The organism is Arthrobacter sp. zg-Y769 (genome assembly GCF_020907405.1).
Taxonomy (GTDB): domain Bacteria; phylum Actinomycetota; class Actinomycetes; order Actinomycetales; family Micrococcaceae; genus Arthrobacter_B.
The window spans coordinates 115344-171006 of the sequence record NZ_JAJJOE010000009.1; the positions used below are offsets into that span (position 1 = coordinate 115344).

A 55663-nucleotide genomic window follows, 5' to 3' on the forward strand; every position below is an offset into this window, starting at 1 on the left:
ACCATGGGTGTTGATTTCGACGGCGGCTGGGCCGAGTACCTCGTGGTTCCCGCCGGTGTGCTGGTGCCGCTGGGGGATGACATCCCCTTCGACCAGGCCTCCATCATTCCGGACGCCGTGTCCACTCCTTGGGCTGCCATTGCCTCCACTGCTGAAGTGCGCGCCGGTGAAGCAGTGGGCGTCTGGGGCATCGGCGGGCTCGGTGCCCACGGTGTCCAGCTGCTGCGCCTGATTGGTGCCGCGCCCATCATTGCCGTTGATCCCATCCCCGAGGCCCGGGAGCGTGCTCTGGAATTCGGTGCCGATCTGGCGCTTGATCCGATGGCGGAGGACTTCTCGGAGGCGATGAAGGCCGCCACCGCCGGCCAGGGGCTCGACGTCGCCCTGGACTTCGCCGGTGTTGACGCCGTTCGGACCCAGGCCATCAACTGCCTGGGCCGGAGCGGACGCCTCGTGCTCGTGGGTCTGTCCGGCAAGCCGATGACCATCAATGACAGCACCGGTTTCTCCTACGCACGCAAGCAGATCCGCGGCCATTACGGCTCGGACGCGCACCACGTGCCGCAGCTGGTGTCCCTGGCCCGGCTGGGCCGGCTCGATTTCGCCAAGTCCGTCAGTGCGCGCATCCCGCTGGCCGACGCCGAGCGGGCGGTCAAGGCACTCGACGCCAAGGAAGGCAACCCGATCCGCCTGGTGCTGATTCCGTAGCGTCCCCGGCTGCAAAACAGCAGGAGCTCTCCGCCGCGGCGGGGGAGCTCCTGCTGTCGTTCTACGTGCGCCGTTACGGCATGTCTGCGTAGCGGACGGCGTCGGCGAGGGCCTGTTCCACTCCCTTGGTATCCAGTGCTGTTACGTCGCGGAAATCTACGTTCCCTACGATCGGCCCATGACTGCACCGTCCCGTCCCATTGCCCTGTCTGGTCCAGCCGCCCCGCAGGACCCCCGCCGCCGCCGGACACTGGTGTGGATGGGGCTCGCCGTCCTCGCGCTGCACCTGCTGGGGTGGGGCGGTTTCCTTCTGGCTGTCGCACCGCACGGATACACCACCGCCGCCGGGTCAGGGTTCGGCGTCGGACTTGCCCTGACCGCCTACCTGCTGGGCGTGCGGCATGCGTTCGATGCGGACCACATCGCGGCGATTGATAACACGAGCCGGAAACTGGCGGGCGGTGGCAACCCGCCGGTTTCAACCGGGTTCTGGTTCGCCCTGGGCCATTCCACGGTGGTGCTGCTGGCCGTCGGACTGCTGGCCGCCGGAGTGAACGCGGTCGCCGGGCAGCTCACCGACGATGCCTCGGTGCTTCGACAGTTTTCCGGGCTGTGGGGGCCGGCAGTTTCCGGGACCTTCCTGCTGGCAATCGGGGCCATCAACCTGCTGGCCCTGCACGGCATTGTCCGGGCGTACCGGAAACTGCGGACCGGGAGATACAACGACGTCGAGCTGGAGCGGACGCTGGATCAGCGCGGATTGGTTGCCCGGATGCTGGCCCCGGTGGCACGCCGCGTGGATAAGGCCTGGAAGCTGTATCCACTCGGCTTCCTGTTCGGGCTCGGGCTGGACACCGCCACCACCATCGGCCTGTTTGTGGTGGCTGGCGGCGCCGTCGTCGTCCTGCCATGGCAGGCGGTGATGGTGCTGCCGCTGCTGTTCACGGCGGGCATGGTGCTTTTCGATTCGCTGGACGGGATCCTCATGAGCCGGGTGTACCGGTGGGCCTTCGACTCTCCAAAACGGAAACTGTTCTACAACCTGGTCATTACAGCCGTTTCGGTGCTGGCTGCCTTCGGCGTCGGCGCTGTGGTGCTTTCCGGACTGTTCACCGAGACGCTGGCGCTGGAATCGGGGCCGGTCGCGTGGCTGGGGAACCTGGACCTGGAGTATTTCGGTTTAGCTGTGGTGGGGCTGTTTGTTGGCGCCTGGGGAATCGCCTACGCGTTTTGGCAGGTCTCGGGGGATCGGTCGAGTGCTTCTGAGGGGGCCTGATTCCGGCAGTGGAAACACCTGAGTCCTCGGTGCCCTCCTACGCGCTACAGTCGGCGCAGGTAGCGTTCCGGACCGTTGAGGAAACTTCTCCAGTTGCTGACCAGATCCAGTTCGTCCCACTGACGCTCCCGGAATCCCCACGGACCCAGCTCGAGGATCCGGGCACCGGGAAGCGCTGCGAGGAGCGGCGAGTGGGTGGAAAGCAGGACCTGCGACCTGCCGTCGGCAAGCAGATCCTTGAGGACGCCCAACAGTGCCAGGCAGCCGGAGAAGGACAAAGCGGATTCGGGTTCATCCAGCACCCATAGTCCCGGCCCCCGGAATCTGTCCTCCGCCAGGGCCAGGAAGGATTCCCCGTGCGAGAGGGAATGGAACTCCACATCCAGGCGGGCCGAGGAAGGGTTCTGCTCCAGGTAGGTGAAGAATCCGTGCATCGTCTCGGCCCGCAGGAAGTAGCCCCGCTTCGTCGCGCCGGGATTACGCACCAGCTGAAGGTGGCTGCTGAGCTCCGATTCGGTGCTGCGGGTGGTGTGGCGGGCGCCGGTGGAACCGCCTTCAGGGGAGAGGCCAAAAGCCAGTGCCACCGATTCGATCAGCGTGGACTTGCCGGAACCGTTTTCACCCACGAAGACCGTGGCGGGGCCAAGGTCAAGACCGGCATCGAGTAACTGGGCCACAGGAGGCAGGGTTGCAGGCCACGTCTGCCGGTCCAGAGGTTCCAAGGGGTGCTCCCGAACCTGCCGGAGGGGGTGCCGATCCGTAAACATACTCAGATTGTGCCAGTTCGCGTCTGTCCGATGAGTTGCTCCTTCCAGGACCGGTAGACGGGATCGGTTTCCCGTGCGGCTTCATGTGCCGTACCCGCAAGCGCCCGGATCACTGCTCCCTCCGCCGCTAAATCCAGGCGCCGTGCACTGCCGCCACCCGGCCCGGCGCCGTCCGGGGACAGGGACTGCGGACGCCAGCCCGCCGCCGTCGCACTGGCCAGCACTTTTGAGGCGCCCAGGACGCCGACCGCGCGGTGCCGCGGTCCGTGCAGGTCAAGGTCCTCGTAGAGGTAGTCTCCGGCCGGTCCGGTCAGCCGGGTCCTGCTGCGCAGCGGACCGGCCTCCTCACCGGAGCGGCCAAGGACGAGGGTTTCGCGGAGCAGCACCCGGGCGTCAGTACCCAGCTGCACCCGGGTTTCGCGCAGCACATTGGACCCGGCGGCAGCCACAAACGGGGCACCCTCCCAGATCAGCACCGCGCCCTCGCCCAGTACCGCATCCAGGGTCCAGCTCGACGGCCGGCCCTCGGCGTCGTAGGCCACCATTCCGGCCGGTTCGATCACCTCCAGGGTGATGCCCGCGCCCACCGCGATCTCGATGCGCACATCGTCCCCGCCGAGCAGCATCATATGGATCCCGATCAAAGCCACCCGCAGATGCAGCGCACCCGGAACCGACCCGCCGGCAACCGGACGGGGAGCCAGATAGTGGCCCTGGTCCAGAAGTGCGAAGCGTGCACCGCCGCCGGAGCGTTCCACTGCGATGCGGGCGGGCCGCGGCCGGGATTGTGCTGCGTCTGCCCGGGTCGAAGCAGGCCCCGGCTCAGTGCTGGTGGCGGACAGTGTCTTCATCCTCGTGCGTGTGGATGTAGCCGCCGTCCTCGTCGGCATGGAAATGCGGCGCCATGGGTCCGGGGTCCTGCGGGGTGTGCTGCCCGGAGCGGTGGCGGACCACCAGCTCCCGGACCCAGGCGCAGAGTTCCTCCACGGTGTCCTGCTGCTTGCGGGACAGGGCCAGCACCGGTCCGCCCTCCCGGGCCTCGACGGCGTCAGCCACCATCTGCTCCACGTCCACCTCCACGTACGGGGCCAGATCGATCTTGTTGATCACCAGGAGATCGGCACGGGCGATACCGGGGCCGCCCTTCCGGGCCACATCGCCGCCCCCGGCTACATCCAGGACAAAGATCTGCGCGTCCACCAACGCAGGGGAGAAAGTGGCCGTGAGGTTGTCTCCGCCGCTTTCAACCAGCACCAGGTCCAGCGGGGCGAAGTCCGCCTCCAGATCCTCGACGGCGAGCAGGTTGGTGGTTACGTCGTCACGGATGGCCGTGTGCGGGCACGCACCGGTTTCCACCGCGCGGATCCGCTCCTCCGGGAGCACGCCCGCGGAGCGGAGGAAGCGGGCATCCTCATCGGTGTAGATGTCATTGGTGATGACGCCTATCTGCAGTTCACCGGCCATGGCCCGGCAGATGGTGGCAATCAGCGAGCTCTTGCCGGTACCCACCGGACCGGCAACTCCCAGGCGCAGCGAACGGGTGGACAGGGCAGGGACGGGTGACAGATTGTCAGGCAACGAACAGTCTCCTTGTTCTAGTGGTGTGGTCTTCGGCCCAGTGCTCCATCAACGGAGCACTAAGGGCAGGAATGTCATCGAGGCCGCCAACCAGCAGTGATTCCACGGCGACGGCGTCTATCTCTTCGGCGGCGTCCAGGATCCAGGCGGTGGCATCCATCGGATCGATCGGCAACAGCTTCAGGGCGGCGGCCACCACAGACTGCGCATCGTCGTAGCAGCAGAGCCGGGCAAGCTGCAGCTCGCCGACGCCGAGTGCGGCGGCAGTGACGCCCAGGGCCACCGGCCGGGTGGGGCGTGGGACGGTCCGCTGCAGCTCGACGACGGCGGGTGAGTCCGGTTTCAGCTTCCCGGCCAGGCGCAGCATTCCCCGGCCCAGGCGGCGTGAGGCCTCCCGCTGCGCAGCGGACGGCGTCCGCGCATCAAGGGCAGCTTCGATCTGCGCAAAGCCGACGCCCGCTGCGCCGCAGGCGGACCGGTGCGCCAGCACCGCGGCGGCGGTTTCCACCCGGACCACTGTGTGCAGCCGGGCCAGTAGGTAGGGATACACGCCGTCTACGTCCAGGCCCGCGATGACTGCCGGCTCCAGCCCGGCCGAATGGGAGTACGCACCGGAGGGCAGCCGGGAATCGGCCAGCAGGAAAGCGGCAACGCCGGCGTCGGGAGCTAGCAGCATTGTTCCCCCTAGAACAGCGAGTAGCGCTGGGTCAGGGGCAGCTCGGACGCGGGGGCCGGTTCGATGACCTGCCCGTCGATGCTGACCAGGAAGGTTTCCGGGTTCACCTGGATATCGGGCAGCGCCGTATTGTTCGGCAGCGACGCCTTGGTGACCTCCCGGGTGGAGCGGATAGCGGTCAGCGTGCGGGTCAGTCCCAGGCGGTCCGCCAATCCGTCATCGAGCGCGGCGGGCGCCACAAAGGTCGTGGACAGGTGCGGAGCGGACGACGCCGTTCCCGCCAGCGCTTCCCGCATCCACACGGGCTGGGGCGTGGGCAGGGTGGCATTGGGATCGCCCATCTGGCCGGCGACTATGGCTCCGCCCTTGATCACCAATGTTGGACGGATGCCGAAGAACGCAGGGTCCCACAGCACGAGGTCCGCCATCTTGCCCGTCTCGACGGACCCGACCTCATGGTCGATGCCGTGCGCCACTGCCGGGCAGATGGTGTATTTGGCAATATAGCGGCGTACCCGCTCATTGTCGGCCGGCAGCTGCGATGACGTGGCGCCCATGTAGTCCTTCATTACGTGGGCCACCTGCCACGTGCGGGTAATTGTTTCGCCGATCCGTCCCATTGCCTGGGCATCGGAAGAAGTGATGGACATGGCGCCCAGATCCTGGAGCACGTCTTCCGCCATCATGGTGTTGGCACGGATGCGTGACTCGGCAAATGCCAGATCCTCGGGGATACGCGGGTTCAGATGGTGGCAGACCATCAGCATGTCCAGATGTTCCGCCACGGTGTTGACCGTGAACGGGAGGGTTGGGTTGGTTGATGCCGGCAGCACGTTCGCGGCCGCAGCCACGGTGATGATGTCCGGGGCATGGCCGCCGCCGGCACCCTCGGCATGGAACACATGGATGCCGCGGCCGTTGATCGCCTCCAGCGTGTTCTGCACATAGCCGGCCTCGTTCAGCGAATCCGCGTGCAGCGCCACCTGGACGCCCCACCGGTCGGCGGCGGTCAGAGCGGCGTCGATGGCGGCCGGCGTGGAACCCCAGTCTTCATGGACCTTATAGCCTGCGGCGCCGGCCAGGGCCTGCTCTTCAAGGGCTGCCTGGCTGACCGTGTTGCCCTTGCCGTAGAGCAGGAAGTTCAGCGGCAGATGGTCCAGCGCCCGGTGCATCACCTGCAGGTTCCAGGCCCCCGGGGTCACGGTGGTGGCCTTGGAGCCCTCGGCCGGCCCGGTACCGCCGCCGCCCACGGTAGTGATGCCCGAGGCCAGGGCCTCCCGCAGGGCCTCCGTGCCGAGCAGATGGACGTGGGTGTCGATTCCCCCGGCGGTGAGGATGCGGCGCTCGCCGGAAATGATCTCCGTCCCGGGGCCGATGACCAGCGCCGGATCAACGCCGTCCATGATGTCCGGGTTGCCCGACTTCCCAATGCCGGCTATCCGGCCGTTCCGGACACCGACGTCGGCGCGGACAATGCCCCAGTGGTCCACGATGACGACGTTGGTGATCACCAGGTCAGGGGCGCCCTCGGCTGAGGTCCGGGTGGACTGGGCCATGGACTCGCGGATGTTCTTGCCGCCGCCGAACACGGATTCGTCACCGCCGAAGGTGTAATCCTGTTCCGGGCTGATCCATAGATCGGTATCGCCCAGCCGGATGGAGTCTCCGGTGGTGGGGCCGTACAGGTGGGCATATTCGTGCCTGCTGATCCGCATGCTCAGGCCCCTTCCTGCGCGGGGTTACCCCGTAGCTGAAGGCCGGGGACCGTGCCTGTGCCCGCCAGGCGGACAAGGCTGACCTCGCGTGAGGCGCCGGGCTCAAAGCGGACGGCCGTACCCGCCGGGACGCCCAGCCGGAAGCCGACGGCCGCACCCCTATCGAATCGCAGGGCCGAATTCACGTCCGCGAAATGAAAGTGGGAACCGATCTGGACCGGACGGTCGCCGTCATTGGTCACCACCAGGCTGCGGGTCTCCCTTCCGGCATTGATCTCCAGGTCTCCGGCCGCCGTGCGGATTTCCCCGGGAACCAGGTTCATGAGATCGGATCCGTAATGGTGACCAGCTTCCGGCCGTCCGGGAAAGTGGCTTCAATCTGCAGGTCCGGGATCATTTCCGGCACCCCTTCCATAACCTCGTCGCGGCGTAGGACCGAGCGTCCCTCACTCATCAGGTCGGCAACCAGGCCGCCCTCGCGCGCCCGCTCGATCACCCAGCAGGAAAGCAGGGCCACGGCTTCGGGGTAGTTGAGCCGGACGCCGCGTCCACGGCGGTCCCGTGCCACCATGCCGGCAACACTGAGCAGCAGTTTGTCCTTATCAGCGGGAGTGAGGAACATGCGCCGATTCTGCCACCGGGTTGTTTCCATGGTGTTGCGTAATTGCAGAATATGACGGCGGGAAATTACAGGCCGGGGAGCTGGGGCCATAGACTTCGGCCGTGAGTTCCGGACTGCTGCTGACCATATTGATTGCCGTTTTTGTCGGAGGAATCGCGCAGCGTGTGGCCGGAATCGGATTCGGACTGCTGCTCGCGCCGTTCCTCATTGTTGCCCTGGGCCCGTACCCGGGCGTGGTGGTCACCAACGTCTGCGGTGCGCTCGCTGCCGGGCTGGTGATCCGGCATGTGTGGCAGCGCATCGACTGGAAGATGTACGTCTCGCTGGCGGTGCCGGCAGCGGCCGGCGTGCTGCTGGGAACCTATGCGGCGTCGGTTCTTCCAGTGGGACCGCTGGAAATCGGCGTCGGCGTTTTTATGCTCGCCGCCCTGACCTCATCGCTTCTGCTGAACCGCACGGACATGGTGCTGCGCGGAGAGTCCCCGAAAGCCGCCGCCGGCCTGCTGGCCGGGATCAGTAACTCCATGGCGGGTGCCGGGGTCCCTGCCGTAAGCGCCTACGCCGTGCTGGCGCGCTGGCCGCAGGCATCCTTTATGGCGACCATGCAGCCATTCCTGGCCACGCTGAGCATCGCCACCCTAGTTGTCCATGCCGTCCTCGACCCCGGCGAATGGCCGCAGCTGGCCTGGTGGATCTGGGTGGTGCTGTGCGTCCTCACCGTCGCCGGACTCCGGACGGGAAGCCTGCTTGCGCCGCACGTCCCCGAAGCCACGGCACGGCGCATCGTCATCGTTCTGGCGTATCTGGGAGCCGTATCTGCCCTGGCAAAGGGAATTATCGATCTGCAGTAAACCGCGGGAGCCTACTTGCCGGCAGACTTCCGGTCCTTGACGGCCTTGGCAACCTTAACGGCGGCTGCGGTCTTGGCAACCTTGGCTGCCTTCGAGGACTTGTCCGCCTTGCCGGCCTTCGCGGTCTTGGCTGCCTTCGCGGTCTTGCCGGCCTTGGCCGCTGCCTTACCGGCACTCTTGGCCCCGACGGCTGCCGCGGTACCCATCACCGGCGTCGGGACCTTGACGACCTTGACCTTGGTCTTCGGCCGCTTGCGGTCAAGGATGAGCGCAGCGGCAATGCCGGCCATCCAGGTGTCCTTCGCCAGCCCCAGACCGTCGGGGGAGGGGCGGATGCCGTCCTCTTCCGTCATTTCCGGCGTCTTGAGGTACATCCGGATCATGCCGCTGGAGAAGCCGCCCAAAATGAGCCCGGCCAGGCGGCTGGGAACGAACGGAAGCAGCAGGGACAGTCCCACGCAGATCTCGGCATTGCTCAACAGCTTGCCGAATTTGACCGGTTCAATGTCCTGGACCTGGGGGAAGGCTTTGGCGGCCATCTGCTGCAGGTACGCGGCACTTTCGGCATCCAGATTCCGCTTGTTCAGGCCGGAATTCAGGATGTACGCGCCGGTGGTCAGGCGCAGGGGGATATGGCTGAGTTTCATGGGAGTCCCTTCAGACGATGCAGTTTGAGCCTACGGCGGTCTTGGGGCCGGGCGCCAGAGTAGATGCTGGAACCCATGGGCGGGGTGTGCCGGGTAAAAATCCCGAAACGCGCAGGAACACGTTACTCACCGGTCGCCATGTCTGCTTTCATGAAGGAGTACACCGCAGCAGTTGTCGACACAAGAAGGTTCCGATGGGATTCCTCCCGGGCGAGTATCCGCGCCCGCGCCATTTCCTCCTCCATCTAAGTGACACGCACCTGCTCGGGGAGACCAACCCCCTGTACGGCGCAGTGGACAGCCACGCTAATCTCCGGGCGCTTTTCGGCCGCCTTGAGCACAGCGGACAACAGCCCGAGGCCATTGTTTTCACCGGCGACCTGGCGGACCGCGGCGAAGCCCGGGCCTATGCCAGGCTCCGCGAGATTGTCCTCCCGGCCGCCGAAAGGATGGGAGCCCGGGTGATCTGGGCCATGGGCAACCACGACGACCGGGCGGCTTTCCGCCAGGTCCTGCTGGACGAGGCGCCGGAAATGTCACCCGTGGACCGGGTGGACCACCTCCACGGGCTGCGGATCATCACCCTCGACACCACCGTTCCGGACCATCACCACGGCGAACTCAGCGAGGGGCAGCTGGCCTGGCTGCGCCGGGAACTTCAGACGGCGGCTCCGGAGGGAACCGTCCTGGCAATGCACCATCCGCCGGTTCCAAGCGTGCAGGACCTGGCCGTGCTGGTGGAACTGCGGCAGCAGCACCGGCTTGCGGAGGTCCTGGCGGGCAGTGACGTCCGGACCATCATTGCCGGGCACCTGCACTATTCGACGTTCAGCACCTTTGCCGGGATTCCCGTATCCGTGGCGTCTGCCACCTGCTACGCCCAGGACCTCGCGACGCCGGGCACACGCGGCCAGGATGCAGGCCAGGGGTACAACATGGTCCACCTCTATGAGGATTCGGTGGTGCACTCCGTAGTGCCGCTGGAGACAAGCAGCACAGTGGGGGAGCAGGTGGGGCCGGAGGAAACCGAGGCCCGGCTGGCCGCGGCCGGTGTCCGGATTCCGAACGCCCGCACCCTCGCGTCGGCCTAGTCCCGTTCCGGCTCCGGACCCAGGTTGAAGAACCGTCCGGTCACAGATTCAGGCACAATCTCCACGTAGCGGTACTTCTCCGTCCGCACCCACGGCTGCAGGGGAAGAGTGTCCGCCGCTTCGATCTCGGCGGACGTCTCCAGCAGACGGGTGGTTCCCTTGACGATGACGGACCATGCCTGGTCGCTGTGCACCCCGTCCGCTTCGAACGCGACGTGGGTGTTGACCGCCATTTCCGCCAGCTTGGTGCCCGGCGCCGTGCGAAGGAGGAGCACGCCGTCGTGCGCCAAATAGTTGATGGGATAGATGCTGGCGCGGTCCATCACACTGACCGCGAGGCGTCCGTGGTGCGTGTGCTCGAGGTACTTCCAGCTCTGTTCGGGAGTCAGCTCAACCACCGGGGGAAGGTCTTCATTAGTCATGCACACAGTGTGCCAACCGCACCCTCAACCCGCTACCATCAGGTTGCTTATCAACTTGACTCGGTCGCCACCCTTGCAACAGAGTGGAGTAGGTAGTATTGCCAGCCAGCAATAGACCTCACCACCGAGGAGCACACGTTATGACAGACGCAGAACAGCAGCATCCCGCTACCGGCCAGAACGACGCCGGAGACCCGAAGACCCTCACCACACGCCAGGGACACCCGGTCTACGACAACCAGAACACCCGGACGGTGGGAGCCCGTGGCCCGGCCACGCTGGAGAACTACCAGCTCCTCGAGAAGATCAGCCACTTCGACCGTGAGCGGATCCCCGAGCGCGTAGTCCACGCCCGCGGTTTCGTGGCGTACGGCGAATTCGAAGCGTCCGGCAAGTGGGGCGACGAGCCCATTGCCAAGTACACCCGCGCCAAGCTCTTCTCCGAGCCCGGCAAGAAGACCGACGTCGCTATCCGTTTCTCTTCCGTGATCGGCGGACGTGACTCTTCGGAGGCCGCCCGCGATCCCCGCGGCTTCGCCATCAAGTTCTACACCGAAGACGGCAACTGGGACATGGTCGGCAACAACCTGGGTGTCTTCTTCATCCGCGACGCCATCAAGTTCCCCGACGTGATCCACTCCCTGAAGCCGGACCCCGTCACCTTCCGCCAGGAACCGGCCCGCATCTTCGACTTCATGTCGCAGACCCCCGAAGCCATGCACATGCTGGTAAACCTCTTCAGCCCGCGCGGCATCCCCGCGGACTACCGCCACATGCAGGGCTTCGGCGTGAACACCTACCGCTGGGTCAACGCCGCCGGTGAATCCAAGCTGGTCAAGTACCACTGGCTCCCGCAGCAGGGCGTGAAGTCCCTGACCGAGGAAGACGCCGCGAACATCCAGGCCAACGACCTGGGTCACGCCTCGAAGGACCTTTACGAGGCCATCGAACGCGGCGACTACCCCAAGTGGGACCTGTACGTTCAGCTCATGGATGACCACGATCATCCGGAACTCGACTTCGACCCGCTGGATGACACCAAGACGTGGCCGGAGCAGGAGTTCGAGCCCAAGTACGTGGGCACCATGACCCTGAACCGCAACATCACGGACCACCACAACGAAAACGAGCAGATCGCTTTCGGTACCGGTGTCCTGGTGGACGGGCTGGACTTCTCCGACGACAAGATGCTCGTTGGCCGTACGTTCAGCTACTCCGATACGCAGCGCTACCGCGTCGGCCCGAACTACCTGCAGCTTCCGGTGAACTCCGCGAAGAACGCACGGGTCGCCACCAACCAGCGCGGCGGCCAGATGTCCTTCGGCACCGATCTCGCGCCGGGCCAGAACCCGCACGTGAACTACGAGCCGAACATCACCGGCGGACTGCAGGAAGCAGCAAAGCCGGAACAGGCCGAAGTCGGCCCCGAGCTTGAAGGCCGCCTGACCCGCGCCCGCCTGCCCCGCACGAACGACTACATGCAGGCCGGCCAGCGCTACCAGCTGATGGAGCAGTGGGAGAAGGACGACCTGGTCGCCAACTTCATTGCCAACGTCGGCCAGGCTGCCCGCCCGGTCCAGGAGCGCATGCTCTGGCACTTCTACATGACCGATGACGAGCTGGGTGCACGCGTCGGCGAGGGCCTGGGGATCAGCCTGGACGAGATCAAGGATCTCGGTCCGCTGGCCACCCAGACGCTCAATGAGGAAGAAACCGAGCGGATGAAGAACCTGGGCCATAACGGTCCCCGGAACGTCGAAGGCCTCACCATGACCCACTGCGTGCCCAACGAGCACGTGGTAGTCACCCGGTAAAGCACGACACGTAAACAACGACGGCGCGGGCGCACTTCGGTGCGTTCCGCGCCGTCGTTGTTTAAGGCCGGAGCCGGTTATACGGGCGTGACGTAGGCACCGGAAATGCCGCCGTCCACGAGGAAGGTGCTGGCGGTGATGAACGAGGAATCATCGCTGGCCAGGAACGCGACGGCGGCGGCGAGCTCCTCCGGTTCGGCGAAGCGGCCAAGCGGAACGTGGACCAGCCGCCGGGCGGCACGCTCCGGATCAGCGGCGAAGAGTTCCTGAAGCAGGGGAGTGTTGACCGGACCCGGGCAAAGGGCGTTGACCCGCACCCCCTGCCGGGCGAATTCGACGCCGAGTTCCCGGCTCATCGCCAGCACTCCGCCCTTGGACGCGCTGTAGGAAATCTGTGAGGTGGCGGCGCCCATGACGGCCACAAACGACGCGGTGTTGATGATGGACCCCTTGCCGGCTTCAAGCATGTGCGGCAACGCGTATTTGCAGCAGTAGTAGACGGACGTGAGGTTCACGTCCTGCACCCGCCGCCAGGCATCCAGACCCGTGCTCAGGATGGACCCGTCCTCCGGCGGGGAAATGCCGGCGTTGTTGAACGCTATGTCCACGCGTCCAAAGGTTTCGCGGGCAACCTCATAGAGCTGCTTCACCTCTTCCTCGACCGTGACGTCGACGGAGACAAAAAGTCCTCCCACCTCATCGGCTGCGGCCTTCCCCGCGGCAGGATCAATGTCCGCCACGACCACGTGCGCGCCTTCCGCGGCCAGCCTGCGCGCACTGGCCCGGCCTATGCCGCTGCCGGCACCGGTGACGACGGCGGTGCGCCCCTGAAGCCGGTTTGAGACCACTTCGAGCATCGGGTTCCTTCCGTAGCGGCCGTCAGCGGCCGGTGCTGATGAAGACATTCTTGGTTTCGGTGAAGGCATCCAGGGCATCCGGTCCCAGCTCCCGGCCCAGGCCCGATTGCTTGAACCCGCCGAACGGGGTGGCGTACCGCACCGAGGAGTGCGAATTCACCGAAAGGTTTCCCGCCTCCACACCGCGGGCGACCCGCAGCGCGCGGCCGATGTCCGAGGTCCAAATGGAACCGGAGAGGCCGTAGGCTGAGTCATTGGCCAGCCGGACCGCATCGGCTTCGTCCCGGAAGGGGACGACGGCGAGGACCGGCCCGAAGATTTCCTCACGGAGTGCCCGGCTGTCCCGCTGCGGGATGAGGACTGTCGGGGGAAACCAGAAACCCGGCCCGTCCGGAGCCTTGCCGCGGAACGCGACCTCTGTCTCCTGGACGAATCCGGCCACCCGGTCCCGCTGGGCGGCGGAAATCAGCGGGCCCATCCGCGTGGACTCCTGCGCCGGGTCCCCGACTTCCAGCGCCGAGATCCCGGGTTCAAGCAGCTCAAGGAAACGGTCAAAGACAGTGGCCTGCACCAGTACCCGGGACCGAGCACAGCAGTCCTGGCCCGCGTTGTCGAAAGCCCCGGCGGGTGCGGCTGCCGCAACGGCGGGCAGGTCGACGTCGTCGAAGACAATATTGGCGCTCTTGCCGCCCAGTTCCAGGGTGAGGCGTTTGATCTGCTCCGAGCAGCCCGCCATGATCTGCCGGCCGACCTCGGTGGACCCGGTGAAAACCACCTTGCGCACGGCCGGATGCGTGACGAAGCGTGCCCCGATCACGGAGCCTTTGCCGGGAAGGACCTGGAACACCCCCTCGGGGATGCCTGCCTCCAGGGCGAGCTCGCCCAGGCGCAGGGCGGTCAGCGGCGTCAGTTCGGCGGGTTTGAGCACCACGGTGTTGCCGGCGGCCAGCGCCGGAGCGAAGCCCCAGGCAGCGATCGGCATGGGAAAGTTCCACGGAACTATCACGCCGACCACACCGAGGGGTTCATGGAAGGTGATGTCGATGCCGCCGGCTACCGGAATCTGGGCTCCGGTATGCCGCTCGGGGGCGCCGGCGAAGTAGGCCAGCACGTCCCGGACGTTGCCGGCCTCCCAGCGCGCGCTGCTGATGGTGTGCCCGGCGTTGGCGACTTCCAGCGCGGCCAGGTTCTCCGTGTCCGCGTCCACGGCGGCGGCGAAGCGGCGAAGCAGCAGGGCCCGGTCCGACGCCGCCGTGTTCCGCCAGGACTCGAATGCGGCTGCCGCCGCAGCAATGGCGGCATCCGTTCCGACGCGGGAAACCGGTTCGACTGCGGTGAGGACTTCCCCGGTTGCCGGGTTCAGGATAGGGGTGTTCATGGGCGGATTCCTCCAAGGTCTGCCACCGGCGTGCTCCTGCGCGCCCGATAGTCGGCGGCCGCGGTGATGAAGCCGGCGAAGAGCCGCAGGTCCGCCGGGTCCTGCTCGGGGTGAAACTGCACACCCAGCACCCAGCCCCGCCCCACCTGTTCAATGGCTTCCACAGTTCCCTCCGGTGCCACCGCCGTGACGCGGAGCCCGCGGCCCAGATCGGCGATGCCCTGGTGGTGGTAGCAGGGGGCGGTGCCGGCACCGCCGAGCAGGGACTCCATGATGCTGTCCGGCGCCGTGGTGAAGCTGACCTCGCCGAAGACGCCGGGGGCGGGCCGGTAGTCTGCCTCCGCACGGATATCCGGAAGGTGCTGGATCAGGGTCCCCCCGAGCGCGACGTTGAGTATCTGCGCACCGCGGCAGATGGCCAGCAGCGGCATGCCGGCCGCCAGGGCCGCCGTGGTCAGGGCGAGGTCGTGGCTGTCCCGTACGGGCTGGCTGAGTGTCAGCGGATGCGGATCCTGGCCGTAGAGGGAAGGGTCCACGTCGGTGCCGCCTGCGGTCACCAAACCGTCGAGTCCGTCCAGCACCCGCACGTCCGTTCCGACCGGGGGAAGCAGCACGGGCACTCCGCCGGCAGCGGTAATCGCTGCCAGATAGCTGCCGGGGATGAGCGCGGCGTCGCCCTCCCACACGCCCCACGCCGCCGGCTGGTAATAGGTCGTGAGCCCGATCAGCGGACGGGGCGTCCCGCCAACGTCAGAGCCGCTCAAAACCACGCTTGCGCTCCCAGTCGGTGACGGCCGATTCAAAGGCGGCCAGTTCGACGTCGGCCGCGTGGACGTAGTGCGCCACCACTTCGTCGCCGAAAGCCTTGCGGGCTATTTCGCTGCCCGCCAGGAGGTCGCGGGAGGCCCGCAGCGTGGTGGGCAGCCGGTCCGCGCCGCCGGTGTAGGCATTGCCGACGGTGACCGGTTCCAGGGGCAGCCGGTTTTCAATGCCGTGGATCGCCGCAGCTATCAGGGCAGCGGTGGCCAGATAGGGGTTGAGGTCTCCGCCGCCCACCCGGTTCTCGGTGCGCAGACCGTTGCCGTGGCCCACCACACGCAGGGCACAGCTGCGGTTGTCCAGCCCCCAGGCAATCGCGGTCGGTGCGAAACTGCCCTCGACGAAGCGCTTGTAGGAGTTCACGTTCGGTGCCAGGAAGTAGGTCAGCTCCTTCAACGCCGAGAGCTGGCCGGCGATGAAGTGTTCCATGAGCGGGCTGAAGCCGTGTTCGCCGTCGCCGGAGAGGACGGATTCGCCGTCGAGGCCCCGCAGGCTGAAATGGATGTGGCAGGAATTGCCTTCGCGTTCATTGAACTTGGCCATAAAGGTCAGGCTCTTGCCCTGCTGGTCGGCGATTTCCTTGGCACCCGTCTTGTAGAAAGAGTGGTTGTCGCAGGTGCGCAGGGCCTCGTCAAAACGGAAAGTCACTTCCTGCTGGCCGAGGTTGCACTCACCCTTGGATGATTCCACCACCAGCCCGGCACCTTCCATCCCGGTACGGATGGCGCGGATCACCGGTTCCAGGCGGGAGGTGGCCAGCAGCGAGTAGTCCACGTTGTACCTGCTGGCCGCGTGCATGCCGGTGTATTCGCGTTCCCACGCGGAGGTGTAGCTGTCATCAAAGAGGATGAACTCCAGTTCGGTGCCGATGTGGGCCCGGTAGCCGAGGGATTCCAGGCGGTCGATCTGGTGCCGGAGGATCTGGCGGGGGGACGGACCCAGCGGGGTGCCGTCGGTCCGCAGGACATCGCACTGCACCATTGCGGTTCCGGGCAGCCATGGAACTCGGCGCAGGGTGGACGGATCCGGGCGCATCACCAGGTCCCCGTAGCCGTTTTCCCAGGACGAGGACTCGTAGCCGTCGATGGTGTTCATCTCCACGTCCACGGCCAGCAGGTAGTTGCAGCCCTCGGCGCCGTGCGGGAAAACGTCCTCCAGGAAGGACCGCGCTCCGCAGCGCTTGCCCTGCAGCCGGCCCAGGTGATCGGTGATCGCCACCACCACGGTGTCGATGCTCCCGGCAGCAGTGAGCTTCCGAAGTTCCTCGATGGTCAGTCCGTTGGGGGATTGCTCGCTCATGCTCTCTCCACTTCCGAAGGTAGGTGCTGCACTGTCCCGCTAGGGCGGGTCATCTGATTTCGGTTTCGGCCTGGCTGATCTGGGCGAACTCCTCTTCCGGCGCGCTCGCGACCAGCCGGTGGCGGCTGTAGAACCAGAAGTACGCCAGGGCCGCCAGGAAGATCCCCGCGGTGATCGAGGCGGCCAGGACGTCCACCACGAAGGTCGCCACCACGGCGACCACGGCCAGGACCAGTGCGATGCCGGTGGTGGCCACACCTCCCGGAGTGCGGTAGCCGCGCGACAGCTGGGGTTCGCGGCGGCGCAGCACGATGTGTGAAAGGTTGAGCAGGACGTAGGACACGGTGGCGCCAAAGACGGCAATGTTGATCAGCAGCCCGCCGTCGCGGGTGAAGGCCGCCAGGAGGAAGCCGATGGTTCCGGGGACGATCAGCGCCATGTACGGGGTGCGCCATCTGGTGGTCAGTGACATCCAGCGCGGCAGGTAGCCGGCCCGGGAGAGGGCGAAAAGCTGGCGGGAGTAGGCGTAGACAATCGAGAAGAAGCTTGCCACCAGTCCCGCCAGTCCGGCGTAGTTCACGAAGTCGGCAAGCAGGGTGTTGCCGCCGTAGGCAATCCGCAGCGCTTCGGGCAACGGATTGTCGGAGGTGCTCATCGCTTCCGCTCCGGCGGCACCCGGCACCAGGACCAGCATCAGGGCCCCGAAGACGAGCAGGATGCCCATGGCGGCGATGATTCCGCGGGGCATGTCCTTTTTCGGATCCGACGTCTCCTCGGCGGCCAGCGGCACGCCTTCGATCGCGAGGAAAAACCAGATGCCGTACACCAGGGCTGCCACGGCACCGGAGAGGCCCATCGGCAGGAAATCGCTGGCGCCGGAGGTGGCAGAGGGAACGATGTCAAAGAGGTTTGCTGCGTTGAACTTGGGCACCAGCCCCACCACCGTAGCGACGAGGGCGAGAACGGCGATGGCCGTGATAACGAACATCAGCTTCAAGGCCTCACCCACTCCGCGGATATGGATTCCGATGAAAACGGCGTAGGTCCCGAGATAGACCGGCCAGGAATTGGTCAGCCCGAAGAGGCCCAGTGCTTCGATGTAGCCGCCGATGAACGTGGCAATCGCTGCCGGTGCCACTGCATATTCAATAAGCACCGCCATCCCGGTGGCAAAGCCGCCGAGCGGGCCGAGTGCCCGGCGTGCGAATCCGTAGCCGGCTCCCGCCGTCGGAAGTGTGGAGGACAGCTCGGCCAGGCCGAAGACCATGCAGGTATACATGATGCCCATCAGGACAAAGGCGATAAGCAGTCCGCCCCAGCCGCCCTCCGCCAGCCCCAGGTTCCACCCCGAGAAGTCTCCGGAGATGACGTAAGCGACGCCTAGGCCGGCCAGCAGGACCCAGCCCGCCGCTCCGTGCTTGAGTTGCCGGTGGCTCATGTAGTTCTCGTCGACGTTGGTGTAGTCGACCCGGGATTTAGCCATGTCGGGGTCCTTCTCGAAGCGGAGCGGGGGCGGAGAGGAGATGGGCAGCAAGCGGGTCCGGCGCGCCCAATGGCCTGATTTCAGTCCATACGAGGTGGGGTTCAGTTTCAGCGGTGGGTGATGATCCGTCAAGGGTGGTGTCCAGGGAATCCCGGGCGGCGGGTTGGTCCCGGCGGCGGGCTAGACTGCCGGGATGGAACAGCAGCCCTTCGGACACGGAGCATTGACGCCCCGCCCGGTCCGCCGGGGCAATGCCTTCGAGGAGACCGTGGAGCGGCTGCTGCAGGGATTGAAGCTCGGCATTTACGCTGCGGGGGAGAAACTGCCGGCGGAACGCGAACTGGCAGAACAGCTGGGAGTATCCCGGGCTACTCTGCGGGATGCCCTTGCCGAGCTGCAGAAGGCGGGCTATCTCCAGTCCAGGAGGGGGCGGTACGGCGGAACATTTGCAGTTGACGTCCTCCCGGAGCCGGCCGCGTTGCCGGGCGCGTTGGATCCCCTGGAGGTTGAGGACGTGCTGCTGTTCCGGTCCGTAGTGGAACCGGCCGCGGCACGGCTCGCGGCGCAGGCGTCCCTGACCGGCTCGGCGAGGTTGCATCTGCTCGGGGCGCTCGCCGAAGTGGATGAGGCAGGCAAAGACACTTTCCGGCCCAAGGATTCCCGGTTCCACATCGCCGTCGCGGAGTTGGCCGGTTCCCCCAGCCTGGTTGCCGCGGTTGCTGACGTCCGGTCCCGGGTCAGCGACCTGCTGGATCTCATCCCGCTGTTACAGACGAACCTGGACCACTCCCAGGCACAGCACCGCGGACTCGCTGAGGCAATCCTGCGTGGCGATGCCGGCGGTGCGGAGGCCGCCGCCGTCGCTCATGTGGAGGGCACCGCCCGGCTGCTGCGGGGCTTCCTTATCTAGAGCCCCCTACTTTTCCCAGGGCGCCCGGATCGGAAAGTACTTCTCGAGGAAATCCGTCACCCGTTCGGCCCGTTCGCCTGCGGGGACCTCCGGGAAGCTTCCGTCATTGAGGCAGAACATGTCCTTGTGGCGTTTGGCGAGCAGCCGGTCCATCGCCTTCAACCCTGCGTAGCTGGTGGTGTCAATGTAGCGAACCTTCGCCGTCTCCTGGGTGACCGCCCGGCCGGTGAGCAGCGCGTAGTAGTGGTAGAGGGAGTTGGTCACGGAGATGTTGTCCTTGGCCCGGAAGGTACTCGCGGCCGTGGCGGCGAACTCCCCGGGGAATTCCTCCTCCATTTCCAGCAAGACGCTGCGGCGCAGGGGAGCCGCGGTGTGTTCCAGATGGCGGGTGGTGACCCGGCCGAAACGCTCCCAGAGCAGCCGCCGGTTCACCCTGGCAGCGTTTTCGAAACCGCTGCGCTCGGGGTCATTGGCGCCCAGTCCGATCCGGGTGCTGGCCTCGATGAACTTGGTGATTCCTCCGGGGGAGAAGAACATGTCGGGGGCCACCGGACGGCCAAAGAACATGTCGTCATTGGAGTACAGGAAGTGCTCAGCGAGTCCCGGGATGTGCTGCAGCTGGGCCTCGACCGCCTGGGAGTTGTGCGTGGGCAGCACGGACGGGTCCTTGAAATGCTCCGCTGCCGGCACGAAGGTCACGGACGGGTGCTCGGCCAGCCAGTCCGGCCGCGGGGAATCCGAGGCAATGAAGATGCGGCGGATCCAGGGCGCAAACATGTGCACCGAGCGGAGGGCGTATTTCAGCTCGTTGATCTGCCGGAAGCGGGCCTCGTGGTCATCGCCTTCGCCCACCACGGCGCCGCTCATCCGGGCGGCGCGGGCGGCCTGGAACTCCGGGGAGCTGCCGTCCACCCAGGAGAACACCAGATCGATGTCGAACCGGATGTCCGTGGCGTGGTCGGCAAACATGTTCTCGATGGTCGGCCAGAGCAGCCCGTGCTTTTCCACGGTGCCGCGGACCACCTCGGCCGCCGGCAGTGTTCGGCGGGTCAGGGAGTTCTCCACGGGCAGGGTGATGTTCTCGCCTGCCAGGTCCCAAAGCTCAATCTGCACCCCGGCCGAGCCGGAGATCAGCAGATTGGTGCCGGTGAATGCCCTCGGACGGTACACACGGATGATCCGCGCCTTCTCGCTGGAGGAGAGGCTGCCGTCGGCAATCAGCAGGATCCGGTTCTTCTTGGTATCGACGGTGCGGGAGTAGAAGGGCTCGTCCCGGCAGGCCTCAACCATGGCCTTGCGCAGCTGCTCGCGCATCCGGAGGTCGACGGCGATGACCGGACGCTGGTCATTGCCGCGGACCAGAAGGTAGGTCACACCGGCGTCGTCAAGGACCCGGCGGACAAAGAGGAGGTCCTCGACCATGGCCTCGTGCGGTGTGAGCCCGGTGTCCATAAGGGCCAGGCGGCCCTTGACCAGGGCTACATTCGGCCGCTGCTCCACCCGGTGGAGCACCGCAGGGGAAGCGGCCTGCAGGGTCTCCGGTTCCGGATCCGGTTCCGGGGCTCCGAAGTAAACATCATGTTCGGCAGCTGTATCGGTAATTGGAACCTCCTAGGACGGGTAAGCGCCCGCATTGCAGGCGCTGCTTGCGTGCGGCGCTGCACGGGAACTGCTGCCGGGAGTCCGGCGGGTCCTTCGGGATGCGCCGTGGATGCTTCGGACGCTCTGTGCTCATTTGCGGGCCGCCAGTAGCATTGTCTGCACACGGACATTCCGGGGGGCCGATGTGGAATACCGTAACACCGCCCGTAACAGTACCGCCCGAAAAGCCATGGACCGTAACAGTTTTGCCCGGTTTGGCGGCCTGCTCGCGGCGGTAGTGTTCCTTACCAGTATCTCATCCTGCGCTGCACCGCCCCGTCAGGCTCCGACGTCGCCGGACCCTCAATGGTCCAGCTATACGACGACGGACGGCAGCTTGGCCTTCGAGCATCCGCCGGGCTGGGAAGTGCTGGAGCTGCCGGCACGAGCCAACGACCCTGCGGGCGGGGTGTCCCTGGAAGTACTCGACGGCGGCGGCCGCGTGTTGGCGCAGCTGGATACCGGCATCATCACGGACCTGAGCTGCACCAAACCCGCCCAGCCGCCGGCCTATGTGGAGTATGAGAGTGTCCCGATGCCGGAGCTGGACTCGCAACAGGGCTCCGAGCAGCGTTTCGTCTACCGTTCCCTGGCGCCATCCGGATCCCGGAACGCGCAGGCAACGTATGCCGTGGTGAGCGGGCAGCAGCAGGGCGGGCAGTGCGGGTTGTTCGATTTCTTCACGCTGACCGAGTCGAGTGGCGGGCGGTTCGCGGGGGAGTATGCGCCCGGTTCGGACGCGTCGCGGGAGGACTATCTCGAGGGAGCCGCCCGGTACCGGGACACACAGGAATACCGGGACCTTCGTCGAATGCTGACGTCACTGCGCAACGCGGAATAGTTGATGCACCTGCCGCTTTGGCGGGGCCGGTGCCTGCAGTCCGTGAAGCGGGGCCATTGCTTGTGCGTATGACTTGGCATCACTCTGGTGCCCTGTGGATAACCGGTTAGGCTCTGCCGCGGTCTGTCTACTATGGCCGGACCGACTGCTTGACCCTTTGTCTCGCGTCCTACCCGGCCCTGGGGGTTATCCAATGCGTAGAAGTGATGTGCTCCGTCCAACCGTGCGGTTGAAGCTCCTGGCCGCTGCTGCGGTTCCGTTGCTGTTCCTGACTGCGTGTTCGGGTGCCTCCGGCGATTCGGGTGATTCCGGTGCGGGGGAGTCGCCCTCCAGCCAGGCGTCCTCTGCGGCTCCCTCGGCGACCCCGACGCCGACTCCCACACCCAGTGCGAAGTACAAGCCCGCGTCTGCTGAGGGGCCTGCGGAGAACGTCCCGCTGCCGGTGATGCCGGAGGAAGCGAAGGTTCAGTCGAAAGAGGGGCTGGAGGCGTTCGCCCGGCATTGGTACATGGCTGCGAACTACGGATACGAGACCGGCGACGTCGGACCGGTACAGACGATCAGCAGTCCGGACTGCATAACTTGCTTGAACTACTACGAGGTGGTTGACAACGGTTACCGGGACAACGACTGGATAGCCAACGCGACAATCGACGTCCGAGACGCGCACTCCGACTACGTGCTTACTCCCGAGGGGCGCTATCAGGCGTTAGCACAATTCACACAGGACGCAATGGAGTACTACGGTCCCGAAGGGCTGCAAGGGAGTGAAGACGCCGACGTGGCACCCTCTGTGCAGCTCTTCGAAGCAACCTGGGACGGGGACGAATGGGTTGCTGTGAATATCGTGACCATAAAGGGGTGAGAAGAAGATGCCGCCGTGGATCTCTCGATCGTTTTCTGTCATCGCCATAACAGGGTTTCTGTTGATGATGCTGTCGGATCACGCAGCCGGAGTCGGGGGAGGCAGCGGAAAAATTGAGGGTAGTGGGAATGTTGTTGGTTCCGTATTCCAGCAGGATCCCAGCTCAGGCCTGTGGACCCAAATGCCCGTAGGCATCCCTGATAACCCTTCTGGTTATCGTTTCGAGCCGGTGTGTTTCGATGACCTCGCTGGCGACGTCGATTGTCTAGCCGCAAACCAAGCAGCTTGTACAGCAGGGGAGGACGGCAGGCTCGTTTACTGGTTTTCCGGGTTGAAGACAACCGACCCCGCGTTGTGGGAAAAGATGAGCGACACGCCCTCATGCATCTACTCGGAAGAGCCGGTCGATGTTGGTGAGCAGATCCAGCAGCAAATCCTCACGGCGTTTCAGGAGCGGCCGATAGCGGCCGGGCGCCTGGTCCTGCAGCCCAGCCCGCACACCCTGGTCGGGATGGAAACCAACGTCTACGTCGAGGCAGCAGAGCAGGTCTTTGACATGGTGCTGCTCGACCAGACAGTGAGGATCGTTGCCACACCCACCGAGTTTGAACTGAACTACGGGGACGGCACGGTTTACGGGCCCACGAGCATCCCGGGAGCCCCGCTCGCCCAGGACCGGTGGGGTGAGCAGACCTCGACCAGTCACAAGTACGCGTCCAGCGGAGACGTCCAGGTGGGAGCGACAGTGCATTTCTCCGGAACCTACTCCGTGAACGGCGGACCGGTGATTCCCATTGACGGGCGGGCAGCGGTGTCCTCCGAGTCCCAGACCCTGCGGGTCTGGCGGGCCGAAACCCGCAGCGTCGCGGACAACTGCCTGGTGAACCCGAGCGGTGTCGGATGCTAGCCCGCCACAGGTTTCCGAAGACCGTGAACATTGTGACCATGCAAACGCCCGGCATCTGCATGGTGGACCCAACAGGTGACAGTTGCTAGACCGATCCCGGCCGTGGCACCGCAAACAGCGTCCGGGGATCCTGGAGAACCGCAGGGTAGGCGAACGCTGACCGGGAAATCTCCCCGCTCAGTTTCACCTGTCGAACCGCCGTATCGTTCGTTAGTTCCACTGGCCCGGCATGGCCAAGCAGCAGGCGGGTCCGGTCAGCCGGAGAAAGAACAGCCACCGTATCGCCGTCGTCCATGTCCTCCAGCAGCCGCACCAACTGCCGGCCCTTCTTTCCCGTGATGGGCGTGCCCTTCACGGAAAGCATCGGCAGGACAATCTCGGCAGCATCGCCGTCGGGCATCGCACGCGCCACCCACAACCCTTCGCCCGGAGCAGGATCCACCGGATCGGGAACGTCGGCGGGGGAGGGCCAGACATACGGCAGGCCGCCGTCGGTATCCGGGAACAGGGGCCCATAGACCTCCGGAGACTTCTCGATGAGGTTGGACCGGTGGCTGCGGTGCAGCTCCTCGTCGCCTATCCAGGAGGGAAGGTCGACGTCGGCCTCCGCAGCCTCCGGGGCAAACTCCAGGATCTGTTCCCGGACGGTATCGGCATGCCCGCGGGCAATCCATTCATCCGTCATCGCCAGCCCGTAGGCGGTGAGCGCCGGCACGAAGCCCTTCCACATGAGCAGGGCGGGGTGGCGCTGCCAGCCGTAATCGGGAACCACCAGCCCGCGCAATAACTGCAGGGTCTCCACCCGCTGCTTGCCAAGCCGCGCCTGGTCCAGGACGGCGGCGCTGCGGGCGAAGCTCGGATACGGAAGGAAGGTCTGCACGGGCCTAGTCTGTCACTGCCCGCCGGCGTCCAGCTGCCGGACCATGACCCGGTCCCGGAAAGTTTCCTGAATCAGTACCGTGCGTACAGTTCACCTACGTGCAGGGCGGCGTCCACGGTGTTGTCAGGTCCCGGCAGCGGGCAGGCCCAGGACTCGTTATAGGCGCAGGACGGGTTGTAGAGGAAGTTGAAATCGAGCACCAGGCTGTTCGGCAGATTGCCCGGTCCGAGGTTCGCACCCTTGATTGTGTCCAAGAGGTACCGACCGCCGCCGTAGCTGCCGCCGTCGACGCCGGAAGTGGCGTCCCGGACGGGGATGAAGATCCCGCCGCCGTAGGAGTCGAGGTGCCAGACCGCCAGGCTGCCTACGCCGTCAGCGTGCACCGTACCGAGCCGGGTGAACGGAACCACGCCGTCGGTCCCGGTGGCGACCTCCATGTTCTGGCCGGCTCCGGCGTCGTCGATTACTGCCTCGAACCGGAACGCCGGGTCATAGCGGGCCGTCCGCAGTCCGCGGAAGCGGCGGCGCACGTCTTCGGGAAGGGGCGACGCCGGGTGGGTGCCGAAGAGCCGGTCCCGCCCGGTGGCCCACAGTGCATGGGAGTGCGACGCCGAGAATCCCTCGGCGGATCGCCTGGCCTGCTCGTAGAGGGCGAACATATTACGACGCCAATCGGCGGTGGCAAGGGCTGTGACGGGAGATACCATTTGTCCAGCGTAGTGTGTTCGAGTGACTACCGGACTCCTCATAGTGGTGCTCGTCGCCATCTTCATCGGTGCGATCGCCCAGCGGATTGCCGGCCTGGGCTTTGCGCTCCTGATTTCCCCGTTCCTCGTGATCATCCTCGGCTCCCACGGGGGAGTGCTGATGGTGAACATCTGCGGAATGGTTTCTTCGCTGCTGATTATGTTCCGCGTGTGGCGGGACGTGGACTGGTCCATGTACCGGTGGTTAGCCGTCCCGGCGGTCATTGCCAGCGTGCCGGCCTCGGCGGCAGCGGTCTACCTGCCCGCAGCACCGCTGGCCGTCACCGTGGGCGCCGTCGTCCTCGTGGCGCTGACCATCTCGCTGCTCCTGCAGCGGACTTCGATAGTGCTGACCGGCAACGTATCCAAGGCAGTGGCAGGCTTCGCCTCCGGGATCACCAATGCCATGGCCGGTGTCGGCGGCCCGGCCGTTAGCGCGTACGCCTTGCTTTCCCGGTGGCCGCAGCGGCCGTTCGCCGCCACCCTGCAGCCGTTCTTCGTTACCATCGCCACCGTCACCCTGACCTCCAAGCTACTGCTGGACCCGGCACAAATGCCCCCGTTCCAAGCCTGGGCATGGGCCTTGATCGGGCTCATGATTGTGGGCGGGATCTTCGTCGGCGAGAAACTGCAGCGCTACATCCGCGATGACCAGGCGCGGTTTGCCGTCATCGTTATTGCGTTCATCGGCGCGGCCACGGCACTTGTGAAGGGCCTGATCGACCTCTGACGCCGGCGGCCGGAGTTACCCGACTCACGCCGGCGCTTCAACGGGCTGCGCGGGACCGGATGGCACGATAGAAGCGATGAAAATTTTATTGCGGCCGAAGAAGCCGGGTCTGCCGCCCATGCCGCTCTGGCTGCAGGGGACCTTCGAACTGGGACAGGCCGCGTTGCTTTCCGCACTGCTGGTCCTCCTGCCGCTCGTGGGTGTGTGGTTTGCCAATGGGTTCACCGATCTGGATTTCCCCTCCCTGGCGCGCCTCGGCGGCCAGGCGTGGCTGCTGATCCACGGCGTGCCGCTTTCGCTGGTTTTCCCCGCGGGTGAGCTGGGTGACGCCCCCGCCACCGGGCTGCTCTCCTTCTTCCCGCTGGGACTGACGCTGATTCCGTTTTTCCTCTCCTGGCGGGCCGGCCGACGGCTGGCCAGGGCCTCCTACACGGACCAGCTCTGGCAGGCGCTGCTGGGCGCACTGGGAACATATGCGCTGATCGGCGCCGCGGCAGCGTACGTCTGCAGTACTGAAGGCGTGCGGATTTCGGTGGCAGCGGGTGCACTGGTGCCCGTGATCGCTGCCGGTGCGGGGCTCATTGTGGGCTCCCGCATAGAGGCCGGATCCTGGGTGCGGCTGATCGGCATGGACCTGACGGACTGGATTGCCCGCACCAGCCAGCATTCACGCTGGGCCGGCTCCTATGTGTGGGCCGCCCTGCGCGCCGGCGCGCTGGGCACCCTCGCCGCGCTGGGTCTCTCCTCCGTGCTGCTGGTGGCGGCGCTGGCGATGAACTGGGCCGAGATGGCGTCCGTTTACGAACGGCTCGACGCCGGTGCGGTTGGCGGAGCGGTACTCACCGTGGTGGAACTGGGATTGATGCCCAACTTCGTGGTCTGGACGCTGGGCTGGGCCTCCGGCGCAGGATTCTCCCTGGGCACGGGCAGCATGATCAGTCCGCTGGAAACCGTTGTTGGTCCGCTGCCCGCGCTGCCGGTGCTGGCCGCACTGCCGGTCGGCAACATGGAATACGGCTACATGGCGCTGCTGATCCCGGTGATGGCCGGGGTCCTGGCCGGCTGGTGGTTCCTCCGGGAAGGGGAAAACCACTTTGACGAGTGGCTCTCCATCAAGATCCGTGCCCGCTGGTTCACTGCCCCCGTATCCACGCTTGTACTCGGTGTCATTGTGGGACTGGTGTCCGGGCTGCTGGCCGCGGGCGCTGCCTGGCTGGCCCTTGGCTCCCTCGGCATTGGACGCTTTGTCGGCCTTGGACCGGACCCGTTGTGGCTCGGACTGTGGGTGGCCGCTGAAGTCGGGATCGGCGTCGTCATCGGTTATGCCGTCGGCCCGTGGCTCGAGCGTGAACCCAAGCTGGACGCCTAGCGGACCTGCTGGAAGGGCAGGTATTCCGCCTCGCAGGCTTCCACGCCGTCAAGGGTGAGGGCGGAGCGCATGCAGGATTCGTAGGTCATGGTTTCGTCCCAAAGCACGGCCATCCCGGCCAGTCCCACAGTGGTGAGGGCGGTGACGACCAGGCCCAGGGACACCAGCACCGGCAGCAGCGGACCCATCCGGCGCTTCGCCAGCTTGACGAGCGCGATGATGCCCACCACCAGGGCCCCGATCCCCAGCGCAAGCGGGATCAGCTTCCACGGCAGGACCATGCTGCTGCTCAGCATCGAGGCGATCATCAGGAGCCAGAACACGCGAACATACTGAATCGCGTTGCGCTTCTGCCCGTCCGTTGGTGCGGGGCGGCTGTCGGGTGCGGGCAGGGTGGAGGTCTGGTGCTGGGTGCCGTCATTCATGGGATTAAGCGTAGGGGACGCTGCCGCCTATGGTTGACGCATGCGCATCGTAGTCCTCGTGTCCGGCACCGGATCCAACCTTCAGGCAGTGCTGGACGCCGTTCGTGACGGCACGCTCGACGTCGAGATTGCCGCCGTCGGCTCGGACCGGCCCGGAACCTTCGGGGTCCAGCGCGCCGCCGACGCCGGCTACCCGACCTTCGTGGTCCCCTTCCGGGACTACCCGGTGCGGGCGGACTGGAACCTGGCCCTCACGGAGAAGGTTGCCTCGTATGAGCCGGATCTGGTTCTGTCCTCCGGCTTCATGCGGATAGTGGACGAGCATTTCATCGACACCTTCGAGGGACGCTACCTCAACACGCACCCGGCCCTGCTGCCGTCCTTCCCCGGGGCGCACGGCGTCCGTGACGCACTTGCGTACGGTGTGAAGGTCACCGGCTGCACGGTTCACCTGGCCGACGCCGGCGTCGACACCGGGCCGATCCTGGCCCAGACCGCCGTTGAGGTGCTCGACGGCGACACGGAGGAAACCCTGCACGAACGCATCAAGGTGCAGGAACGCCGGCTGCTGATTGAAACCCTGGACCGGATCAGCCGCGACGGCCTGCCCGAACTGTAGCCACCGGTTAGTCCAGCGCCGCGCCCTTGGTCTCGGGCGCGAACCGGGCCATCCACAGGACGGCCAGCAGGACCAGGACCCCGGCCAGGGCGAAGGACAGCGGCAACCCGAGGTAGGGCCAGAGCACCGACACGAAGATCAGCGGACCGAACCCGGCGCCGATCCGGGAAATGGTGGACGCCCAGCCGAAACCGCTGCCGCGCAGATTGGTGGGGTAAAGCTCCGAGACGTAGGCGTAGAGCACGGGGATGGCCACCTGCACCACGAACCCGTACACCAGCAGCAGGATCGTGGCCGCTAGGGGGACATCCACCACGAGGGCCACCACCACCAGGATGGCAGCCGACAGCGGACCGGTGATCGCCAGGATCCATTTCCGGCCGACTTTTTCCACCAGCAGCGCCGCCACGATCACTCCCAGCAGCCCGACGGCGGCCATCCCCGAGGTGGTCAGGAACGCGCGGTGTTCGGCGAACCCGGCATCCACGAGGATTTTCGGCATCCACTGCAGGGCCAGGTAATAAACCAGCAGGATGGTCAGGAACAGGGACCAGGCGGCAATGGTGGTCTTGGCGCTGAACCGCCAGAGGTCCGTCAGCTGGGTGCCCATGGTGCGCAGGGACAGCTTTTCGGGGGCCTGCGTTTCGGGCAGGTGCCACTCGGTCTGCGTCCCGCCGGTCCGCCGGACCAGGTCGTCGATGACCGCGGATGCTTCCAGTGTGCGGCCCTTACGGACCAGATAGAGCGGAGACTCCGGGACCGAGCGCCGTACCCAGAAGACCAGGAACGCGGGGATCACCATGATCAGCATGGTGTAGCGCCAATCCGCGAAGGTGGCCATGATGGCCGCCGAGGTGACACCGCACAGTGCCGCACCCACGGGCCACCAGCCGTCCATCCCGGTCAGCACTCGCCCGCGCTGTTTCTTGGGGGTGAACTCGCCCACCAGGGCATAGTCCACCGGAACGCAGCCGCCCAATCCGAAGCCGGCCATAAAGCGGAAGATGCAGAACCAGACAATGTCGGGGGAGAAGGCGCCCAGCACCGTAAAGATCGAGAACACCAGCAGGGTGGCCGAAAAGGCCCGCTTCCGGCCGATCGCGTCAGCAATGGAACCCCAGACAAAGGCACCAATCGCCATGCCGAGCAGGTTCGCCGTTCCAATCCAGGCCGCCTGTGCAGGCTCCAGCGCCCATTCCTTCGAGAGCAGCGGGATCAGGACGCCGTTCAGCGTCACGTCCCAGGCATCGAACATGAATCCAAGGCCGCCGATGAGGAAGATTTTGCCCTGGACTTTCCAGCGCCAGGGCAGGTTCTGCACCACCTGGTCTCCGGTGGGCAGCACATTAGTGACGGACATGTGGTTCGTGGCCTTTCGGAGGGGAGGTGCGCGGGTTCGGGGAAACGATACCTGCTTGACGCCCTGACCTGTGGATAGTGCGCCAATCGCTTTTGGTGTCCGCGAGGATGGGGCCATGGCTGCCGCGCGGCCTGGAGCCAGGTCCGCTGCACTTGACCCGCCCGCTGCGCTACAGCCAGCCGCGGCGAAACGGCGTGGTAGGCCACAACGCCGCGCTGCAGCAGGCGGACGTGATTCGATCGAAGGGCTTACTGGTGACGTCGCCGGCTTTCACCTGGACTGACCTGGCTTCCGTCCTGTCACTGGATGACCTGGTCATTGCGGGTGATTCCCTTCTTCGGCGCCAGGACGCACCACAACGCGGCGGATGCTTTCCAATGCCGGATCCGTTGTGCCAGCTATCGGAAGTGAGGGAAATGGTTGCAAGGCGGACAGGCATTCGCGGAAGGTCCGCGGCTGTTGCTGCGCTGGACCTGCTGAGGGCGGGGGTGGATTCCGCTCCGGAGTCCCGCCTTCGGCTCCTCATCCACCATGCCGGACTGCCGGGGCCGGAAATAAATCAGTGGATTACCGGGTCGGACGGCAGGGCAATCTCCTGCCCGGACCTGCAGTACCGGCGGCTGCGAATTGCGCTGGAATACGAAGGGGAACACCACCTGCTGGATCCTGCACAGTGGCATCGGGACATCGAGCGGGACGAACGCCTTCGCCAATTGGGGTGGGTGGTGCTGCGGTTCACCAAACAGCACCTTCGGCCGGAAAACCGTGCGGGTACAGCTGAGAAGGTCCGGTTTGCCCTCTCGGCCCGCGGCTGGCAGCCCGGATGGCCGGCCTGAAAATCGATTCCGCAGAATTTACCGATTTCCGCCGGGAAAACAGTAAATCGTGCAGACTCGATCGGGAAACGGTAAATCGTGCAGACTCGATCCGCCGAAGCGCACGGAAATGGCGCCCGCGGCACGTTGTTACGAGCCGGCCCGGAGCGGGCGGGAGGCGAAGGCATAAACTTCTCGTGGGCCGCACGGCCTGCACGCCGATCATCGACCACTTGGAGTGTCAGCTGTGAGCAATCCCGTCCTCGACCGTGTTCCCATCCGCCGGGCCCTGATCTCGGTCTACAACAAAACCGGCCTGACGGAACTCGCGCAGGGCCTCGCCGCCGCCGGCGTCAGCATTGTCTCCACCGGCTCGACCGCCAAACAGATCGCCGCCGCCGGTATCGCCGTCACCGAGGTCTCCGAAGTCACCGGCTTCTCCGAATGCCTGGACGGGCGCGTCAAGACGCTGCACCCGCGGATCCACGCCGGAATCCTCGCCGACCGCCGCCGGGAAGAACACGTGGCCCAGCTGGAGGAAATGGAGATTGAACCCTTCGACCTCGTGGTGGTGAACCTCTACCCCTTCGTCGAGACCGTCCGCTCCGGAGCCGGGCAGGATGACGTGGTGGAGCAGATCGACATCGGCGGCCCGTCCATGGTCCGCGCCGCCGCGAAGAACCACCCCTCGGTGGCAGTGGTGGTGGATCCCGGCAAGTACTCCGACGTGGTCACGGCGGCGGCCGAAGGCGGGTTCGGCCTCGCGGAACGGCGCCGGCTGGCGGCCGAGGCGTTCGCGCACACGGCCGCCTATGACACCGCCGTCGCCACCTGGACGGCCGAACAGTTCGGAGACGGAACCGAAGAGGGCACCAAATGGCCGGCCTACACCGGGCTGGCCCTGGAACGCGCAGAGGTGCTTCGTTACGGGGAAAACCCGCACCAGGACGCAGCGCTCTACGTGGACAGGAACGGCAGCCCCGGCGTCGCCCAGGCCGATCAGCTGCACGGTAAAGCCATGTCCTACAACAACTACGTGGACGCCGACGCCGCCCTGCGCGCCGCCTTCGATTTCACGGAACCCGCCGTCGCCGTCGTCAAGCACGCCAATCCCTGCGGTATCGCCGTGGCCTCGCCCGGTGCTGCGGACCCCATCGCGGACGCACACGCCAAGGCCCATGCCTGCGATCCCGTCTCGGCCTTCGGCGGGGTCATTGCCGCCAACCGCACCGTCACCGCCGGCATGGCGCAGACGGTGAAGGACATCTTCACGGAAGTTGTGATCGCCCCCGACTTCGAACCGGAAGCCGTGGAGATCCTGTCGGCGAAAAAGAACATCCGCCTGCTGACGCTGCCGGACGGCTACGGACGCAGCGACACCGAATTCCGGCAGGTCTCCGGCGGCGTCCTGCTGCAGAAGGCAGACCGGCTGCAGGCCGAGGGCGACGACCCTGCGAACTGGACCCTTGCGGCAGGCGAGGCCGCGGACGAGCAGACGCTGGCGGATCTGGCCTTCGCCTGGTCCGCCGTGCGGGCGGCCAAGTCCAACGCCATCCTGCTGGCCAGGGACGGCGCCTCCGTGGGCGTGGGGATGGGCCAGGTGAACCGGGTGGATTCCTGCCGGCTCGCCGTCGAACGCGCCAATACCCTGGGCGGGGACGGCGAGGAACGTGCCCGCGGCGCGGTGGCCGCCTCCGATGCCTTCTTCCCCTTCGCGGACGGGCTGCAGATCCTGGTCGACGCCGGTGTCCGTGCGGTTGTGCAGCCCGGCGGATCCATCCGCGACAACGAAGTAATCGACGCCGCGTCCGCAGCGGGCGTAACGATGTACTTCACCGGGTCGCGCCACTTCTTCCACTAGGAATGACCGGCCGGGCGGCAGGCGGTGCAGGTAGTGCACCGCCCCTGCTGTTTAGGGCGCGGATAGTGGGCTGTGGCATAGTTGGACACAAATAAAAGCCAAAAAGACGGGTTCCGTCATGCCACAAGACATGCTCCGGTCCCACCAACACACAAGGAGATCGTGTGGCTGAGAAAATTAAGGTTGTGGGCTCTGTAGTAGAGCTCGACGGCGACGAGATGACCCGCATCATCTGGCAGTTCATCAAGGATCGCCTGATCAACCCGTACCTGGACGTTGATCTGAAGTACTACGACCTCTCCATCCAGAACCGCGACGCGACCGACGACCAGGTCACCATTGACGCCGCCAACGCCATCAAGGAACACGGCGTAGGCGTCAAGTGCGCAACGATCACCCCCGACGAAGCACGCGTCGAGGAATTCGGCTTGAAGAAGATGTGGGTTTCCCCGAACGGAACCATCCGCAACATCCTGGGCGGCGTGGTCTTCCGCGAGCCCATCATCATCTCCAACATCCCGCGCCTGGTCCCGGGTTGGAACAAGCCGATCATCATCGGCCGCCACGCCCACGGCGACCAGTACAAGGCCACGAACTTCAAGGTTCCCGGTGCCGGCACCCTGACGCTGACCTACACGCCTGCCGACGGCAGCGAAGAAATCAAGCAGCAGGTTGTTACGTACAACGAAGATGGCGGCGTCGCCATGGGTATGTACAACTTCAACGATTCCATCAAGGATTTCGCCCGCGCTTCCTTCGCCTACGGCCTGCAGCGCAACTACCCGGTGTACCTCTCCACCAAGAACACGATCCTGAAGGCCTACGACGGCCAGTTCAAGGACCTGTTCCAGGAAGTCTTCGACGCCGAGTTCAAGGACCAGTTCGAAGCAGCCGGCCTCACCTACGAGCACCGCCTGATCGACGACATGGTTGCCTCCGCGATGAAGTGGGAAGGCGGCTACGTCTGGGCCTGCAAGAACTACGACGGCGACGTCCAGTCCGACACCGTGGCACAGGGCTTCGGCTCGCTGGGCCTGATGACCTCGGTTCTGATGACCCCGGACGGCAAGACCGTCGAGGCTGAAGCCGCACACGGTACGGTTACCCGCCACTACCGCCAGCACCAGCAGGGCAAGCCCACCTCCACGAACCCGATCGCCTCGATCTTCGCGTGGACGCGTGGCCTGATGCACCGCGGCAAGCTGGACAACACCCCCGAGGTCATCCGCTTCGCCGAGACCCTTGAAGACGTAGTCATCAAGACGGTCGAGTCCGGAAAGATGACCAAGGACCTGGCACTGCTGGTCGGACCGGACCAGCCGTACCTGACCACCGAAGATTTCCTCGCCGCACTGGACGAGAACCTCAAGGCCCGCCTGGGCTCCGAGGTTGCCGCCTAAGCGGTAGTTTCTTCACCACGACGACGGCGCGCTGCCCCCTTTCCGGGGCGGCGCGCCGTCGTCGTTTCCCGGGTCCTTCAGCGCCGTGTTAAGCGGACGCGTAACAAGTAGCGCCGCCGGGATGCCGGTGCCACCATGTGGGGATGTCGAACTCCACCACGGCGCAGCCCGCCGCCAAGAGCGCCGAAGAACGAAGCGCCCGCATAGCGGTGACGGTATTCCCGCTGCTGATTGTTGCCGGGGGAGCAGTGGCCCTGTTCTTCCCGCAGTCCTTCACCGGCCTGTCCGGCTACATCAACCCCGGGCTGATGCTCATTATGTTCGGGATGGGCCTGACCCTGACCCTGCCGGATTTTGCGCTGGTGATCCGGCAGCCGCTGCCCGTCCTGCTGGGCGTGGTGGCGCAGTACGTCATTATGCCGCTGCTGGGCTTCGGGATCGCCTGGGCGCTTCAGCTCAGCCCGGAACTGGCCGCCGGCGTGATCCTGGTGGGCTGCGCGCCCGGCGGCACGGCGTCGAACGTGGTCACCTACCTGGCCCGCGGCAATGTGGCACTGTCCGTGGCAATGACGTCGGTTTCCACGCTCCTGGCACCCCTGCTGACACCGCTGCTCGCGCTGTGGCTCGCCGGCAGGTACATGGCGGTCGACGCCGGATCCATGGCCTGGTCCATTGTGCAGATTGTCCTGATTCCGGTGGTGCTGGGGTTGGCCGTCCGGTATCTGCTGCCACGGCTGGTGGACCGGGTCCTGCCCGTCCTGCCCTGGATCTCAGTCCTTGCCATCACTTTCGTGGTCATAGCCGTGGTCTCCGGCAGCGCCGAAGCCATCTTCACCGCGGGCTGGCTGATCCTGCTGGCGGTGGTGCTGCACAACGGACTGGGCCTGGCGCTGGGCTACGGTGCCGCCAAACTGTTCCGCCAGCCCGTCCCGTCACGGCGGACCATGGCCATTGAGGTGGGGATGCAGAACTCCGGGCTCGCGGCGGGACTGGCCAAGCAGTACTTCGCTCCGGAGGCGGCCCTGCCCGCGGCCGTCTTCTCTGTCTGGCACAACGTCTCCGGCGCGCTGATGGCGGCCATCTGGCAGCGGCGGCCTTCCGCCTGACCGCGTGGGACGGACAGCGCCCCAGGGAAACACACCGCAGGCCCCGGATTTTTATCCGGGGCCTGCGGTGTGTAGATCAGTCAGCTCAATTCAGCGCAGTGCTAGATGCCCGCGCCCTTGTCTCCGGAGGAGGACGGTCCGCTGGATCCGCCCGAGCCGCTCGGTGACCCGGACGACCCGGACGAACCGGACGAGCCCGAGAATCCCGAACCCGAACCGCCGCCGCTGGAGGACACTGAAGCCGGCTCAGACGTGGACTGGCCGGAAACGGTGTGGCCGTCCTTGTATGTGGCAGCCACCTCGATCTTGCGCGGCTTCGAGCGTTCGCTCACCGGAATGAAGACGCTCAGCACACCGTTCTCGTACTTCGCGGAGATCGACTCGATATCAATGCCCTGGCCAAGATTCAGCTGACGCAGGAAGGTTCCGCTTTCCCGCTCGCGGGTCAACCAGGTAACCCCTTCGGTGGTGTGGATGGTCCGCTCGGCCCTGATGGTCAGCAGCTGGCCGTCAACGTCCACGTCCACTGAACCGGGGTCGATTCCCGGCAGATCCGCGTTGAGGATGTAGTGGTCGCCCTCGCGGTAGAGGTCGATCGGCATCAGCCGCAGCCGCTGCCGGGGATCGAGAAGTGCGCCCGCCATCCGGTCCAGCTCGCGGAAAGGATCAAACTTCATCGCCATTGTCATCAACTCCTGTTGCCCCGGTGCCCCGCCGGGCACCGGTGGTTGGAATGCCGTTGTTGGAAAAGGGTCGATAAAGGTTGAGTCGTCTCGACTCAACGATGGAATTCAGGCTAGCACTCGCCGTATTTGAGTGCTAGGACACAGACCCGAATTTTGCCGGCAGGCCCCGGAATTCTGCCCGCTCAGCCGATCGGCCAGGAATGGACGGCCGCATTGGTGTGCATGTTCTCCCAGTAGAGCCGCGAGAGCTCGCCCAGGGCCGCCGGCCGCGCCATCCCGGCACCCTCAAGGCGGCGCAGGGTGGCGATCTGCCAGGCCGCGCCGTTCTGTTCGGTACGGGCACGTTCGGAGACCACGTTGAGGTAGCGGTCGATCAGGGAGGCATCCACCTTCAATTCCCTCAGGCCTTCGGCGGCCTGCGGAATCAGGTGGCGCACAATCAGTTCGGCCACCGGAATCTCGCCGATGCCCGGCCAGTAGACGTGCGCTTCCAGTCCGTGCCGGGCACAGGCCAGGAAGTTGTCCGACGCCGTCTTGAAGGCAATGCGGCTCCAGAGCGGCCGGTCTGCGGTGCGGAGATACTCCACGAGTCCGTAGTAGAACGCCGCATTTGCCACCACGTCCAGGACGGTCGGACCGGCCGGCAGAACCCGGTTCTCCAGGCGCAGGTTGGGCGTCCCGCTGCCCGGGTCGTAGATCGGACGGTTCCAGCGGTAAACCGTGCCGTTGTGGAGGCGCAGCTCAGGCAGCAGCGGTGCGCCGAACGGGGTGGTTTCCGAGCCGTCGCCGGAAAGCTCCGGAAGCAGCGAGGGAAAGTACCGCACGTTCTCCTCGAAGAGATCGAAAATCGAGGTAATCCACCTCTCCCCGAACCAGACGCGCGGGCGCACGCCCTGGTTGCGCATTTCCGGGGGGCGGGTGTCGATGGACTGCTTGAAGAGTTCAATCCGGGTTTCGTGCCAGAGCCGATGTTCCATGAAGATCGGCGAATTGGCGGCAAGGGCAACCTGCGGGCCGGCGATCATCTGCGCCGCATTCCAGGCCGGCGCAAACTGATCGGGTGAGACTTCCAGATGCAGCTGGACCGAGGTGCACGCCGCCTCCGGCGCGATGTTCTGCGCGTAGAAGGACAGGGGCTCCGGGCCGGACAGGTCCAGGTGGACGTCTTCCCCCCGGGCCTGGAGGACCGAGGTATTCAGGGCGGCGTAGCGCTGCCCGCTGCTGAGCCAGTCCCATCCGTCCATGAAGCGGGGAGTCAGGGTGGGCAGGATGCCCACCATCATGATGTCCGCGGCCTCCTGGGCGGCTTTCTCGTCCGCACGGTTCAGCTGCATCCGCAGGCTGTCCTCGAGCTCCTTCAATCCGAACCCGCCCACCGACATCGCGGGGTGGTTCATCTCGATGTTGAAGGCGCCGATCTCGGTCTGGAAGGCCGGATCGGCGATTCGCTCAAGGACAGCCTTGTTGCGGAGGGCGGGGGAGAAGTCCCGGTTGGTCAGGTTCAGCTCCAGTTCCAGGCCAATGCTGGCCGTATCCGCGAACTGCGCAGTGGAAAGGAAATGGGCGAACTGGTCCAGGTTTTCCAGCAGGCGCTGCCGGTATGCGGTGCGCTGCGCCCGGCTGAAAGTCCTGCTTGTTACTTCGGCACCCATGGCCCTTACTTCTTTTTCAGGCCCTTGAGGACGTGGGCGGGCCGTTGCATTTCACCGTGTTGTGCGCCCATCACGATCACTGCCCCCGAGAGGGCCGGGATGCTCCACTGCAGGATCTTCAGCTGGCGCTGGGCCGACTTCAGCTCCTTGGATGCACCCTCGTGGGGCTCCGTAGCCCCTTGGCTGCCCTGTTCCGAGAGTGCTCCGACCTTTCCGCCGAGGATCCCGGAATAGAGCGTGACCACGGCTGCCAGGGCCGTAACCGCCGTCTTGTATACGGTGAGGGAGCCAACACCCTCCTGCTTGGTTACACGTGTTTTGTTGTCGCCGATGAGCGCCAGTCCGGCGAGGAAGTGCAGGCCGATTGCTGCTGCCTGTACGGGGGCCCACTTTTTCCAGCCAAGGGCGGATAGCCGGGTTCTTTCGGTGGGGTCCTTCGCTGCCGCCGCTGCACCGTTGAGTCCGACGGCACCCATCAGGGAACCACCGAACCATGCCGCAGCCGTGAGGTCATGGACAGAGCGTGCTATCAGGTTTGCCGCCAATGTGATGCTCCTGTGCGTTGTGGGCCGGCGGCGTACCCGGCGCCTGACAATCCGGCAGGGAACGGGTCCGCGGGCTCTTTTGATCGGTGCAAAAAGAAAACCACGCGCGCATTCCAATAGCAAGGGCACTTACAATCCTAACACGCTACACATTCGTAACTAAGTGTGCTTATTATCGAGGTACGGAACATCCGATCTTGATCAGCAGTTGCAATGACGAAAGAGAGCGATGATGACAGACAATTTCACTCCGCGCGAAGGAAGCCACGCAGCCTCGCCGGCCGGAAGCGCCGACGATTCAACGGCCGCTGCCAAGGCCGATGCAGCCAAGCAGCAGGCAGGTGACCTTGCCCAGCAGGCCAAGGGTAATGCCGCTCAGGTAGCGGAGACCGCCAAGTCTGAAGCAGCAGGCGTTGCCTCCGAAGTTAAGACCAACGCCAAGGACCTGTTTACCCAGGCACGCTCCGACCTCACCGAGCAGGCAGGCGCCCAGCAGCAGAAGGTGGCCGAAGGCCTCCGTTCCATGGCCGACGAACTGCACTCCATGGCGCAGTCCGGCCAGTCCGGTGTAGCCACGGACCTCGTGGGTGAAGCAGCCAGCCGTGCGTCCTCCGTCGCCACCTGGCTTGACGGCCGCGACCCGGGATCCCTGCTGGACGAGGTCAAGGGCTTTGCCCGCCAGCGTCCCGTCGCCTTCCTTGCCATTGCAGCCGGCGCCGGTTTCCTCGCCGGCCGACTGAACAAGGGCCTGAGCGCCGGTCTCCCGAACCAGGGCACCGCCGGATCCAAGGGCCAGCATGTAGGACCGCCCGTGCCGCCCGTTACGCCCGTGCCGCAGGCACCGGTAGCGCAGCCCACGGTCGGCACCACGGGTAATGATCCGTTCGGCACCGAGCCGGTTCGCCCGGCAGGCACCGGTCCCGCGTCCGCCCAGAATCTTCCGCCCACTCCCTCCACCGGTGTTCCGGCAGCTGATCCCTACAGCGGTGGTCGGCACTGATGAGTACCGAACTCCCTCCCACCCCCGCGCAGGCTAAGGCGGAATCCACGTCGCTGGGCGATCTGCTCGGCCAGGTGACGCAGGACATGTCCACCCTCATGCGTCAGGAAGTGGAGCTGGCGAAGGTCGAGCTCAAGCAGTCCGCGACCCGTGCGGGCAAGGGCGGCGGAATGTTCGCCGGAGCCGCCGTCGCAGGGTACTTCGTACTCCTCTTCCTGTCAGTGGCCCTGTGGTACGCACTGGGTACGACGGCGATCGGCTTCGGCTGGTCCGCCGTGATCGTGGCAGTTATCTGGGCCATCGTCGCCGCTGTCCTGGCGTCCCGCGGACGCAAGGAAATGAAGAAGATCAAGGGCATGCCGCAGACGTCCGAGACGCTGCAGGAGATCCCCCAGACCATGAAACCAAGCGAGGAAACACGATGAGTGAAAACCCGGACGAGATCCGCGCCGACATCGAAGCAACCCGCCGGCGCCTAGGCACCAACGTCGACGCCGTGGCGGACAAGGTAACTCCCTCCCACATCGTCCAGCGTCAGACGGACAAGATGAAGGACAAGGTATTCGGAGTAAAGGACAAGGTGATGGGTGTGGCCGATTCAATGGGTAACAGCGCAAGCAATACCGGCAGCAACATCAGCGGCAGCGTCTCGGACATGGGCGGCAGCGTCTCTGACGGCATGTCGGCCGCCGGCTCCGCCGTCCAGGGTGCCCCGGCGAAGCTCGCCGGCCAGGCCCAGGGCAACCCGGTCGCCGCAGGCCTGATTGCGTTTGGCGCAGGCCTGCTGGCAGCCACCCTGATCCCCGCCAGCGACAAGGAACGCGTCGCTGCGGACAACCTCAAGACCGCCGCGCAGCCGATGACCGACGAGCTGGCCGGTGCCGCGAAGGAAATGGCCGAGGGGCTCAGGGAGCCGGCACAGGAAGCGGTCGAGAACATCAAGACCACCGCCACCGACGCCGCGCAGAACGTGAAGTCCGAAGGCCAGGCTGCGGCCTCCGACGTCAAGGACTCCGCTTCGGAAGCTCCGCAGAACGTGAAGAACGCATAACCCAGCAGCACACCGCAGCGCAGCCTTTCAGCAAAGGAGTACCTGATGCAGATCGACAAGCAGCAGATTATCGAATTTCTGAAGAACCGCGGCGACAGCTCCAAGGCAGGCCAGGCCGAGTCCGACCTGCCGGAGAAGGTGGATACCGAGCGCGACTCGGGTCTGCTGGACAAACTGGGCGTGAACCCCAAGGACCTGCTCGGGAAGCTTCCGGGCGGTCTTGGCGGGAAACTTCCGGGCGGTCTGGGCGGTTAGCCCCCGGGCCTGGAACGACGGCGGGGGGGGGCCCGGGGGGGGGGGGGGGGCCCCGGGCGAGGGTTGTGGTGTGGCGGGGGTGCTCCCCCCCGGGGCCTGTGCGGGGGGGGGCCCCCCCCCGCGCTGGGGCGCCCACCGCCGTCGTTTTTTACGCATCAGGCCGCTCGCTGCGGTCACCCGTCAGCGGGGAACGGAGGCTTTGTCATTGGTGTAGAGCACGCCGATCTGCGCGCGCACGGCGTCGAAGATCCGCATGGTTCGAAGCGAGTCCGCCCACGTCATGGTGGGGCTTTCCACCAGGCCCGCCTGGATGCAGCGGGTCACCTCGCGCAGTTCGTAGGCGTAGCCGTTGCCGACCTGCGGGAAGCGTTCCACCCGGGCCTCCCCGGCCTGGGGCACGATGGTCAGCTCCACCGGGTTATGCAGGGGAGAGCCGGTGCGCAGCCAGCCCTTGGTGCCGGAAATGACGGCGGTCCGCGGGCAGGAGGAGACCAGTGAGGAAGTCAGCTGTGCCAGGGCACCGGAAGCGTAGCCCAGCGTCAACGCGTTCTGCGTGTCCACGCCGTCGGCGTTGATGCTGCCCACCGCGTGGACCGTCTCCGGGTAGCCAAGTGCCCCCAGGGCAAACGTCAGCGGATAGACGGTCAGGTCCAGCAGTGCTCCGCCGCCCGCCGCCGGGTCCCAGAGCCGGCTGGCCGGGTCGTAGGGGGCCGGGAAGCCGAGATCGGCCTGCACCCAGTTGATGTCGCCAAGTTCGCCTGAGGCAATCAGTTCCCAGATGCGGTTGATGCACGGCAGGAAGCGGGTCCAGACCGCCTCCATGAGAAACAGGTCGCGGGACCGGGCCAGTTCGATCAGGTCTTCGGTTTCGCGGGCATTGATGGTCAGGGACTTTTCACACAGCACGTGCTTGCCGGCTTCCAGCGCACGCCGGGCAATCCGGTAGTGCTGGGCATGCGGCGAGGCTATGTAGACCACATCAACGTCGGGGTCGGCAAAAAGCCTGTCATAGCCGGCGACGTCGTCCGCATCGTAGTAGCTGCTGGCGAAGCCGAAACGGGCGGCGAAGTCCTCGGCAGTGGCCTGCCGCCGTGAGCTGACGGCCTGCAGGACCGCGTCTTCCAGCCGGGCGATGTCCTCAGTGACGCGCTCGGCAATGTTTCCGGTGGCGACTACGCCCCAGCGCAGGGTCCGGCCCGTGGACTGCACGGGACTTGGAGCTCCCGGCTGGACACAGGGCGGGGTGGGAATATGTTGAACGGCAGTCATGGTCCTCGTCTTCCGCGTCGTTGCAGGGAATATCCCTACTCTATGGTTGCCGCAGGCAGTGGCCTAGGGGTGGCCCGGGACTACTTGCGGCACAAAGCCGCCGCAGGCCCGGTCCGCCAGATGGAACAGCCCGGGTTTCCGCTTGGGGAAACCCGGGCTGTGCCGCCCCGAGGGGGCAGTCGATGCGCTGGCTTACTTGGTCAGCTTGGAGAGCGTCGGGTCATTGGCGTAGGCCTCGGCGGCGTTGGCCTTGGTGACGATGACCGGCTCCAGCAGGAAGGCGTCGACAACCTTCTTGCCGTTGTCGTAGCTCTCGTCGTCGTTGATCTCGACCTCTTCGCCTGCGGCCAGGGCCTTGACCATGTCAATGCTCTGGTTCACCAGGTTGCGGGTGTCCTTGTTAATGGTGGAGTACTGCTTGCCTTCCATGATCAGCTTCACGGATTCCACCTCGGAGTCCTGGCCGGTGATGACGGGCAGCGGCTTGCCGGCGCTGGTGACCGAGGTCAGCACGGCGCGGGCCAGGGTGTCGTTGGGGGAGAGGACACCGTCGAGCTCTTCGGTGGCGTAGCTGCCCGAAAGCAGGTTATCCGCGCGCTTCTGGGCTTCCTCGGCTTTCCAGCCCTTGGTGGTCGCCTGGGCGAATTCGGTCTGGCCCGAGACAACCTTGAGGTTCCCGGCTTCGATTTCCGGCGTCAGCACGCTCATGGCACCGTCGAAGAACACCTGGGCGTTGGCGTCGTCGGAGGATCCGGCGAACAGCTCGATGTTGTACGGGCCTTCGGGCTTCTTTTCCTTGAGGCCGTCCAGCAGGGCCTGGCCCTGCAGCTCGCCGACCTTGAAGTTGTCATACGCCACGTAGTAGTCGACGTTTTCGGTGTTGGTCAGCAGGCGGTCATACGCGATGACGGTAATTCCGGCATCCTTGGCTTCCTGCAGCTGCGAGCCCAGCTGGCTGCCGTCGATGGCACCCACGATCAGCACCTCGACACCGTTGGTGATCATGGAGCTGATCTGGTTCTGCTGCTCGGACACGCCGCCGTTGGCGAACTGGACCTGGCCGTCATAGCCGGCTTCCTTCAGGCCGTCCTTGAACAGGGTCTCGGCCAGCACCCAGTTCTCGGAGGTCTTCTGCGGGAGGGCGACGCCGATGGATGCTCCCTCGTCGAAGCCTTCTTCGGTTCCGGAACCGGATTCTTCTGCACGGCCGCAGGCGGACAGCGACAGTGCTGCCACAGTTGCCGCGACGGCGAAGGACTTTGCGAATTTACGCATGGTGTTCTCTTTCTTGATTGCGGTGGAGGAAATAAAGCTGAATCAGTGGAACGGTCTAGGCGTCAGTGGAGATGACGGTTTTGGTGCCCGTGGGCATTTCCGGGGTGGCGTCGACGGCGGCAGGGGCCGGCTTCGGCTTGTTGCCGCCGAAGTTGCGCATCAGGAGGCCGGTGATGGAAGGCTTGCCCTGCGTCTTGTTGTAGACGTCCAGGGCCACGGCCAGCAGCAGGACCAGTCCCTTGATCATGGAGGTCAGGTCGGCCCCGACGCCCAGCAGCTGCAGGCCGTTGTTCAGGACGGCCATAACGAGGCCGCCCACGATCGAGCCGACCACGGTGCCGACGCCGCCGGAAACCGCTGCCCCGCCGATGAAGACTGCCGCAATGGCATCCAGTTCCCAGTTGGTCCCGTCAAACGGTCCGGAGGCAGTGGAACGGCCCACGAAGATCATGCCGGCCAGCGCGGCCAGGATGGACATGTTCATCATGACCAGGAAGTTCACCTTCTTGCCCTGCACGCCGGAAAGCTCAGCTGCGTGCCGGTTGCCGCCCACGGCGTAGACATGGCGGCCGAAGATGGTCTTGTTGGAGACGAAACCGTAGAAGAGGACCAGCGCGCCGAGGATGATGCCCGAGACGGGGAAGGACGTGCCCGGCCGGCCGGTGGCGAACAGGTACGTCGCGTAGAGGATTACGGCGCAGAGCAGGCCGATCTTGACGACCGGAACCCATGCAGGCGGGTTGGCGCTGCCGAGCTTGGCGTTGCGGGCGCGCTTGCGCATTTCGCCGTAGATCACAGCAGCGCACAGGATGAGGCCCAGCAGCAGTGTCAGGTTGTTGTAGCCCGGGATCGGGCCGCCCTCGGGCAGGTAGCCGGCGCCGATGAACTGGAATTCTGACGGGACAGGCACGGTGTTGGACTTGCCCACCCACTGGTTGGCACCGCGGAAGATCAGCATGCCGGCCAGCGTCACGATAAACGCGGGTATGCCGATGTAGGCGACCCAGAAGCCCTGCCAGGCGCCGATGGCGGCTCCCACGACCAGGCCCAGCACGATGCCCATGTACCAGGGCAGGCCCCAGTCACGCATGGCCATGGCGACGACGATGCCCGCGAACGCGGCGACGGAGCCCACGGAGAGGTCGATGTGTCCGGCGATGATCACGAAGACCATGCCCACGGCCAGGATCAGGATGTAGGAGTTGCCGTTGAACAGGTTGATCATGTTCGTTGACGTCAGGGTCTTGCCCCCGGTGAGGACCTGGAACAGGCCAACCAGGATGGCCAGGGCGAAGATCATCCCGAACTGGCGGCCGTTGCCGCCCAGGAGTTGCTTGATGGCGTTCATGAAAGTGTTCCTTGAGTGGCGTAGTCGGCGGGCTTCCGGGCGGGGGAGGTCATGAGCCTCATGAGGGTCTCCTGGTTGGCTTCCGCCTTGGAAACCTCGCCGGTGACCGCCCCTTCGAAGATGGTGTAGATGCGGTCCGAGAGGCCCAGGAGCTCGGGGAGCTCCGAAGAGATCACGATGACTCCCTTGCCCTGGTTCGCGAGCTGCTGGATGATTCCGTAGATCTCGTACTTGGCGCCCACATCGATGCCGCGGGTGGGTTCGTCCAGGATCAGCAGGTCCGGGTCGGTGAACATCCACTTGGCCAGGACAACCTTCTGCTGGTTGCCGCCGGAGAGCTTGGAGACGCCTTCGTCAACGGTGGGTGCCTTGGTGCGCAGGCTCCTGCGGTATTCCTCCGCATGGCGGAACTCGGCGTCCTTGTCGACAACCAGGCCGTTGGTGATCTTCTTCAGGTCCGCCGAGACCGTGGTGGCCTTGATGTCATCCAGGAGATTCAGGCCCAAGGTCTTTCGGTCCTCCGTGACGTAGGCCAGGCCGTGGCGAATCGCGGAGTGCACCGTCTTGAGGGTGATCTCCTCGCCGTCCTTGATGATCTGGCCGGAAATGAAGTTTCCGTAGGAGCGGCCGAAGATTGAACGGGCCAGCTCGGTGCGTCCGGCTCCCATAAGGCCGGCGAATCCGACGATTTCCCCGCGGCGGACGTGGAAGTCGGATCCCTTGCAGACCAGGCGGTCCGCGACGGTCGGATGGCCTACGGTCCAGCCCCGGACCTCGAAGAACGTTTCGCCGATCTGCGGGGTGTGGTCCGGGAACCGGGACTCAAGGGAACGTCCCACCATGCCGCGGATGATGCGGTCTTCGTCGGCGCCCTCGGCGGCGACGTCGATGGTTTCGACGGAGCGGCCGTCACGGATGATGGTGATGGAGTCCGCAATCTGCTCGATTTCGTTGAGCTTGTGCGAAATCATGATGCAGGAGATGCCCTTGTCCCTCAGCCCGGACATCAAATCCAGCAGGTGCTGGGAATCGGTCTCGTTGAGGGCCGCAGTGGGCTCGTCGAGGATCAGCAGCTGCACGCTTTTGTTCAGCGCCTTTGCGATTTCCACCAGCTGCTGCTTGCCCACGCCCAGGTCCTTGATGGGGGTGGTGGGGTCTTCCTTGAGTCCCACCCGCTCCATCAGGTCCAGGGTGTCGAAGTTGACCTTGTCCCAGTTGATGACGCCGAACCGGGTGGGCTCATTGCCGAGGAAGATGTTTTCGGCAATGGACAGCTCCGGAATCAGCGCCAGTTCCTGGTGGATGATGACGATTCCCGCGGCTTCGCTGGACCGGATATCCCGGAACTGTACGGGGTTGCCCCGGAAGATGATTTCGCCGGTGTAGGTGCCGTGGGGATACACCCCGGAAAGGACCTTCATGAGGGTGGATTTTCCGGCACCGTTCTCGCCGCAGATGGCGTGGATTTCGCCGGCCCGAACGTTCAGTGCGACGTCCGCAAGTGCCTTGACTCCCGGGAATTCCTTGGTGATGGAGTGCATTTCGAGAATGTTGGGACTAGCCGACATGCGCATTGTCCCTGCCGTCGTGGCAGGGTGCGCGCCGCGCGCCTACTGCCGGAGCTGCTATTGCTGCTCGCATGAGTGCCTCCGTGTGACCTCTTTGTCGTGATATGGCCCACAAGGTGAGCCGATAACGAAGTTAACAGGGTCACATGCGCTGCCGTCAAGTCTTGAACGCATGAGCCCGGATTTGTGGGAAGTTTTCGTCGCCCGGGTGGGCCGGGCCGGAGGCTAGGCCGCTGCGGCGCCCTGTTCCTGGAGAACCAATGCTGCGGCACCCAGGGCCTCGGCCCGGTCCCCGAGGGAGGACATCAGCACGGTGGAGGTTTCGCCCACGAGGGGGACGGCGTGCCGGAGCAGGCCGCGGCGGATCGGGTCCAGGAAGGTGTCGCCGAGATCGGTGAGCGATCCGCCGATAATGATGAGTTCGGGGTTCAGTGTGTTCGCGAGATTGGCGGCCGCCCGCCCTACCGCAGCCCCGGCGTCGTCAATGACGCGCAGGGTGGCCGGATCCTTCGCGGCGGCCCGCGAAAGAATGTCCGCGGTGCTGACGGTGCTGCCGGAGGCTCGGCTGAGCAGTTCGATCATGATCGACGTCGAGGCAATGGTTTCCAGGCAGCCCCGGTTCCCGCAGCGGCAGATCAGTCCCTGGTCGAAGATGGTGGCGTGGCCGATTTCCCCGGTGATGCCGACATTTCCGTAATAGAGCGAACCGTTGATGACCAGCCCCGCGCCAATGCCGGAGGCGACCTTGATGAAGATCAGGTTCTCGCTGCAGCCGTGCGGTCCCCAGGTCACTTCGGCCAGCGCACCGAGGTTGGCGTCATTGTCGATGTACACGGGGACGCCCAGCCGTTCGGCGAGGTCTTCGCGCATGTTGATTCCCACCCACTCCGGCAGGATTGCCCCCTGGACCACCGTGCCGGTGCGCCGGTCAATGGGCCCGGGGATGCCGACGCCGGCCCCCAGGACCGCACTGCGGTCCACCCCCTGCCGGCGGAGCAGTTTAGCCAGCAGGGACGCGGCGGCATCCATCCCTTCCGCGGCGGAGTGGCCCAGCGGCAGCAGCACGGACTCCTCCTGCAGGATCCGGTGGCCGAGCGAGGCCAGGACCACCCTGACATGCCGGCGTCCGATGTCGATGCCCGCGGCCACGGCTCCGGATTCGTTGAGCTGCACGGAAAGTGCCCGGCGCCCGGAGCTGGTGGTGGGCTCGGTGACCACCAGTCGGCTCTCATGCATAACCCGCACGATATTGGAGACGGTGGCCCGGGACAGGCCCGTCTGGCGGGAAAGTTCCGCCTGCGTCAGTGGTCCGGAGGCCAGCAGGGCCTCGGTGATCCGCTGCCTGTTGCGTTCGCGGAGGGCGCTCTGGGAGCCCGGCTTGGGGGTGGCGGTTCCCGGTGAGCGGGCTGTCCTCAACATCGAGGAAGGATCGGCTGGCATTAGTTCAGAGTGCTACATGTCACTTCTGCAGTCAAGAAGTGAACACAAGGCTAGGACTGCGCCGCAACGGCCGATCGGTGGTCAGCAGCCGTCCGGCGGTAGTTTTCCGCGTTTGCCCGTACCCCGGCGAACTCCTCATCGGTGAGGGTCCGCCGGACCTTGGCGGGCATGCCGGCCACCAGCGAGCGGGGCGGCACCACCGTACCTTCAAGGACGAGGGCGCCGGCGGCCACCAGGGAACCGGCCCCTATGACGGCACCGTTCATAATTGTGGCGCTCATGCCGATCAGGCAGTCGTCTTCTACGGTGCAGCCGTGGACTACGGCGTTGTGGCCCACGCTTACCCGTTCGCCCACAGACGTCGGGAAACCGGGATCCGCGTGCAGGACCACATTGTCCTGGAGGTTGGTTCCGGCGCCGACGCGGATGCTGTTGGAATCGCCGCGCACGCAGACGCCGTAAAAGGCGCTGGAATCCGCTGCCATCGTGACGTCGCCGATCAGTGATGCCGTGGGTGCAAGGAAAACGCTGGGGTCAACGGCCGGAGTCTTGCCCCGGAGTTCAATGATGTGTGCCATGCCACCCAGCGTAGCGCCGCGGGGCCGGCGGTCAGCGGAAGACCGTTGGGGACACCGGCCTAGTTGAAGACGATGGTCCGCCGGCCGTCCAGCAGCACGCGGTGTTCGGCATGCCACTGCACCGCCTTGGACAGTGCCCGGCCCTCGACGTCGCTGCCCAGTGCCGCCAACTGTGCGGCCGACCGGGCGTGGTCCACCCGGATGACTTCCTGCTCGATGATGGGACCCTCGTCAAGATCCGACGTCACGTAATGCGCCGTGGCCCCGATCAGCTTCACACCGCGGGCATGCGCCTGGTGGTACGGCCTGGCTCCCTTGAAGGACGGCAGGAAGGAATGGTGGATGTTGATCGCCCGTCCGGACAGGTCGCGGCAGAGGTCGTTGCTCAGGATCTGCATGTAGCGGGCAAGGACCACCAGTTCGATGTCCAGCTCGGCCATCAGGGCACGCAGCCGGTCCTCGGCCTGGTGCTTCGTGTCCGGGGTGACGGGAACATGGTGGAACGGCACGCCGTAGAAGTCCGCGAGGGACTCCAGCTCACGGTGGTTGGAAACGATGGCCGGGATCTCGATCGGCAGCGTTCCGGCACGCTGCTGGAAGAGCAGGTCATTGAGGCAGTGGCCGGACTTCGACGCCATGATCAGGGTGCGGGTCCGCCGGCCGGCGCGGTGCAGCTCCCAGACCATGCCGAACGCGTCCGCCGTTGCAGTGAGTTCCGCGTGGACCTGCTCGTAGGAACGCGGGGAAGTGAAGTCCACGCGCATAAAGAAGGAGCCGGTCTCCCGGCTGCCGAACTGTGCCGACTCGGTAATGTTGCCTTCGGCCGCCACCAGGGAAGCGCTGACGGCATGGACAATGCCGGGGCGGTCCGGGCAGGACAGTGTCAGGGTGAAGGCATCGCCGGCGGCGGGGGTGGCGGGAGTCGAAAAGGTCACCCTCCTAGGTTACCGGTTTCACTGCCCTGACCTAGGGTGGGCACATGGATGTGATGTTCCTGCCTTTTTCCGACAAGGACGAAGGTGAGCTCGTACGTTTCCTCACCACCAACAGCTTTCCGTACCACCGGATCAAGGCACCGTCCGAGGGCCTGGTGCGGCGCCTCCTGATCGAGGGGCGGTTCGACGGCGACGGCGTGAGTACCTTCTGGGTGTTCGGCGACAACCAGCGCATGGGCCTGGTCATCCTGGAGGAACTGGGCAGCCGCACTCCGGTGCTGGACCTGCGCCTGGTGGAGAAGTTCCGCGGCCGGGGCAACGGAGTGCCGGTGCTGAAATCGCTGACCGGCAAGGTCTTCGGCGAATACCCCGAGGCGCACCGCTTCGCCGGCCGTACCCGCGCGGACAACATTGCCATGCGCAAGACCCTGCTGCGTTCGGGCTTCCTGAAGGAGGCGCACTTCCGGGAGGACTGGCCGCTGGATGACGGGCGCCGGGTGGCCACGGTGGTTTATGCCATCCTGCGCCGCGACTGGGAGCAGGGAACGGTTACTGCCGTCGAGTGCGAAGATCTCCGGTAGCCAACAGCTGCACTGCAGCGAGCGCTGCCGACCGGCCGGCGCGGGTGGCCCCCAGTGTCGAGGACGACTCGCCGTAGCCCACCAGCAGCAGCCGGGGTTCGCGCACCACCCGCACGCCGTCCATCCGGATGCCGCCGCCGGGCTCGCGCAGGTGCAGCGGTGCCAGGTGGTCCAGGGCGGCGCGGAAGCCGGTGGCCCAAAGGACGGTGTCCACCGCCTCTTCGGACCCGTCTGCGAAAACGATGCCGGCCTCGGTGAGGTGGTCGATGGGGCCGCGGGAAACCAGAACCCCGTCCTCAATGCCCCGGCGGTATTCCTCGGTAAGCGGCAGCCCGGTGGCCGAAACGACGCTTAGCGGCGGCAGGCCGGCACGCGTCCGGGCGCTGACCTTCGCTTCCACCGCACGTCCCCACTCGGTGTCGAACGGGCGCAGCGTGAATTCCGGCGGCCGGCGGGTGGACCAGAGGGTTCCAACGCCGGCGCGGTTCAGCTGCAGCAGGAACTGTACGGCCGAGGTGCCCCCGCCGACCACCAGGACCTTCTGCCCGGCAAAGTCCGCCACGCTGCGGAAGTCCCGGGTGTGCAGCTGCCGGCCCCTGAAGGATTCCCGCCCGGGATAGTAGGGCCAGTAGGGCCGGTCCCATGTGCCGGTGGCATTGATGACCGTCCGGGCCTGCCACCCGCGGCCGTCCGCCGCACGGACGGCCAGCCTGCCGCCGTCGCCCTCCGCCACGGCGGACACGGCGACCGGGCGGACGACGTCGAGCCCGAACCCGCGCTCATAGCGTCCGTAATACCGGGTAACGACGGCGGAGGCGGGCTCGGCGGGGTCGGGTGAGCCCAGCGGCATGCCGGGGAGGTCATGCAGGGCGTGTGCGGCACCGAAGGTCAGCGAATCCCAGCGGTGCCGCCAGGCCCCGCCCGGGCCCGGGTTTGCATCCAGCACGGTGAATCCGGTGCCGGGCTCCAGTCCGCGGCGGCGCAGGTGGTAGGCGGCGCTGAGCCCGGCCTGGCCGGCTCCGATCACCAGTACGTCCGTTTCCACGCCTTACCTCCCTTGTCCGAAATCCTAACCGTCCCGGCTCTGCGGCTATTCCGGGCAGGCCCTGCTGCCGGGGGAGACGGGACGCTAGGATGGAAAGTGCCGCGACTGGCGTTAGGTGGATTACCACCAGGAAGCGGCACGGCACTCCCCGCAGGAGTGCCCTTTCGACCACGGATCGCACGCCTGGGCCGCGGGGGAACTGTTGTGCGCCCGGACTGTTCAGCTGACCGGCCCGGTCCACGCCTCGACAGGTAGCCTGACCCATAGAGAACCCCTTCCCAGGAGATCCCCGTGAGAGTATCCACCCAGCCCGTCACCAACGCGCCGCTAATCGATGTTGATCCCGAAATAGCGGCCGTCCTGAATGCTGAGCTGTCCCGCCAGCGCAGCACCCTCGAGATGATCGCCTCCGAGAACTTCGCCCCGCGCGCCGTCCTGGAAACCTCCGGTTCCGTCCTCACCAACAAGTACGCCGAGGGATATCCCGGGCGCCGCTACTACGGCGGCTGTGAACATGTGGACGTGGCGGAGAACCTTGCCATCGAGCGGGTGAAGACCCTGTTCGGTGCCGAGTTCGCCAATGTCCAGCCGCATTCCGGTGCGCAGGCCAACGCGGCGGTGCTCGCGGCCCTAATGAAGCCCGGTGAGAAACTGATGGGCCTGAATCTGGCCCACGGCGGGCACCTGACCCACGGCATGAAACTGAACTTTTCCGGCAAGCTGTACGAGGTCGCGGCCTACGGCGTGGACGAGCAGACCTACCGGGTGGACATGGACCGGGTCCGCGAGCAGGCGCTGGCCGAGCGCCCGCAGGTGATTGTCGCCGGCTGGTCCGCCTACCCGCGGCAGCTGGACTTCGAGGCGTTCCGCTCCATCGCCGATGAAGCCGGTGCCTACCTCTGGACGGATATGGCGCACTTCGCCGGGCTGGTGGCCGCGGGACTGCATCCGAACCCGGTGCCGGTTTCCGACGTCGTCACCTCCACCGTGCACAAGACCCTCGCCGGGCCGCGTTCAGGCATGATCCTGGCGAAGGAGGAATACGCGAAGAAGCTGAACTCCGCCGTCTTCCCCGGCCAGCAGGGCGGTCCGCTCATGCATGTGATTGCCGCGAAGGCCGTGGCCTTTAAGATTGCCGGCACCGGGGAATTCCGGGAACGGCAGGAACGCGTGCTCGAGGGGGCGCGGATTATTGCCGAACGGCTGAATGCGCCGGACGTCGCCGAACACGGAGTATCGGTCCTCACCGGCGGCACCGACGTGCACCTGATCCTGGTGGACCTGCGGCGCTCCGCCCTGGACGGCAGGCAGGCCGAAGACCTGCTTGATTCCGTGGGCATCACGGTGAACCGCAACGCCGTGCCGTTCGATCCGCGGCCGCCCATGGTCACCTCCGGCCTGCGGATCGGGACCCCGGCGCTCGCAACCCGCGGATTCGGCGCCCCGGAATTCACCGAGGTCGCCGAGATCATCGCCGCCGCGCTGAAGCCTGCCCCCGACGTCGAGGCCCTGCGTGCCCGCGTGCGGGTGCTCACAGATAATTTCCCGCTTTACCCCGGACAGGAGGAATGGTAACCGTGGAGAAAGGAACCAATATGGAGGGTCCCGCGACCGATGAGGCCACCAGCGTCAACCTTGGCTGGGAGGTTAAGGAGAAAACTGACTACGGCACTCCGGTCGCGGCGAAGATCCTGGACGGCCGTGCCGCCGCCCGGGAGATCAAGGACGACCTGGCCGAACGGGTGCGGGTGCTGAAGGAAGAGCACGGCATCACCCCGGGGCTGGGAACCGTACTGGTGGGCGATGATCCCGCCAGCCACTCCTATGTGGGCGGCAAGCACAAGGACTGCAAACAGGTGGGGATTAACTCCATCCGCAGGGACCTTCCCGGTGACATCAGCCAGGAAGACCTGGAAAAGGTCATTGACGAGCTGAACGAGGATCCGGCCACCACCGGCTACATTGTGCAGCTGCCGCTGCCGGCCCATATCGATGCCAATGCCATCCTGGAACGGATCGACCCGGCAAAGGACGCGGACGGGCTGCACCCGGTCAATCTGGGGCGCCTGGTCCTCAACGTGAGCGAACCGATGACGTCCCCGCTGCCCTGCACGCCGCACGGCATTGTGCAGCTGCTGGTCCGCAACGGCATTTCGCTGAACGGCAAGAAGGTCCTGGTGGTCGGACGCGGCGTCACCGTCGGGCGGCCGCTCGGCCTGCTCCTGACCCGCCGTCCGATCAACGCCACGGTCACCCTGGCGCACACCGGAACGGCTGACCTGTTCGAGCACCTGCAGGCAGCCGACGTGGTGGTGGCGGCAGCCGGCTTCCCGGAAATGATCCGTGCCGAGGAGCTCAAGCCCGGCGCCATCGTGCTGGACGTCGGCGTCACCCGGGTCACCGATCCGGAAACCGGGGAAACCACGCTGACCGGCGACGTCGAGCCGGCAGCGGCCGACGTCGCCTCCTGGATCTCGCCCAACCCCGGCGGGGTGGGCCCGATGACCCGGGCCATGCTGCTGGCTAACGTGGTGGAAGCCGCCGAACGGCAGGCCGGAATCCTGGGTTAAGGCCGTTTTCGGCACCCACGGGATGGACCGGCGCGGCTTGGTGCTCCGGTCCATCCCGCATCCACTATGCTGTCGCAAGTGTCGCAAATCACATCAAGCAGAACCGTCCCCGAAACCCGCTCCGATTTCGTCATTTCCGCACGGAACCTGACCAAGTCCTACGGCGATTTCACCGCTGTGAACGGCATTTCCTTTGACGTGCCGCCGGGGGAGTCCTTCGGGCTCCTCGGGCCCAACGGCGCGGGCAAATCCACCACCATGAAGATGATCGGCGCTGTTTCGCAGCGCAGCGGCGGCGAGCTCAGCATCATGGGGCTGGATCCGAACAGGTACGGCCCTGAAGTCCGCGCCCACCTGGGCGTTGTGCCCCAGCAGGACAACCTGGACGAGGACCTGCGCGTGCGGGACAACCTCATTGCCTACGGACGCTACTTCGGCCTGCCCAAGAGCTACCTGCAGCCGAAGGCCGATGAGCTGCTGGAATTTGCGCAGCTTACCGACAAGGCCAAGGGCCGCGTGGAGTCCCTCTCCGGGGGGATGAAGCGGCGCCTGACCATTGCCCGTTCCCTGATCAATGACCCGAAGATCCTGCTGCTGGATGAACCCACCACCGGCTTGGATCCGCAGGCCCGGCACATCCTCTGGGACCGGCTGTTCCGGCTCAAGGAAGCCGGGGTCACTCTGATCCTCACCACCCATTACATGGACGAAGCCGAGCAGCTGTGCGACCGGCTGATCGTGGTGGACAAGGGTGCGATCATGGCCGAAGGTTCCCCGGCCGGCCTGATCCGTGAGTACTCCACCCGCGAGGTGGTGGAGCTGCGGTTCGGATCTGAGCGGAACACCACTGTTGCAGCGGAGCTGGAAGGCATCGGTGACCGGTTGGAGACCCTCCCGGACCGGGTACTGATCTACGCCGACGACGGCGAAGCCGCCCTGGAGGCAGTGACCGGCCGGGGGCTGCGGCCCATCACGTCGCTGGTGCGCCGCTCCTCGCTGGAAGATGTATTCCTGCGCCTGACCGGTAGGAGCCTCGTTGACTAAGCTCGCCGCTGAAGAATCCCGGCACCCCGTACTCGGTCTGCGGTCGCCGCTGACCCCGCGCCAAACCGCGGCCAGGGCGCGGCGCTTCGGCAGCCTTTACTACGCCGAGCACTGGATCCGGCGGATGCGCGGCTATCAGGGAACCGTGCTGATGACCGCCGTGGGCACTCCACTGGTCTACCTGCTGGGCATGGGCATGGGTCTGGCCGTGCTGATCGACGGGAACTCGAATGCGGGTTTCCCGGGCGCCGACGGCTCGACAGTGTCCTACCTGATGTTCCTGGGACCGGCCCTCGTGGCAACCGCCGCCCTGATGGTCTCCAGCGAGGAAAACACCTACTACGTCATGAGCGGGTTCAAATGGGGCCGGACCTACTACGGCCCCAATGCTTCTCCGCTCTCCAGCGCACAGATTGCCCTCGGACACGTTCTGGGGCTCACCGTCCGCCTGCTGCTGACCACCGGTATCTATTACCTGTTCCTGGTGCTCTTCGGCGCCGTGGTGCACCCCGCTACCGGCTGGCTGATGATCTTCACGGCACTGCTGGGAGGGCTGGCCTTCGGTATGCCGCTGCTGGCCTTCAGCGCCACGCTGAAGGAAGACAAGGGCCAGTTCGCGATGGTCCAGCGCTTCGTTGTGATGCCGTTGTTCCTGTTCTCCGGTACGTTCTTTCCGCTGGATTCCCTGCCGCTGGCCGTCCGCTGGATCGGCTGGATTTCACCGCTCTGGCATTCCACTGAACTGGGCCGCGTGCTTAGCTACGGGCACCCCGAACCGGCAGCCATGACCGCTGTCCACGTGGTGTACCTGTTGGTCCTCACCGCCGGCGGGCTGGTCCTGGCCCGGCGGAACTTCACTAGGAGGCTCGCCGGATGAACGTCGAAAACCGCACGGCGCCGACAGCGCTTGTGCCGCAGGACCGTTTCCTCGGGTCCCTGTACGGACGGAATATCCGTGCCGTGATTGCCCGCGGGCTCAAGGCGACGTGGGGAACCAACTGGAGCATCATGATCAGCGGGTTTGTCGAACCGGTGCTGTATCTGGTGGCCATGGGAATAGGCCTGGGTGCCTTGGTGGGGACGGTTTCCGGCCCCGGCGGGCAGGAGATGAACTATGCCAACTTCATCGCGCCGGCGCTGCTGGCAGTGTCGGCGATGAACGGCGCAGTGTACGACTCCACCATGAATGTGTTTTTCAAGCTCAACCACGCACGGCTCTACGAGGGCATGCTTTCCACGACCCTGGGTCCCTTTGACGTGGCCATGGGAGAGATCTTCCTGGCCCTCCTGCGCGGCGCCATGTACGCCACGGGCTTCACCGCCGTGATGGGCGCGATGGGCCTGATTACCTCGCCCTGGGCACTGCTGATGATCCCGGCGGCCGTGGTGATCGCGTTCGGCTTCGCCTCCTTCGGGATGGCAGTGACCAGTTACATGAAGACCTTCCAGCAAATGGACTGGATCCAAATGCTCATGCTGCCCATGTTCCTGTTCTCCGCCACCTTCTACCCGCTGAGCGTGTACCCCGAGGCGGTGCAGTCCGTGATCCAGGTGCTGCCGCTGTGGCACGGCGTGGAACTGCTTCGGCAGATCAGCGTAGGCATTTTCAGCTGGGGGACGGCAGGACATCTGCTGTACTTCGTGGTGATGATTGTGCTGGGCCTGGCCCTGACCACTAACCGGCTCCGGGCGCTGTTCCTGAAGTAAGTCCGGTGATGGCGGATTCAGCTCAGCCGGCCAGCTGCTTGTATTTCCGGGTGAAGATCCCGGCGAGGCGGTCATTGAACAGCACGAACTCCGCGAGCTTCAACGTTCCCGGGGTGTGGTCCAGCACCTCCTGGAGCCCGATCCCGGCCACGGTCTCCGGGTCCCAGCCGTAAATCCCGGCACTTACGGCGGGAAAGGAAATGCTTTCGGCACCAAGCTCCTCGGCCGCGGCCAGTGCGGTGCGGAAACAGGACCGCAGCAGTTCCGGGTCCGTTTCCCCTGCCCCGGCATTGGGCCCAACCGTGTGGACCACCCACCGGGCGGGCAGGTCATACGCCTCGGTAGCCACCGACAGGCCGGTCGGGAGCCCCTGCGGCAGGGACGTCCTGCGCAGTTCCCGGCAGGCCGCCAGCAGCTTTGGGCCGGCCGCGCGGTGGATGGCGCCGTCAACCCCGCCGCCGCCCAGCAGCGATGAGTTGGCGGCATTGACGACGACGTCGGTATCCCGCTGAGTGATGTCGCCGGTGGCGATCGTGATCTGCATCGAGCCAGTCTGCCACTGCGCCGGCCCGGTTTCCACTGCGTGATCAGGCAGGTACGGCGCGCAGAGCGAACGCGGCACGGGGCACGTGTCCA

56 protein-coding genes, 1 pseudogene and 1 riboswitch (1 of these 58 running past the window's edge) are annotated in these 55663 nt (G+C 65.7%); of the genes and pseudogenes, 26 read left to right on the forward strand and 31 right to left on the reverse strand.

The window, feature by feature from the left end; all coding sequences use genetic code 11:
• Together LOC60_RS09420 and LOC60_RS09425 are read left to right on the forward strand one after the other, a co-directional pair.
• Positions 1–708, forward strand: the 3' portion of a protein-coding gene (locus tag LOC60_RS09420) for a zinc-binding dehydrogenase (RefSeq protein ID WP_230024630.1). Its footprint begins 309 nt before the window's first position; 708 of the gene's 1017 nt are visible here — the last part of the coding sequence; its start codon lies off the left edge, out of view; it ends in the stop codon at positions 706–708.
• Positions 709–886: 178 nt separating this feature from the next.
• Entirely contained in the window at positions 887–1984 is a 1098-nt protein-coding gene (locus tag LOC60_RS09425; RefSeq protein WP_230024631.1) for a HoxN/HupN/NixA family nickel/cobalt transporter, read from the forward strand.
• Between the two features lie 44 nt (positions 1985–2028).
• Here LOC60_RS09425 and LOC60_RS09430 read toward each other — a convergent pair whose 3' ends face one another.
• The 7 genes from LOC60_RS09430 to LOC60_RS09460 are packed head-to-tail and all read right to left on the reverse strand — an operon-like array spanning position 2029 to position 7342.
• On the reverse strand, positions 2029–2751 hold the full coding sequence (locus tag LOC60_RS09430) for an AAA family ATPase (RefSeq protein ID WP_230024632.1): 723 nt from the start codon (positions 2749–2751) through the stop codon (positions 2029–2031).
• 2 nt (positions 2752–2753) lie between these two features.
• The gene (locus LOC60_RS09435; RefSeq protein WP_230024633.1) at positions 2754–3602 is read right to left on the reverse strand and encodes an urease accessory protein UreD; all 849 of its coding nucleotides are present in this window, start codon (positions 3600–3602) and stop codon (positions 2754–2756) included.
• Positions 3574–4329 carry an urease accessory protein UreG gene (gene ureG, locus LOC60_RS09440; RefSeq protein ID WP_230024635.1) on the reverse strand — a complete coding sequence of 252 codons (756 nt, stop codon included), beginning with the start codon at positions 4327–4329 and terminating at the stop codon, positions 3574–3576. Before ureG ends, LOC60_RS09435 begins: the two co-directional genes overlap by 29 nt.
• Positions 4322–5005, reverse strand: a complete 684-nt coding sequence (locus tag LOC60_RS09445; RefSeq protein WP_230024636.1) for an urease accessory protein UreF — start codon at positions 5003–5005, stop codon at positions 4322–4324. Before LOC60_RS09445 ends, ureG begins: the two co-directional genes overlap by 8 nt.
• A gap of 8 nt (positions 5006–5013) precedes the next feature.
• Entirely contained in the window at positions 5014–6720 is a 1707-nt protein-coding gene (locus LOC60_RS09450) for an urease subunit alpha (protein ID WP_230024637.1), read from the reverse strand.
• A gap of 2 nt (positions 6721–6722) precedes the next feature.
• Positions 6723–7043, reverse strand: a complete 321-nt coding sequence (locus LOC60_RS09455) for an urease subunit beta (RefSeq protein ID WP_331460796.1) — start codon at positions 7041–7043, stop codon at positions 6723–6725.
• The gene (locus tag LOC60_RS09460) at positions 7040–7342 is read right to left on the reverse strand and encodes an urease subunit gamma (RefSeq protein WP_230024638.1); all 303 of its coding nucleotides are present in this window, start codon (positions 7340–7342) and stop codon (positions 7040–7042) included. Before LOC60_RS09460 ends, LOC60_RS09455 begins: the two co-directional genes overlap by 4 nt.
• Before the next feature lie 101 nt (positions 7343–7443).
• Here LOC60_RS09460 and LOC60_RS09465 point away from each other — a divergent pair, with 101 nt between their 5' ends.
• Positions 7444–8193, forward strand: coding sequence for a sulfite exporter TauE/SafE family protein (locus tag LOC60_RS09465; RefSeq protein ID WP_230024639.1), 750 nt, complete (start codon positions 7444–7446; stop codon positions 8191–8193).
• A gap of 11 nt (positions 8194–8204) precedes the next feature.
• Here LOC60_RS09465 and LOC60_RS16315 read toward each other — a convergent pair whose 3' ends face one another.
• Positions 8205–8840 carry a hypothetical protein gene (locus tag LOC60_RS16315; RefSeq protein ID WP_331460797.1) on the reverse strand — a complete coding sequence of 212 codons (636 nt, stop codon included), beginning with the start codon at positions 8838–8840 and terminating at the stop codon, positions 8205–8207.
• A 194-nt stretch (positions 8841–9034) separates the two neighbouring features.
• Between LOC60_RS16315 and LOC60_RS09475 the strand changes: the two genes are divergently transcribed.
• Positions 9035–9931: a phosphodiesterase gene (locus LOC60_RS09475; protein WP_230024641.1), complete on the forward strand. Its 897-nt coding sequence runs from the start codon at positions 9035–9037 to the stop codon at positions 9929–9931.
• On the opposite strand, the gene LOC60_RS09480 is transcribed toward LOC60_RS09475, so the two are convergent.
• The gene (locus LOC60_RS09480) at positions 9928–10353 is read right to left on the reverse strand and encodes a pyridoxamine 5'-phosphate oxidase family protein (RefSeq protein WP_230024642.1); all 426 of its coding nucleotides are present in this window, start codon (positions 10351–10353) and stop codon (positions 9928–9930) included. The genes LOC60_RS09475 and LOC60_RS09480 overlap by 4 nt on opposite strands.
• 140 nt (positions 10354–10493) lie before the next feature.
• Between LOC60_RS09480 and LOC60_RS09485 the strand changes: the two genes are divergently transcribed.
• Positions 10494–12167, forward strand: coding sequence for a catalase (locus tag LOC60_RS09485; RefSeq protein WP_230024643.1), 1674 nt, complete (start codon positions 10494–10496; stop codon positions 12165–12167).
• A 77-nt stretch (positions 12168–12244) separates the two neighbouring features.
• Here LOC60_RS09485 and LOC60_RS09490 read toward each other — a convergent pair whose 3' ends face one another.
• From LOC60_RS09490 to eat, 5 genes are read right to left on the reverse strand one after another with little or no spacing between them, the layout of a single operon-like run.
• Positions 12245–13024, reverse strand: coding sequence for a 3-oxoacyl-ACP reductase (locus tag LOC60_RS09490; RefSeq protein WP_230024917.1), 780 nt, complete (start codon positions 13022–13024; stop codon positions 12245–12247).
• A 22-nt stretch (positions 13025–13046) separates the two neighbouring features.
• Positions 13047–14402, reverse strand: a complete 1356-nt coding sequence (locus LOC60_RS09495; protein ID WP_230024644.1) for an aldehyde dehydrogenase family protein — start codon at positions 14400–14402, stop codon at positions 13047–13049.
• Entirely contained in the window at positions 14399–15172 is a 774-nt protein-coding gene (locus LOC60_RS09500) for a gamma-glutamyl-gamma-aminobutyrate hydrolase family protein (protein WP_230024645.1), read from the reverse strand. The genes LOC60_RS09495 and LOC60_RS09500 overlap by 4 nt, the downstream gene beginning before the upstream one ends.
• Positions 15153–16520, reverse strand: a complete 1368-nt coding sequence (locus tag LOC60_RS09505) for a glutamine synthetase family protein (protein ID WP_230024646.1) — start codon at positions 16518–16520, stop codon at positions 15153–15155. Before LOC60_RS09505 ends, LOC60_RS09500 begins: the two co-directional genes overlap by 20 nt.
• A 49-nt stretch (positions 16521–16569) precedes the next feature.
• On the reverse strand, positions 16570–18003 hold the full coding sequence (gene eat, locus LOC60_RS09510; RefSeq protein ID WP_230024648.1) for an ethanolamine permease: 1434 nt from the start codon (positions 18001–18003) through the stop codon (positions 16570–16572).
• A gap of 193 nt (positions 18004–18196) precedes the next feature.
• Between eat and LOC60_RS09515 the strand changes: the two genes are divergently transcribed.
• Entirely contained in the window at positions 18197–18913 is a 717-nt protein-coding gene (locus LOC60_RS09515) for a FadR/GntR family transcriptional regulator (protein WP_230024649.1), read from the forward strand.
• A 6-nt stretch (positions 18914–18919) separates the two neighbouring features.
• Here the strand turns inward: LOC60_RS09515 and LOC60_RS09520 are convergent, their stop codons facing one another.
• Entirely contained in the window at positions 18920–20413 is a 1494-nt protein-coding gene (locus LOC60_RS09520; RefSeq protein WP_442860401.1) for a stealth family protein, read from the reverse strand.
• A 331-nt stretch (positions 20414–20744) separates the two neighbouring features.
• Between LOC60_RS09520 and LOC60_RS09525 the strand changes: the two genes are divergently transcribed.
• From LOC60_RS09525 to LOC60_RS09535, 3 genes are all read left to right on the forward strand, one after another.
• The gene (locus LOC60_RS09525; protein ID WP_230024651.1) at positions 20745–21395 is read left to right on the forward strand and encodes a hypothetical protein; all 651 of its coding nucleotides are present in this window, start codon (positions 20745–20747) and stop codon (positions 21393–21395) included.
• Positions 21396–21603: 208 nt separating this feature from the next.
• On the forward strand, positions 21604–22260 hold the full coding sequence (locus LOC60_RS09530; protein WP_230024653.1) for a DUF6318 family protein: 657 nt from the start codon (positions 21604–21606) through the stop codon (positions 22258–22260).
• A 364-nt stretch (positions 22261–22624) separates the two neighbouring features.
• Positions 22625–23167 (forward strand): hypothetical protein, encoded by a 543-nt coding sequence (locus tag LOC60_RS09535; protein ID WP_230024655.1) that lies wholly within the window; start codon positions 22625–22627, stop codon positions 23165–23167.
• Positions 23168–23252: 85 nt separating this feature from the next.
• Here the strand turns inward: LOC60_RS09535 and LOC60_RS09540 are convergent, their stop codons facing one another.
• Both LOC60_RS09540 and LOC60_RS09545 read right to left on the reverse strand, forming a co-directional pair.
• Positions 23253–24047 carry an MSMEG_6728 family protein gene (locus LOC60_RS09540; protein WP_230024657.1) on the reverse strand — a complete coding sequence of 265 codons (795 nt, stop codon included), beginning with the start codon at positions 24045–24047 and terminating at the stop codon, positions 23253–23255.
• A 71-nt stretch (positions 24048–24118) separates the two neighbouring features.
• On the reverse strand, positions 24119–24754 hold the full coding sequence (locus LOC60_RS09545) for a DUF1684 domain-containing protein (RefSeq protein WP_230024659.1): 636 nt from the start codon (positions 24752–24754) through the stop codon (positions 24119–24121).
• Between the two features lie 22 nt (positions 24755–24776).
• Here LOC60_RS09545 and LOC60_RS09550 point away from each other — a divergent pair, with 22 nt between their 5' ends.
• The gene (locus tag LOC60_RS09550; protein WP_230024661.1) at positions 24777–25523 is read left to right on the forward strand and encodes a TSUP family transporter; all 747 of its coding nucleotides are present in this window, start codon (positions 24777–24779) and stop codon (positions 25521–25523) included.
• A 76-nt stretch (positions 25524–25599) separates the two neighbouring features.
• Positions 25600–26892 (forward strand): cell division protein PerM, encoded by a 1293-nt coding sequence (locus tag LOC60_RS09555; protein ID WP_230024663.1) that lies wholly within the window; start codon positions 25600–25602, stop codon positions 26890–26892.
• Here the strand turns inward: LOC60_RS09555 and LOC60_RS09560 are convergent.
• Entirely contained in the window at positions 26889–27317 is a 429-nt protein-coding gene (locus tag LOC60_RS09560; RefSeq protein ID WP_230024665.1) for a hypothetical protein, read from the reverse strand. The genes LOC60_RS09555 and LOC60_RS09560 overlap by 4 nt on opposite strands.
• A gap of 40 nt (positions 27318–27357) precedes the next feature.
• Between LOC60_RS09560 and purN the strand changes: the two genes are divergently transcribed.
• Entirely contained in the window at positions 27358–27936 is a 579-nt protein-coding gene (purN, locus tag LOC60_RS09565) for a phosphoribosylglycinamide formyltransferase (RefSeq protein WP_230024667.1), read from the forward strand.
• 7 nt (positions 27937–27943) lie between these two features.
• Here the strand turns inward: purN and LOC60_RS09570 are convergent, their stop codons facing one another.
• Positions 27944–29296 (reverse strand): MFS transporter, encoded by a 1353-nt coding sequence (locus tag LOC60_RS09570; protein ID WP_230024669.1) that lies wholly within the window; start codon positions 29294–29296, stop codon positions 27944–27946.
• Positions 29297–29448: 152 nt separating this feature from the next.
• On the opposite strand from LOC60_RS09570, the gene LOC60_RS09575 reads away from it, so the two are divergent.
• The 4 genes from LOC60_RS09575 (at position 29449) to LOC60_RS09590 (ending at position 34478) form a co-directional block, all read left to right on the forward strand.
• Positions 29449–30132: an endonuclease domain-containing protein gene (locus tag LOC60_RS09575; protein ID WP_230024671.1), complete on the forward strand. Its 684-nt coding sequence runs from the start codon at positions 29449–29451 to the stop codon at positions 30130–30132.
• 226 nt (positions 30133–30358) lie between these two features.
• Positions 30359–31972 (forward strand): bifunctional phosphoribosylaminoimidazolecarboxamide formyltransferase/IMP cyclohydrolase, encoded by a 1614-nt coding sequence (gene purH, locus LOC60_RS09580; protein WP_230024673.1) that lies wholly within the window; start codon positions 30359–30361, stop codon positions 31970–31972.
• 164 nt (positions 31973–32136) lie between these two features.
• Entirely contained in the window at positions 32137–33372 is a 1236-nt protein-coding gene (locus LOC60_RS09585) for an NADP-dependent isocitrate dehydrogenase (protein ID WP_283995890.1), read from the forward strand.
• Between the two features lie 143 nt (positions 33373–33515).
• Entirely contained in the window at positions 33516–34478 is a 963-nt protein-coding gene (locus LOC60_RS09590) for a bile acid:sodium symporter family protein (RefSeq protein ID WP_230024675.1), read from the forward strand.
• Between the two features lie 290 nt (positions 34479–34768).
• Here LOC60_RS09590 and LOC60_RS09595 read toward each other — a convergent pair.
• The 3 genes and pseudogenes from LOC60_RS09595 to LOC60_RS09605 all read right to left on the reverse strand — a co-directional run.
• A pseudogene (locus LOC60_RS09595) lies at positions 34769–35161 on the reverse strand (Hsp20/alpha crystallin family protein); the annotation flags it as partial.
• 185 nt (positions 35162–35346) lie between these two features.
• The gene (locus LOC60_RS09600) at positions 35347–36816 is read right to left on the reverse strand and encodes a glutamate--cysteine ligase (RefSeq protein ID WP_230024677.1); all 1470 of its coding nucleotides are present in this window, start codon (positions 36814–36816) and stop codon (positions 35347–35349) included.
• Positions 36817–36821: 5 nt separating this feature from the next.
• Positions 36822–37361 (reverse strand): hypothetical protein, encoded by a 540-nt coding sequence (locus tag LOC60_RS09605; protein ID WP_230024679.1) that lies wholly within the window; start codon positions 37359–37361, stop codon positions 36822–36824.
• A gap of 229 nt (positions 37362–37590) precedes the next feature.
• Between LOC60_RS09605 and LOC60_RS09610 the strand changes: the two genes are divergently transcribed.
• From LOC60_RS09610 to LOC60_RS09625, 4 genes are read left to right on the forward strand one after another with little or no spacing between them, the layout of a single operon-like run.
• Positions 37591–38361 carry a hypothetical protein gene (locus tag LOC60_RS09610; RefSeq protein WP_230024681.1) on the forward strand — a complete coding sequence of 257 codons (771 nt, stop codon included), beginning with the start codon at positions 37591–37593 and terminating at the stop codon, positions 38359–38361.
• A complete protein-coding gene (locus LOC60_RS09615) occupies positions 38361–38786 on the forward strand; it encodes a phage holin family protein (RefSeq protein ID WP_230024683.1) in 426 nt (141 codons plus the stop codon). Before LOC60_RS09610 ends, LOC60_RS09615 begins: the two co-directional genes overlap by 1 nt.
• Entirely contained in the window at positions 38783–39412 is a 630-nt protein-coding gene (locus LOC60_RS09620) for a DUF3618 domain-containing protein (RefSeq protein WP_230024685.1), read from the forward strand. Before LOC60_RS09615 ends, LOC60_RS09620 begins: the two co-directional genes overlap by 4 nt.
• Positions 39413–39457: 45 nt before the next feature.
• Positions 39458–39667 carry a hypothetical protein gene (locus LOC60_RS09625; RefSeq protein WP_230024687.1) on the forward strand — a complete coding sequence of 70 codons (210 nt, stop codon included), beginning with the start codon at positions 39458–39460 and terminating at the stop codon, positions 39665–39667.
• A 180-nt stretch (positions 39668–39847) separates the two neighbouring features.
• Here LOC60_RS09625 and LOC60_RS09630 read toward each other — a convergent pair whose 3' ends face one another.
• The 7 genes from LOC60_RS09630 to purU form a co-directional block, all read right to left on the reverse strand.
• The gene (locus LOC60_RS09630) at positions 39848–40936 is read right to left on the reverse strand and encodes a Gfo/Idh/MocA family protein (protein WP_230024689.1); all 1089 of its coding nucleotides are present in this window, start codon (positions 40934–40936) and stop codon (positions 39848–39850) included.
• 192 nt (positions 40937–41128) lie between these two features.
• On the reverse strand, positions 41129–42211 hold the full coding sequence (locus LOC60_RS09635; protein WP_230024690.1) for a substrate-binding domain-containing protein: 1083 nt from the start codon (positions 42209–42211) through the stop codon (positions 41129–41131).
• A 55-nt stretch (positions 42212–42266) separates the two neighbouring features.
• Positions 42267–43559 (reverse strand): multiple monosaccharide ABC transporter permease, encoded by a 1293-nt coding sequence (mmsB, locus tag LOC60_RS09640; protein WP_230024692.1) that lies wholly within the window; start codon positions 43557–43559, stop codon positions 42267–42269.
• Complete coding sequence (gene mmsA / locus LOC60_RS09645) at positions 43556–45127, reverse strand: multiple monosaccharide ABC transporter ATP-binding protein (protein WP_230024694.1); 1572 nt, start codon at positions 45125–45127, stop codon at positions 43556–43558. Before mmsA ends, mmsB begins: the two co-directional genes overlap by 4 nt.
• Positions 45128–45352: 225 nt before the next feature.
• The gene (locus LOC60_RS09650) at positions 45353–46546 is read right to left on the reverse strand and encodes an ROK family transcriptional regulator (RefSeq protein WP_230024919.1); all 1194 of its coding nucleotides are present in this window, start codon (positions 46544–46546) and stop codon (positions 45353–45355) included.
• A 71-nt stretch (positions 46547–46617) separates the two neighbouring features.
• The gene (locus LOC60_RS09655) at positions 46618–47145 is read right to left on the reverse strand and encodes a gamma carbonic anhydrase family protein (protein ID WP_230024696.1); all 528 of its coding nucleotides are present in this window, start codon (positions 47143–47145) and stop codon (positions 46618–46620) included.
• Positions 47146–47204: 59 nt separating this feature from the next.
• Positions 47205–48080, reverse strand: coding sequence for a formyltetrahydrofolate deformylase (gene purU, locus LOC60_RS09660; RefSeq protein ID WP_230024698.1), 876 nt, complete (start codon positions 48078–48080; stop codon positions 47205–47207).
• A gap of 44 nt (positions 48081–48124) precedes the next feature.
• On the opposite strand from purU, the gene LOC60_RS09665 reads away from it, so the two are divergent.
• Complete coding sequence (locus LOC60_RS09665; protein ID WP_230024699.1) at positions 48125–48661, forward strand: GNAT family N-acetyltransferase; 537 nt, start codon at positions 48125–48127, stop codon at positions 48659–48661.
• Here LOC60_RS09665 and LOC60_RS09670 read toward each other — a convergent pair.
• The gene (locus LOC60_RS09670; protein ID WP_230024702.1) at positions 48630–49706 is read right to left on the reverse strand and encodes an FAD-dependent oxidoreductase; all 1077 of its coding nucleotides are present in this window, start codon (positions 49704–49706) and stop codon (positions 48630–48632) included. The genes LOC60_RS09665 and LOC60_RS09670 overlap by 32 nt on opposite strands.
• 91 nt (positions 49707–49797) lie before the next feature.
• A riboswitch (ZMP/ZTP riboswitch) is annotated at positions 49798–49902 on the forward strand.
• Positions 49903–49997: 95 nt separating this feature from the next.
• Here LOC60_RS09670 and glyA point away from each other — a divergent pair.
• The 5 genes from glyA (at position 49998) to LOC60_RS09695 (ending at position 55027) form a co-directional block, all read left to right on the forward strand.
• Positions 49998–51281 carry a serine hydroxymethyltransferase gene (gene glyA, locus LOC60_RS09675; protein ID WP_331460798.1) on the forward strand — a complete coding sequence of 428 codons (1284 nt, stop codon included), beginning with the start codon at positions 49998–50000 and terminating at the stop codon, positions 51279–51281.
• Positions 51282–51301: 20 nt separating this feature from the next.
• A complete protein-coding gene (locus LOC60_RS09680) occupies positions 51302–52276 on the forward strand; it encodes a bifunctional methylenetetrahydrofolate dehydrogenase/methenyltetrahydrofolate cyclohydrolase (RefSeq protein ID WP_230024704.1) in 975 nt (324 codons plus the stop codon).
• A gap of 66 nt (positions 52277–52342) precedes the next feature.
• Positions 52343–53320, forward strand: a complete 978-nt coding sequence (locus tag LOC60_RS09685) for an ABC transporter ATP-binding protein (protein WP_230024706.1) — start codon at positions 52343–52345, stop codon at positions 53318–53320.
• Positions 53313–54197 (forward strand): ABC transporter permease, encoded by an 885-nt coding sequence (locus LOC60_RS09690; protein WP_230024708.1) that lies wholly within the window; start codon positions 53313–53315, stop codon positions 54195–54197. Before LOC60_RS09685 ends, LOC60_RS09690 begins: the two co-directional genes overlap by 8 nt.
• Complete coding sequence (locus LOC60_RS09695; RefSeq protein WP_230024710.1) at positions 54194–55027, forward strand: ABC transporter permease; 834 nt, start codon at positions 54194–54196, stop codon at positions 55025–55027. Before LOC60_RS09690 ends, LOC60_RS09695 begins: the two co-directional genes overlap by 4 nt.
• A 22-nt stretch (positions 55028–55049) precedes the next feature.
• Here the strand turns inward: LOC60_RS09695 and LOC60_RS09700 are convergent, their stop codons facing one another.
• Positions 55050–55571, reverse strand: a complete 522-nt coding sequence (locus LOC60_RS09700; RefSeq protein ID WP_230024711.1) for an O-acetyl-ADP-ribose deacetylase — start codon at positions 55569–55571, stop codon at positions 55050–55052.
• Positions 55572–55663: the final 92 nt, after the last annotated feature.

Coding starts and splice junctions, on each gene's coding strand:
- LOC60_RS09655 (WP_230024696.1), bottom strand. CDS start 47,145: ATGGCACACATCATTGAACTCCGGGGCAAGACTCCGGCCGTTGACCCC.
- LOC60_RS09545 (WP_230024659.1), bottom strand. CDS start 24,754: ATGGTATCTCCCGTCACAGCCCTTGCCACCGCCGATTGGCGTCGTAAT.
- LOC60_RS09485 (WP_230024643.1), top strand. CDS start 10,494: ATGACAGACGCAGAACAGCAGCATCCCGCTACCGGCCAGAACGACGCC.
- LOC60_RS09680 (WP_230024704.1), top strand. CDS start 51,302: ATGGAGGGTCCCGCGACCGATGAGGCCACCAGCGTCAACCTTGGCTGG.
- LOC60_RS09700 (WP_230024711.1), bottom strand. CDS start 55,571: ATGCAGATCACGATCGCCACCGGCGACATCACTCAGCGGGATACCGAC.
- LOC60_RS09635 (WP_230024690.1), bottom strand. CDS start 42,211: ATGCGTAAATTCGCAAAGTCCTTCGCCGTCGCGGCAACTGTGGCAGCA.
- LOC60_RS09615 (WP_230024683.1), top strand. CDS start 38,361: ATGAGTACCGAACTCCCTCCCACCCCCGCGCAGGCTAAGGCGGAATCC.
- LOC60_RS09445 (WP_230024636.1), bottom strand. CDS start 5,005: ATGCTGCTAGCTCCCGACGCCGGCGTTGCCGCTTTCCTGCTGGCCGAT.
- LOC60_RS09695 (WP_230024710.1), top strand. CDS start 54,194: ATGAACGTCGAAAACCGCACGGCGCCGACAGCGCTTGTGCCGCAGGAC.
- LOC60_RS09600 (WP_230024677.1), bottom strand. CDS start 36,816: ATGGGTGCCGAAGTAACAAGCAGGACTTTCAGCCGGGCGCAGCGCACC.
- LOC60_RS09490 (WP_230024917.1), bottom strand. CDS start 13,024: ATGCTCGAAGTGGTCTCAAACCGGCTTCAGGGGCGCACCGCCGTCGTC.
- LOC60_RS09665 (WP_230024699.1), top strand. CDS start 48,125: ATGGATGTGATGTTCCTGCCTTTTTCCGACAAGGACGAAGGTGAGCTC.
- LOC60_RS09505 (WP_230024646.1), bottom strand. CDS start 16,520: ATGAGCGAGCAATCCCCCAACGGACTGACCATCGAGGAACTTCGGAAG.
- LOC60_RS09570 (WP_230024669.1), bottom strand. CDS start 29,296: ATGTCCGTCACTAATGTGCTGCCCACCGGAGACCAGGTGGTGCAGAAC.
- LOC60_RS09610 (WP_230024681.1), top strand. CDS start 37,591: ATGATGACAGACAATTTCACTCCGCGCGAAGGAAGCCACGCAGCCTCG.
- LOC60_RS09480 (WP_230024642.1), bottom strand. CDS start 10,353: ATGACTAATGAAGACCTTCCCCCGGTGGTTGAGCTGACTCCCGAACAG.
- eat (WP_230024648.1), bottom strand. CDS start 18,003: ATGGCTAAATCCCGGGTCGACTACACCAACGTCGACGAGAACTACATG.
- LOC60_RS09555 (WP_230024663.1), top strand. CDS start 25,600: ATGAAAATTTTATTGCGGCCGAAGAAGCCGGGTCTGCCGCCCATGCCG.
- LOC60_RS09475 (WP_230024641.1), top strand. CDS start 9,035: ATGGGATTCCTCCCGGGCGAGTATCCGCGCCCGCGCCATTTCCTCCTC.
- LOC60_RS09560 (WP_230024665.1), bottom strand. CDS start 27,317: ATGAATGACGGCACCCAGCACCAGACCTCCACCCTGCCCGCACCCGAC.
- LOC60_RS09455 (WP_331460796.1), bottom strand. CDS start 7,043: ATGAACCTGGTTCCCGGGGAAATCCGCACGGCGGCCGGAGACCTGGAG.
- LOC60_RS09630 (WP_230024689.1), bottom strand. CDS start 40,936: ATGACTGCCGTTCAACATATTCCCACCCCGCCCTGTGTCCAGCCGGGA.
- LOC60_RS09590 (WP_230024675.1), top strand. CDS start 33,516: ATGTCGAACTCCACCACGGCGCAGCCCGCCGCCAAGAGCGCCGAAGAA.
- LOC60_RS09620 (WP_230024685.1), top strand. CDS start 38,783: ATGAGTGAAAACCCGGACGAGATCCGCGCCGACATCGAAGCAACCCGC.
- LOC60_RS09625 (WP_230024687.1), top strand. CDS start 39,458: ATGCAGATCGACAAGCAGCAGATTATCGAATTTCTGAAGAACCGCGGC.
- purN (WP_230024667.1), top strand. CDS start 27,358: ATGCGCATCGTAGTCCTCGTGTCCGGCACCGGATCCAACCTTCAGGCA.
- LOC60_RS09495 (WP_230024644.1), bottom strand. CDS start 14,402: ATGAACACCCCTATCCTGAACCCGGCAACCGGGGAAGTCCTCACCGCA.
- mmsB (WP_230024692.1), bottom strand. CDS start 43,559: ATGAACGCCATCAAGCAACTCCTGGGCGGCAACGGCCGCCAGTTCGGG.
- LOC60_RS09435 (WP_230024633.1), bottom strand. CDS start 3,602: ATGAAGACACTGTCCGCCACCAGCACTGAGCCGGGGCCTGCTTCGACC.
- LOC60_RS09650 (WP_230024919.1), bottom strand. CDS start 46,546: ATGTTGAGGACAGCCCGCTCACCGGGAACCGCCACCCCCAAGCCGGGC.
- LOC60_RS09450 (WP_230024637.1), bottom strand. CDS start 6,720: ATGCGGATCAGCAGGCACGAATATGCCCACCTGTACGGCCCCACCACC.
- LOC60_RS09525 (WP_230024651.1), top strand. CDS start 20,745: ATGGACCGTAACAGTTTTGCCCGGTTTGGCGGCCTGCTCGCGGCGGTA.
- mmsA (WP_230024694.1), bottom strand. CDS start 45,127: ATGTCGGCTAGTCCCAACATTCTCGAAATGCACTCCATCACCAAGGAA.
- LOC60_RS09685 (WP_230024706.1), top strand. CDS start 52,343: ATGCTGTCGCAAGTGTCGCAAATCACATCAAGCAGAACCGTCCCCGAA.
- LOC60_RS09430 (WP_230024632.1), bottom strand. CDS start 2,751: ATGTTTACGGATCGGCACCCCCTCCGGCAGGTTCGGGAGCACCCCTTG.
- LOC60_RS16315 (WP_331460797.1), bottom strand. CDS start 8,840: ATGAAACTCAGCCATATCCCCCTGCGCCTGACCACCGGCGCGTACATC.
- LOC60_RS09425 (WP_230024631.1), top strand. CDS start 887: ATGACTGCACCGTCCCGTCCCATTGCCCTGTCTGGTCCAGCCGCCCCG.
- LOC60_RS09535 (WP_230024655.1), top strand. CDS start 22,625: ATGAGCGACACGCCCTCATGCATCTACTCGGAAGAGCCGGTCGATGTT.
- LOC60_RS09515 (WP_230024649.1), top strand. CDS start 18,197: ATGGAACAGCAGCCCTTCGGACACGGAGCATTGACGCCCCGCCCGGTC.
- LOC60_RS09460 (WP_230024638.1), bottom strand. CDS start 7,342: ATGTTCCTCACTCCCGCTGATAAGGACAAACTGCTGCTCAGTGTTGCC.